Below are 49965 nucleotides of genomic sequence, written 5' to 3'. Positions count from 1 at the left end.
TTGCTTTAAAACAATTAATAGTTGCTTGATCAAACGTCTGCAAGATGGACAATCATCCTTCCTGCAGGCGCCTTCACAAGATACCTGCGCATACTTTCAAAGATCCGGGGAAGTGGCCTCAGCGCCGTTCCCGTGTGCTGCGAAGTTTCCTTCGTAGCGAGCCGCCCATTATAGCCGGCTTTTCTGCTTCGTCAACACCTTTTTTCAAGGCCGTCTCACCGGAGTGGACGTTGTTGCCGATGCTGCTTCGTCGTTGGGCCCGACGGCCTTTCGTCGTTGCGAGCCGCCTATTATGCCGGACTTTTCGAGTCCGTCAACACCTTCGTTCGATCAACTCGTTCGTCGGTGGTGGCGTCGCTGTTCGCGTGTCGTTTCCGGAGAAGCGATGCGCTGCAGCAAGGGGGCGAATTCTAGAGATCCTGCAGATTTCGTCAAGGCTTTTTTTGCACGGTGATGACAGAAGCACCGCGACATCACGCATGACGTACGCTCGAAGATCACTGCGGCGTTGCCCGCGCGTTGCGCGGTCAACGCCGCAACCCCTATCAATGCAGGGATGCACAATGCAGGGATGCACAGTGGAGACAGAGCAATGAGCATGCAGGTGCGGCGCGCATGGTGGCGCGATCTTTCGATGCCAGCCATCGTCGCTGGCTTCATTACGGTGCTGGTCGGCTTCGCCAGCTCAGCCGTGATCGTGTTCCAGGCCGCACAGGCCGTCGGCGCCGACCAGGCGCAGATCGCCTCCTGGATGTGGGCGCTGGGGCTGGGCATGGGCGTGACCTGCATTGGCCTGTCACTGCGCTATCGCGTGCCGGTGGTGACGGCGTGGTCGACGCCGGGCGCGGCGATGCTGGTGGTGGGTGCCGGCGGCGCGTCGCTCGCCGAGGCCACGGGCGCATTCCTGCTGGCCGCCGTACTCAGCTTGCTGGCGGGCTTCTCGGGCATCTTCGCCCGACTGATGCAACGGGTGCCGATGGCGCTGGCCGCCGGCATGCTGGCCGGTGTCCTGCTGCGCTTCGGGCTGGATGTGTTCGTGGCCATGAATACCCAGCTGGTGCTGGCACTGGCGATGTTCACCACCTGGCTGGCCGGGCGCAGGCTGTTCCCGCGCTATGCGGTGATCGCCACGTTGCTGGTCGGCATCGCCGTCGCCGCGAGCCACGGCCTGCTGCACGCCCAGCAGGTGCATCTGCAGCTGGCGATCCCGCAGTGGGTGACGCCCTCCCTGTCATGGACCGCCGTGGCCGGCATCGCCCTGCCCCTGTTCGTGGTCACCATGGCCTCGCAGAACATTCCCGGCGTGGCGGTGATGCGCGCATCCGGCTACGACGCCCCGGTGTCACCGCTGATCGGCTGGATCGGTGTGGTCAATACACTACTGGCGCCGTTCGGTGCGTACGCGCTGAACCTGGCCGCGATCACCGCCGCGATCTGCATGGGCCGTGATGCACATGAGGATCCGGCACGCCGCTATACCGCGGCGATGGCGGCCGGTGCCTTCTACATTGTCGTCGGGCTGTTCGGCGCCACGGTGGCCGCACTGTTCGCGGCCTTCCCCAAGGAGCTGGTGGCCTGCGTGGCCGGTATCGCCCTGTTCGGCACCATCGGCAACAGCCTGGCCAGTGCGCTGGCGGTAGAGCGGGACCGCGAGGCGGCACTGGTCACCTTCCTGGTCACCGCCTCGGGCGTCTCACTGGCCGGCATCGGCTCGGCGTTCTGGGGGCTGGTGGCCGGTGCGCTGTGCCTGCTGGTATTGCGGGCACGGGCACCAGCCTGAGCAAACGTGTCAGGCCGCCATGCGGGCGACGGTGTTGATCACCCCGACAGCCGCCATGCCGATCACCACCGCCCAGACGCTGGTCCCGCCACGACGCTGCAGTTCGGTACGGATGCGGTGGTGCTGCCCGGCGTGAGCAGCCTTCACTTTGCCCAGCAGCCGCGTGCAATAGCGCAGGTACAGGGTATTGGCGGTCATCGCGATGGCAAACCGTGGCACCGCCAGCAACACCACCATGAGCAACGGATTGGCACGGGCCGCCAGCAGCGCGATGCCGAACAGGACCAGCTCGAAGAGGATGGCCGCCAGGTACATTTTCCGGTGCAGCAGCCAGTAGGTCGGCACCAGGAAGGCGGGCCAGTGCCACGGCCGCGGCGGCTTCGGCACTGGGCTGTCCAGGTGCCAGCGCTGGCGGTAGAGCGCTGCGTTGGGCCCCACGAGGAGGTTCAGATCGTCCGCGTCGGATGGAGCGGTCGCACCGTCCACCTCTGCAGCAGGCGCGAGATAGGGATTGTCATCCGTCGGAGAAACCGGCGGGGTATCCAGATGATTCATGTCGGCGATTCCATGCCCGGGATGAACCCGCAGTAGCGGCAGGCATCGGTGAATCTGAAGCTGCTCCGGTCTCAGCCTGCCATTGCCTGGCCGACGAACATCGCCGCAACGACAATGATGGCAACCATGGCTGCGGCCGCTGCATTGGTATCACCCCGCTTGGACAGCTCGCTGCGCAGGCGTGCCTCGTCATCGCCCGCCAAGGCGCGCGCGCGGGCGATCTCACGCTGGCAATGCGCCAGGTACCAGCGATTGGCATACACCGCAGCGGTGACGTTGATCGCAAGGGTGATGACCATCGACACGCCTTCCGGTACGCCCAGCAACGCCTCGGCGATACTGAAGAACACCAGCATGCCAGCCCAGATCGCCGCCAGCCGGTACATCCGCCGGTACACCATCCAGATCACGCCGACCAGGAAGGCCGGCCAGTGCCAGGTGCCGTTGCCCTCGGCGATGCCCTGGTCCAGCCGCCAGCGTTGTCGATAGATCGGGAAGTTGCCGCCGACCACGGCGGCGTACAAGGCGATGTCGCCTTCCAGCTCCGGTACGGTCGCGGCCACGGGCGAAGCGGCGGGTGCACGGTAGGGGTCGGACGGATCAGCGGTCCGGGTATCGCTGACGGTGACCGCCGGCACCGGTTCAACCGGCGAGGGGTTCGGAGCCATCTGCGCCAGCGAAGGATCCAGTTCGGCCAGTGGCCGCCACGATGCCATCCCTACGCGCCACAGCAGCGTGCGTGCGGTTACGGTGCCGTCCTGCTGCAACCGGCGCAACCCGGCCAGGTCCACCGGCCCTTCGCTCTGCTTGCTGTTGGCGTACCACCACTGTGCTTCCTGCATGCCATCCATTCCTGTCGATCCCATCGCTACTCTGAAACTCCCGACACGGCCTGCAGCGGTTCACTGGCCAACACCTGCACAAGCTGGTGGCGCGCGCCGGGTGCAAGCGTAATCTGCTCTGGCCCGGCGTTGGCCACTTCCAGGCACACGTAATCGCGCCAGCCCTCGCCGACATCGGCCATCTTCGCCGCTGCCTCCATGCCCGGGTTCCAGGCCACCAGGGTCTGGCTGCCTTCGCTGCGGATCTCGATCCGCCGCTGCAGGACGGGATCGCGAAGCACGTAGTGGCCGCCGGCACCGGTATAGATGCGGTCGCTGCGCCCCGGATCGCGCGGGTCACGCAGCGACCAGGGCCCCTGCTGCTGGCGCAGCTGCGCGCCGTCCTCGTACTTGTCCAGGTACTGCAGGCCGTCGAGGCCATCGACCTCGACACGAGTGGCATCGCCGACCCGGAAGTAGCTGTGCAGGGCCTGGGTGAAGGTCACCGGCGAGGTTCCGGTGTTCTCGGTGACGAGCTGCTGGCGCAGCTGGCGGCCGATGCGCAGCTGCATCTGCAGGCGCAGGCCGGGATCGGCGCAGGGCGCAGGTGCCAACTGCAGCTCGACCTCGCCATCATCGCTCTGGGTGGCCTGCAGAAGCTCCCAGCGCGCGGTACGTACCAGGCCATGCGCCGGTACATCGGCACTCTGGCCCTGGCGGCCGAACCACGGCCAGCACACCGGGACGCCACCGCGGATGGGCGTGGGCAGCTCGGCGCGCGTGGGCGAAAGCCAGAACAGATCGGGCTGCCCATCGGGAATGAACGACAGCAGCTGGCCACCAAACACACTCACGACCGCTGTGGCATTGGCGGTTCGCACCTGCCAGGCCTCCAGGCCGTGATACAGGCCGGTGCTGATGTCCGGATTCGACTGCATGCGATGACGCTCCTTGAAGACCGCGGCGATGATGTCGCGGTCAACGTGCCGCCGGCAAGGCATTCTGCCCAGCGGGTGCGATGGCGGCCGCCTCTTCCTGCAGCGTGCGCAGGATGCGCTGGCCTGCGCGGCCGTCCACCTCGCTCCAGCCCAGTCGCTGCTGCTCGGCCTGGATCGCGCGACGCGTGGCGGCACCGATCATGCCGTCGGCGGCACCGATGTCGTGGCCGCGGGCCAGCAGCAGGGTCTGCAGCTGGCGGCGCTCATCGCGGCCCAGGCCTGGATCGTCGGTCGGCCAGGCGGTAGCCAACCCGGTGCCGCCACGCAGCTGGTCAGCAAGCGTCGCGATCGCCAGCGCATAGCTTTCGGCAGCGTTGTAGCTGTAGATCGCGTCGTAGTTGCGGAACACCAGCAGCGCCGGGCCGTTGTTGCCGGCCGGCAGCAGCAGGGCGGCGCGCGCATCCGCCGGCAGGTTGGCCGGAGCCAACGCGCTGCCATCCAGCGCGGTCACGCCCTGCGCGCGCCAGTCGGCCAGGGCGCGACGCTGGGTGCGGCCGGCCTGGCTGGCGTTGAAGCCGGCGGGCACACGCACCTCCATGCCCCATGGTTCGCCACTGCGCCAACCGGCACGCTTGAGATAGTTGGCGGTGGAGGCCAGTGCATCGGGAATGCTGCCGACCAGATCGCGGCGGCCATCGCCATCACCGTCCACGGCGATGCGTGCATAGGTGCTGGGCATGAACTGGGTGTGCCCGAAGGCACCGGCCCAGGAGCCGGTGAGCCCCTGTGCCTGCAGGTCGCCGCGGTCGATCAGCTTGAGCAGCGCCAGCAGCTCACCGCGGAAGAAAGGTTGGCGGCGGCCGGCGCACGACAGCGTGGCCAATGACTGCAGCAGCGGGCGCTTGCCGAACACGCGGCCGTAGTCGCTCTCCACGCCCCAGACCGCGACGATGGTGGCCGGATCGACGCCATACTGGGCCGACACACGATCGAGCAGGTCGCGGTGCTGCAGCAGCAGGGCGCGACCATCAGCGACGCGCTGGCGATCAACCAGCGCGGCCAGATAGTCCCAGATCGGCGTGGTGAATTCGGGCTGTGCATCGAGCAGGCCGAGCACGCTGGGGTCCGGGGTGAGCCCGGCGGTGATCTCGTTGAAGCGGTCGGCGCCGATGCCCTGGGTCGCGGCGGTGGCCTGCAGGCCCGCCAAGCAGCGGCTGAACGCCGGATCGGTGCTGGCGGCGGAAGCCGCAGGCAGCGTCGGGGTCGACGCAAGGGCGGCCGCCAGGCCGAGCGTGGTCAGAACAGGCATGGCGTCCTCCGTGTTGCCGTTGCACGGCCATCTTAGGGGCAGCGGTGCCGCCGAACCTGAAGGGGCACCGGCTGGCCACCACCTCAGGCGCGGCGCAGCAGGCGCAGGCCATAGGCGGGGCTTTCGGCATCCCATCGCTGCGCCACCTGCAGGCCCGCCTGCCGCAACAGCGCGTCGAAGCTGTCCTCGGTGTACTTGTGGCTGTACTCGACGCGAATGGGTTCACCGGCGGCGAAGTGGAAAATGCGGCCATCCAGGTGGACGTCCTGTGCCCGCTGGCTGACCAGATCGGTCTCGATGCGCAACCGCGCGGTGCTGTAGCGTGCACGATGACGGAAGCCATCGAGATCGAAGTCGCTGCCGATCTCGCGGTTCAGGCGGGCCAGCAGGTTGAGGGTGAATGCGGCGGTGACGCCCTGCGCATCGTTGTAGGCCGCCTCGATCAACGCCGGGTCCTTGTGCAGGTCGATCCCGACCAGGGCCAGGCCATCATGCCCCATGGTCTGGCGCATCGCGCGCAGCAGCGCGACCGCGTCCTCGCCTTCAAAGTTGCCCAGCGTGGAGCCCGGGAAGAACAGCAGCCGTCGCGCGGGTTCGCGTTCGGGCATGGGTACGGCGACGGGACGGGTAAAGTCGGCACAGACCGGCAGCATCTCCACCTCGGGCAGCGCCGGGGCCAGATGGTCGATGCTGGACAGCAGCGCGGCACGTGAGATTTCAATCGGCGTGTAGGCCACCGGGTCGTGCAGGGCGGCCAGCAGCAACGCGGTCTTGCGGCCACTGCCGCTGCCCAGTTCCACCACGTGCAGGTGCGGCCCGACGCTTCGGGCGATGTCCGGCAGTACCCGTGAAAGCAGGGCCAGCTCGGTGCGCGTGGGGTAGTACTCGGGCGTATGCGTGATCTGCTCGAACAGGCGCGAGCCGCGTGCATCGTAGAAGTACTTGGATGGCAGCTGGCGGGGCGTGCGCAACAGCCCGGCCACCACGTCGGCAAGGATCTGCTGGCGGCCGGGAGTGAGATCGGTCAGCGCCTGCAGCGCGTCCTGCACCGTACTCATGCGAGATCCCTGGCCAGGCGCAGCCCGGAGAACTGCCAACGCGCCGGGGGCATGAAGAAGTTGCGGTAGCTGGCACGCACGTGGCCACGCGGCGTGGCGCAGCTGCCACCGCGCAGCACCCATTGCCCGCACATGAACTTGCCGTTGTATTCACCGAGGTTGCCGGCGAAAGGGCGAAAGCCCGGATAGGCGCCATACGCGCTGTGGGTCCATTCCCATACATCGCCGAACAGCTGCCGCAGCCCACTGCCCTGCCCCGCCCGAGGGTGCAGCTGATCGTCGTCGGCAAAATGGCCACGCAGGGGCTGCGACGCAGCGGCGGCTTCCCACTCGAACTCGCTGGGCAGGCGCGCACCCGCCCAGCGGGCGCAGGCATCAGCCTCGTAATAGCTGAGGTGGCAGACCGGCGCATGCGGGTCCAGCTCTCGCCAACCGCCGAGGGTGTACTCGCGCTGCAGGGCATCGTCCCAGTACAGCGGGTGCTGCCAGCCCTCGGCTTCGCGCAACGCCCAGCCTTCGCTGAGCCACCAGCGCGGCTCGCGGTAGCCGCCAGCCTCGATGAAGGCGAGGTACTCGCCATTGCTGACGGGACGCTCTGCCAGTGCGTGTGCGGGGAGCAGCACGCGATGCGCCGGCGATTCGTTGTCGTAGGCGAAGGCGGCATGCTGCGGCCAGGCTGCGGCGCCAATGGTGACGATGCGTTCGGGTGATTCGGTCCAGCCCTGCGCACTGGCAGCGCTGGGGGCAGGCTGCAGGTCCTCACGGTAGGCCGGCTGCAACGGATTGCACCAGAACGCATGCTTGATGTCGGTCAACAGCAGTTCCTGGTGCTGCTGTTCGTGCTGCAGGCCCAACTGCAGGTGGTGCAGCGCCTGCGCGTCGAGGTCACCCGCCGCCAGTCGCGATTGCACCTGTGCATCGACCTGCTGGCGGTAGTCGCGCACCTGCTGCAGCGAGGGCCGCGACAACAGACCGCGTTGCGGCCGCGCGTGCGCTGGACCGATGCTTTTGTAGTAGCTGTTGAAAAGATAGTCCCAGGCTGGGTCATGCGCCGGCGCGCTGGCGAATCCTGCCAGCACGAAGCGTTCGAAGAACCAGGTGGTATGGGCCAGGTGCCACTTGCTGGGACTGGCGTCGGCCATGCTCTGCAGCATGGCGTCCTCTGCACTGAGCGGTGCGGCCAACTGCAGGCTGCGGGCACGCACATGTGCGAAGTGGTGGGCGAGGTCGTGCTGCGGGGCAGCGACGGCGGTGGGTACGCTGTCCATGCCTACAGCATCGGCGCAGTGCGGTGAGTGCGACGTCATGGCGGCACACTGCCCCATTCACATGGTTGCGGGCATACCTTTTCAAAAAGCGCGTGTTCAAGAAGCGGGTGAGGACGCCGCTAACGGCAGTGATGCGGCCGCATCGTCACCGCACTGGACTTCCTGCGTGCCCCTGCATCCACTCCGCCAGCCTGCGCATTACCTGTTCGTGCTGCCCGCCGTGCTGGTCGTCCTGGTGCTGTGGATGGCACTGGGCACCGAGGATGTGGCCAGCCCGGCCCAACGCATCCTGCCCTGGCTGCTGGCCTGCCTCGGCGCGGGCCTGGCCCTGCTCTACCACCAGATACGCACGTTGTGCCTGCTGCTGGTCGTGGCGGTGGTGTTCGCCCTGCTGCACCGGGACGTCGGGGGCTACCTGCGCAGCGGCCATGTCGACGCCTGGACTCCGTTGCGCTTCCACGCAATCTCGGCCTGGGTGCCGCTGCTGTTTGCCGGGCTGGCAGTGTGGCCGGAACGCGGACGCCGACGCCAGGACCTGCTGCTGCGCAGCGTGGTCTGCGGCGCGGCCCTGGTGATCTTCCTGCTGCTTGCGGCACAACAGCCGCAGGGCATGCACGATCTGCTGTCGAGCCGTCACTGGGCCTGGATTCCCGCCGACTGGAATGCGCTGGCGCAGCTGCCGGCGCTGCTGTTCCTGCTGGCGAGCGCAGCGCTGGGCTGGCAGGCGTGGCGGCATCCGCGGCCACTGCACACGGCGATGCTGCTGGCCCTGCTGTGCCTGTGGTGGATGTTGCCGCGGATCTTCCTGCAGCCGGTACTGCTGCCGGCGCTGAGCAGCGCCGCCCTGCTGCTGATGCTGGGCGCGATGCTGCAGGAATCCTTCCACATGGCCTTCCGCGATGAGCTGACCGGCCTGCCCGGGCGGCGGGCGTTCAACGAGACCCTGCAGCGGGCGCGCGGCACCTACAGCATCGCGATGGTGGACGTGGACCACTTCAAGTCGTTCAACGACACCCACGGCCACGATACTGGCGACGACGTGCTGCGCCTGGTGGGGTCGCGGCTGGCGCGTGTCGGCGACGGTGGCCGAGCGTTCCGCTATGGCGGCGAGGAATTCGCGGTGGTGTTCCTGGACCGCCCAGCGGCGGCCTGCATCGAGGCCGTCGAAGCACTGCGGCAGAGCATCGAGGAAACCCGCATGCAACTGCGCGACCGCAGCACCCGCAGCCGTGACGACGAAGCTGGCCGTCAGCAGCGCGGACGCGGCGGCACCGGCCAGGTGGTGCAGGTGACGGTCAGTATCGGGCTGGCCGACAGCCGCGTGGATCCGCGACCGACGGCAGTGCTCAAGGCCGCCGACCAGGCGCTGTACATGGCCAAGGACGGAGGTCGCAACCAGGTCCGCGCGCACGGCGGCCAGCGCCTGCTGGCTGCATCCAGTGCGTAGGGCTCAGACCGCGTCGAGGTAATACCAGCGGCCGTCGATGCGCCGGAATCGGCTGTGCTCGGTCATTCTCACCGCGCTGCCGCCGCCGATGCGGTAGCGCGCGGTGAAGCGCACTTCAGCACTGTCTGCGCCGGTGACCGCGTGGTCGTGCACGGTCAGGCCCAGCCAATGGGTGCGCTGGCCTGGCGCATCGTCCAGCGACAACTCGGCCGGACGCGTATCCGGATGCCAGGTGTGGCGCAGGTAGTCGGCCAGGCCCCGCACATACGCGCTGTAGCGCGAACGCATCAGGTGCTCGGCATCGGGCGCGGCTTCACCGGCATGAAAACGACCACAGCAGGCGGCATAGTCGGCGGGAAGGCCACAGGGGCAGGGCTCAGCGGGTTTTCGGCTCATGCCGGCATTGTCGCCGGGTTGCGGGGATTGATCCACGCGCGGCGGGAGTCACCTGGAGCAGGACAGGCGTATGCTGTCGCGCCCCCACCTTGATTGATCGCCGTGCTGGATCTGGTTCCCCCTGAGTTGTGGTGGCTGGTGGTGATCGCCTTCATCGCCGGTCTTGTGGATGCCGCCGTGGGTGGCGGTGGCCTGGTGCAGCTGCCCGGCCTGTTCACGGTGCTGCCGCAGCAGACGCCGGCGATGCTGTTTGGTACCAACAAGTTCAGTTCGATGTTCGGTACCGGTGCGGCTGCCTGGCGCTATGCGCGCAATGTGCGCTTCCCGTGGAAACCGGTACTGTTCGCGGCCGGCACGGCCTTCATCTTCTCCTTCGCCGGGGCCACTGCGGTAAGCCTGCTGCCGAAGGATGCTGTACGGCCGCTGGTGCTGGTGCTGCTGGTCGCGATGCTGGCCTACACGCTGTGGAAGAAGGACTTCGGTGCGTTGCACCGGCCGCAGGAGATCGGCCGCCGCGAACTGGTGATCGCGCTGGCGATCGGTGCGGCGATCGGCTTCTACGACGGCTTCTTCGGGCCGGGCACCGGCAGCTTCCTGATCTTCCTGTTCGTGCGCTTCTTCGGCCTGGATTTCCTGCGCGCCTCGGCGGCGTCGAAGGTGGTGAACCTGGCGACCAACGTGGCGGCGATCTCGTTCTTCGTGCCGACCGGCAACATCCTGTGGTTGTTTGCGCTGCCGATGGCCACAGCCAACATCATCGGCTCGGTGGTGGGCACGCGCCTGGCGCTGAAGGGCGGCACGCCGTTCATCCGCAAGCTGTTCGTGGGGCTGGTGGTGGTGCTGATCGCGCGGATGGCGTGGGATACGTTCCGCGCTGCGTGAATGCGGTTGCCGGCCAGCGGCCGGCACTACCGAACCCCGCCCATGGTAGTGCCGGCCGCTGGCCGGCATTCCCCTTCAATCGGCCGGGTCAGGCCTCGGCTTCTTCCGGTTCGTTGGCCTGCTGGCGGCTGCGCTCGGGCAGCTTCAGGCGCTTGCCCTCTTCGTCGTACTCGATCAGCAGCACGCCGGAGTCGTGGCGGCCGCTGATTTCGACGAAGCAGGCGCCGCCGATGAACGGTTCCAGCGTCATCACCGACTTCAGCGGGGTGGCAACCACCATCTGGAAGCCGAAGTTGTCGAAGATGTTCATTGCCAGTGCGGTGAACTCGTTGTCGGCCTTGTCGAAGGCCTCGTCGAGCACGACCGCGGCGTAGCTGGGCAGCTGGCTGTCGGCTCCGCCGAGCTGGTAGCGCAGCGCAGCCGCCAGGCAGGTAGTGGCCAGCTTCTGGCGCTGGCCACCGGACTTGCCGGCGCCGCTGCGGTAGATCTCGACCTGCTGGCGCGTTTCCGCATCCAGCTCGACGCCGATGAACTCCACGTGCATGCGCACGTCCAGCACCAGCTCGCGCCAGCGCTTGTCCTCGCCTTCCTGCGAGCCGAGGCGGTTGACCAGCTGGCGCAGCACGGTGAACTGCGACTCGGCCAGCTCGCGCTGCTCGGTCTGCTGCTGCGACAGCACCTCGCGCAGCTGCAGGTGGAACTCAGCGACCTCCGGCAGGCGGCGGTCGCTCAGTTCGATGGTCAGCAGCGTGCCACGGTTGAACGGCACCTGCTCCAGGCTGGCGTTCACCTCGTCCAGGCGCTGGCCGATCGACTTGCGGGCCTCTGCGCTGTGGCGCTGCAGGGCCAGCAGGTTGTTCTTGCTCTGGTTCTGCAGCAGGTCGAAGAAGCGCTCTTCGTGCTGTGGCAGGCCGTCGCGTTCCAGCCGTTCGAGGCGTGCGAGGAAGTCCTCGGCCGAGGCCACCGACACGGTGAAGTCGCCCGACTCCTCTGGCCACTGCTGGATGAAGCGACGGAAGCAGCCGATCAGCTGGTTCTCGATGCGGTTGAGGTCCTGCTGCGAGGACGACAACTGCTCGTTCAGCGCGTTGCTGACCTGGCGCATGTGCGCTTCGAGCGTTTCCAGGCTGAGCGGCCCCTGTTCCTGCAGGCGCTCGGCGAGGCCGGCTTCCTGCTCTTGGGCCAGGCTCGGCAGCACCAGTGCGCGGCTCTGCTGGCGTGCGCGGTCAAGGCGATCACGTTCCTTGACCAGCTGGCCGCGCTCGACGCGGACGTCTTCATAGGTGCGGCGGGACTGCTCGATGTCGGCGCGCACGGCGTCGATCTGCTTGGCCAGCTTGGCGAGATCGGCGTTGCCTTCGCGCAGGTCGCGCAGGGTGGCTTCGATATCGCTCAGGCGCTGCTGCGGAGCGGCGATGTCGATCTCGTTCCAGCTGATGCTGACCAGCTCGTGGCAGGCCAGGCGGCGTTCGTTGTCGCGATCACGCTGCCCGCGCAGGCGCGCGATGTCGGTCTCGCAGCTGGCGATGCGCTTGGCCAGCTCCTGTGCTTCGCGCTCGAAGGCGCCCACCTTGTCGTGGTTGTTGAAGCCGAGGATCCAGCGACGGCGGTCGCCCACCGCACTGCGGTCGTCCTTCTCGAAACGGTCGCCGGGATGCTTGACCTGGCCTTCGCGGGTGATGCCGCGGTCGACGTTGCGCAGCTGCTTGGCATCCACGCATTCGTAGTCGAAGCGCTTGCCCAGCTCGCGGCGCAGCCAGCTTTCGAACACATGCTCGCGCAGTTCAAGCTTGTGCAGCAGCGACTTCGCCGACGGCTCACGGGCGAATGCATCATCGTTGCGGCGCACGCGGTAGTAGGTGAAGCGCATGCCAAGGTGGGTACGGTTCACCCATTCGGCGACGTCGTTGTAATGCTTGTCATCGACCAGCAGCGACAGCGCGAAACCACCCAGCACGCGCTCGATGGCACCCTGCCAGCCCTGCTCTTCCGAGCGGACCTGGATCAGTTCGCCGACGAAGGGCAGTGCCGCCTCGGCGATGCCGGTTTCCTCGGCCAGTCGCGCGCGCAGCTTCTGCATCGGCGCCGGGATGTTGGAGGGCGTGCGCTGCATCGCTTCGAGTTCGGCACGGACCTCGCCGAAGCGGCGCTCGTCATCGCGCTTGCCGCCCAGGCGGTCACTGATCGCGTCGTCCAGTGCCGAGGAGGCACGCTGGCGGTCCTGCAGCTCGTTCTGTGCGCGCTCGACCAGTTCGGCGAAGCCATGGGCGTCGTCCGGCAGTTCGGCCCCCAGCTGCTGCGCCGCCTGGCGTGCCTGCTCGCGCTTGGCCTGACGGCGATCGCGCTCAGCTTCGGCACGACCCTGTTCGCGTTCCAGTTCCTCGATGCGCTCACCGCCCTGCTGGCGGCGCTGCAGCTCCAGTTCGGCCAGGCGCTCGGTGTGGTTGTCGAGCGCGGCACGGCGCTGGGCTTCTTCGCCAAGCAGGCCGCGGTCACGCACATCCATCTCGCGCAGGCGCGCCTCGATCAGCGCCTGGCGCCGGCTTTCGCGGAAGCTGTCAACACCGAGCTTCAGCGCTTCGTCGTCGCCACGACGGCGGTGCATTTCCTTCAGATCGTTGTAGTAGGCGCGCGCCGGCAACAGGGTTTCCACCTGACGGCGGGCAGTGACCACCGCCTGGTGCGCGCCATCAAGCTCGGCGAAGTCGCTGACCAGGCGCTCGGCGGCGTCGAAGGTCTTCGGCGTGTCGAGCATGAAGTCGCGCAGGAAGACGTTGAGGTCGCCCAGGTTCTTCGCCGACTGCGTCTTGTGCAGCAGGCGCAGCGCCATCTCGTTGTCGATGCCGAGCAGGTCGCGGAAACGCTCTGCGTAGCCGGAGAACGTGTCGAAGTGGTGCAGGTCGGGCAGCTTCTGCTTCAGCTTGCGCAGGTCCAGGTCGAAGCCGCCGAGGTCCTTGGCGATGTCGAACGGGCGCTCGGCGATCATGTAGTGCTTGCGCACATCGCCGGCCGAGGTGCCGTTGCCGGAGATCCACAGCAGGCGCACCAGGCTGACCACGCGGCCATCGCCGGCGCGGTATTCCAGCACCAGCGCGGTCCAGGTCGCGCCCTTGCGCAGGTACTGGGTGGCGATTTCGCCGGTGCCGCTGTCCTGCTGGTCGGCCCACGCGCCGCGCACGTAGGACACCAGGTTGCGGTCGCGGCCACTGCGCTCGGCTTCACGCGCAGCGGCGTTGAAGTCGACAATGGCCGGTGGCGTCAGCAGCGCGGACATGGCATCGAGCAGGGTCGACTTGCCCGAGCCGGAGCGGCCGACGAACAGGAAGCCGCGTTCGGCGATCGGTACTTCGGTCAGGCCGTTGAAGGTGCCCCAGTTGTGCACCTGCAGGCGGCGCATGCGGAACTGCTGCAGGCGCGGGTCCGGCAGGCCTTCGTTGAACAGGGCGGGAGTGTGCTTGGAGATAGCCATGCGATGGTCGGGTCTCTCAGGCCTCGGCGGCCGGGGTTTCACGCAGCTGGCGGTAGACCGCCGAAAGCTGGGACACGTCTTCGGCGGAGAACAGCAGCTTCAGCGCCGGCGAGACTTCGTGGCGGTCTTCCTGGCCGCTGAGGCGGGTCAGGATGTGGTTGTCCTTCATCTTCTGCACCGCCGATGCGACGCGACGGTTGAAGCCGGCGCGGTCGGTGGACAGGTTCTTTTCGTAGATGGCCAGCGCTTCGGCCATCTCGGCGTCGGCGACCACCGCGCGGTTGCCGCGCGCATCGGCCTCGGCCAGCTGCTGGCGCAGGTACAGCAGCAGCACCGAGTCGATGAAGGTCAGCGGGGAGGTGCGCAGCAGCACCGGCGCATCGACGTCTTCGGTATCGGCCTGGCGGGTGAACGCCACGCCACTGTCGCGGTCGAGCACCAGTTCCAGGAACAGGTCGGCCAGCGATGAGCGGATGGCCGCCTCGCTGCGGATCAGCGCCGGCCACAGCTTGGCGTGGCGCAGCTGGTCGATGCTGGGGCCGATCAGCAGCTGGCACAGCGCACGGCGCGCATCCAGCGGCAGGCGCCCGGTATCGCCGAGGTAGTACACGTCGTTACCACGGCGGGGCTGCGCCACGGCCGCCACCGGCTCGGCCTCGTAGGCGTCTTCCGCCACGTCGGCCTGCGGTGCGTCGATGGGATCTTCATGCCAGCTCATGGCGTCTCTCCTGGGTGAACCAAACCAGCGGGATGCGGGCGCGACGGATCTGGCCGTCGCCACCACGCCATTGCGCAAGCTCCTGCTCGCCGGCGATCACGTTGCCGAAGCGCGTGCCCAGCGACAGGTAGCCGATGACGCTGCCAAGACCCTGCGGCGCTTCGCGCTGCGAAAGGGCCTGGGCGATGCTGAGCCGCGGCTGCGCATCGAGCAGGTCGTGCAGGTCGCGGCGCAGGGTACGGAAGTCGATTTCGGACGAAGCGACCAGATCGCCAACGCTTTCCAGGCTGATCGCGGCTGCGTCGTTGTATTCGACGTTGCCATCGACCTGGGCGCTGCGCGGATCGTGCAGTTTCCATTGCGACCACGAGCGCAGGCGGCTGGTGGTCAGCTGCAGGTCGCGGCCGATGCCGCGTTGTGCGGGGAACTCGTCGCGCAGAGCGAGCGCTTCGGACTGCGCCTGCTTGAGCAGCTGGTTGAGGCGACGCTGTTCCAGATAGCCACGGCTCTGCACGAAGCCGCGCAGGCTGCGCGCGAAGTTCTGCAGCACATCGTGCACCTGGCCACCGCGCTCGAGCATGGTGCTGGTGAAGCCGCGCAGGAAGTTGCGTTCGTTGCGGTCCAGGCGGCGGGCGAAGCCACGCGCCAGCACCGCTTCCAGCGCGGCATCGAGCTGGGCGCTCTGCTCGGCGTCGTTGAGCAGGCGCCAGAAGGCCTGGAAGCTACGCCCGGCATCACTTTCGCCAATCACGTCCACGCCTTCGAACAGCTGCGACAGCACATCGCCGCGCTCGCCCTCGTCGTCGATGATGCGTTCGCGGAACTCGCGGTTGAGCTGCTCGAAGTCGTCGCGCACGCGGCGGAAGTCCTCGGTCAGCTCGTCGGCCAGGCCGATGATCTGGCGCGCACGTTCCAGCGCGCGCTTGCCGTCCAGCGCGATCACACGGCCGGCGCCGACACGGGCAATCTCGGCGTCGATCCGGTCGCGCTCGTCGCGCAGCGCCGACAGGCGGGCGTCCGGATCGGATTCGGTCTGCGCGGCCAGCTGCGAGAGCTGCTCGATGACCAGCGCCAGGCGGCTTTCGGTGGCGGCCACACGGGCCTGCTCGAGGCCGTCGGCGAATCGGATCGCCTGCAGTGCCGCGGTCGACAGCTCGTACTGCTCCTGGTCGGCACCGTCGGGCAGGCGGCGTTCCAGCCAGCCCTGGGCCAGCCAGTGTGCGATATAGGCCTGCGCGGTACGCGGCAGCTCGCGCGACAGTTCGTCGCCGTTGAGCTGATCCAGCGCACGCTGCAGGCGCTCGTTGAGCACCGACGACGGCAGCGTGCGCTCGCCGTCCATCAGCAGCCCCTGCAGCAGGCCGATGATTTCCGGGGCGTGGTCGGCGGCAAGCAGCTTCCACTGGGGCTGTTCGCGCAGATGGCGGTAACGGGAGATGCGTTCGCGGTGCTTCATGCAGCGAAAGGAGTCATGAGGGCTGGCGGGGACGAGCAGCCGCCCGCGGCGGCCGCGCGGGCAGCCGTGGGCATGCCGGCCCGCAGAGGCCGGCGGAGTGCGGTCAAGCGGCTCAGCGCTTGCCGCCCACTTCGATGAAGCGCAGGAACTCGGCGCGGGTACGCGCGTCGTCGCGGAAGCTGCCCAGCATCTTGGAGGTGACCATGCTGACGCCGCGCTTGTGGATGCCGCGGGTGGTCATGCATTCGTGGGCGCCCTCGACGACCACGCCGACGCCGATCGGCTGCAGCACATCCTGGATGCACTGGGCGATCTGCGCGGTCATCTTCTCCTGCACCTGGAAACGGCGGGCGTAGGCTTCGACGACGCGGGCCAGCTTGCTGATGCCCACCACCTTGCCGGCCGGCAGGTAGCCGACATGCACGCGGCCGATGATCGGCGCCATGTGGTGTTCGCAGTGGCTTTCGTACTCGATGTCGCGCAGGACGATGAGTTCGTCATAGCCGGCCACTTCCTCGAAGGTGCGCTCCATGTAGGCGCGCGGATCATCGCGGTAACCGCTGAACCAGTCGCCATAGGCTTCGGCGACACGGCGGGGGGTATCCAGCAGGCCTTCGCGGGACGGGTCCTCACCGGCCCAGCGCAGCAGGGTGCGCACGGCATCCTCGGCCTGGTCCTGGGTCACGTCGCCCTGCGGGGCAGCCTTTTCGTTGTTCTTGCTCATTGCGTACAGCGTCCCGAACGGGGGGCGAGCATCGTACCCGACCGGGGGGTGGGTCGTCCTGTGGGGACGGTTCATCGGGGGGTTCTTCCGGCGCCTCGTTGCTATCGGTTTGGAGGGGGAGAGGGGGCTGCGCAGGACACGCCGTAAACCCCGCTCCGCGGTCCGGCCCAGCCGCTGGCGGCTGGGCGTTCGGGCGCTTGCGAAGCAGTGCTTCGCAAGCAAAGCGCCCTCACCCATGGGGGCTCGATGGCGCCATCCATGGCGCCAACGGTCCTGCGCAGCCCCTCTCCCCCTCCTTGACGGTTTCCTGCGGGCGCGGCCGAACCGCCCGAAAGCGGGGTCAAAAGCTTGGGTTCATGGCTTCGGAAGCGCCGCGCGACTGCGCGACTGCTGTGGTAGGTGCGGACCGTTGGTCCGCACAGCTTTGGCTGCTGCTCCTGCCTTCAAAGAGCCAACCCACCGCGCCCGCGGGGTGATGGGAGGGAAGCGGGGGCCGGGCGGGGCAGGACCGTCCGCGGCATCGATGCCGCGGCCGAGCCCCCAAGGGTGAGGGCGCTTTGCTTGCGAGGCATGCCTCGCAAGCGCCCGAACGCACAGCCGCCAGCGGCTGGGCCGGACCCCGGAGGGGGGTTCACGGCGTGTCCTGCACCGTCCGGCGCCCGCTGCCCCACCCGACACCAGGCAGGCGCAACGCTTTCCTCACTACGCACCCACCCATTCAGAAAAACCCATTGATAGGAATGAAATTAGTAGTATCCTATCTATCTCTTATGGACCGACCCCTCGACGAGCGCACCGTGCTGCAGATGCAGCTCAGCTCCGGCCTGCTTTATGCAGGGCGGCAGTGGCAGCGCCTGGCCGACAGCCGGCTCGGCAGCTATGGCATCTCCACCGCCTGCACCATGCCGTTGCTGATGATCGGCCGCTCCGGCGGTGGCATCCGCCAGGTGGCGCTGGCCCAGCAGCTGGGCATGGAGGGTCCTTCCCTGGTACGCCTGCTGGACAAGCTGTGTGCCAGTGGCCTGGTCCGCCGCGAGAGCGACGCCAGCGACCGCCGCGCCAATCTGTTGTGGCTGACCGACGAGGGCCATGCGCTGGTCAGCGAACTGGAAGATCAGTTGATCGGCCTGCGCCAGGACGTGTTCGGCGAGCTTTCCATGGATGAACTGCACGCCGTGCTGAAGGCATGGCGCCTGCTGGCCGAGGCCGCCGACCGCATCACGTAAGAGCGCTGCCCCCGAACACCGCCGCTGCCGTGCACACGCCAGCGGCTTTTGCCCGTTGCTGTTGTTTCGTTGTCCCTCCCCTCCCCCACCTCGTCCCCGCCCCCTACCGATGCCCGGTGAATTCAGTCTCCACGGAGTGTTCGTCCCGACCCTGCTTGGGTTGATGGTGTTGGCCTATCTGGTCAACAGCGGCCTGCACGCGCTGCTGCAGCGTGCCGGCGCCTACCGCCATGTATGGCACCCGGCGCTGTTCAACCTGGCGCTGTACGGGATCGTGCTTGGCCTGCTGTTCCACCTCCTGCGTTGGATGCAATCGTGAACAAGATCGTGAAGAAGACCCTGCCGGTGCTGCTCACCAGCGCAGCCGTGATCGTCGCCCTGCTGGTGCTGCGCCAGCTGTGGGTCTACTACATGGATGAACCCTGGACCCGCGACGCCCACGTCGGCGCCGACGTGGTGCAGGTGGCGCCGGACGTGTCCGGGCTGGTGGAAACGGTGAACGTGGCCGACAACCAGTCGGTGAAGAAGGGCGACCTGCTCTTCGTCGTCGATCGCGCCCGCTACCGCATCGCGCTGGAGCAGGCCAAGGCCAGCCTGGCCGAGCGCCAGGCCTCGGTGGCACAGCTGCGCCGCGAGATCGGCCGCGACCGCAGCCTGCAGGACCTGGTCGCCGCCGAGGACGCCGAGGTGCGCCGCGCCAAGCTGCAGGCCGCACAGGCGGCGCTGGCCACCGCACAGGCTGCGGTCGACCTGGCCGAGCTCAACCTCGGCCGCACCGAGGTGCGCGCCTCAGCCGATGGCCGGGTCAGTGACCGCACGATGCGCGTGGGCGATTACGTGGTGGCCGGCAAGCCGGTGCTGGCGCTGCTGGATACCGGCTCGTTCCGCATCGATGGCTATTTCGAGGAGACCCGGCTGCGCGGCGTGGCGCCGGGGCAGCGCGTGGACATCCGCCTGATGGGCGAATCGGCACCGCTGCACGGCCATGTCGAGAGCATCGCCGCCGGTATCGAGGACCGCTACCGCAGCAACGGCAGCACCCTGCTGCCGAACGTGACCCCGGCCTTCGACTGGGTGCGGCTGGCGCAGCGCATCCCGGTGCGCATCACCATCGACGAAGTGCCCAAGGGCGTGGAACTGATCGCCGGGCGCACCGCCACGGTAACCGTGGACACCGGCCGCCATCCGCACAACGGCAAGGCCGGCACTTCGCCGACACAGGCGGGCCTGTGAACGCCGCCCTGCCCCGTCTCGGCCTGATCGTCGCACTGGCCAGCCTGGCCGCGTGCAAAACCGTCGGCCCGGACTATGCACTGCCGGAAGGTTCGGCGTTCAAGCGCCCGCAGGCCAATGCGGCCTTCATCGATACGCAGAACCCGCAGATTGCCGCCAACCAGGCGCTGCCCGACCGCTGGTGGTCGCTGTACAACGACCCGGTGCTGGACGGGCTGATCACCCAGGCACTGCGTGACAACGTGGAACTGAAGGCCGCCGATGCGCACCTGCGCCGCGCTGCCGCCGTGTACGAACAGGCGCTGGACGCGGGCGGCTTCGAGTACGAGGCCGAGGCCGGCGTCAGCCGCGCGCAGTTGTCGGCCGAATCGTTCCTGCAGGAGCACGAGCTGCCGGTGATCAACCTGGCCGATGGCAAGTTCGCGGTCAGCTACCAGTTCGACCTGTTCGGCAAGCTCAAGCGCGGCGCCGAAGCGGCGCGAGCCGACGAACAGTCGGTTGCCGCAGCACGTGACCTGGCCCAGGTCAGCGTGGTCGCGCACGTGGCCGACAGCTACCTGGAGATCTGCCACGCCAACCACGAGCTGCACGTGGCCGAGCATTCGCTGCAGCTGCAGCAGCGCAACCGCACCGTTACCGAGCGCCTGATCGCCGCCGGCCGCGGCACGCCGCCGGAACTGGCCCGGGCCAATGCGCAGGTGGCGCTGCTGGAGGCGGCACTGCCGCCGCTGCGCGCGCAGCGTTCGGCCGCGGCCTATTCGCTGGCCGCACTGCTGGGCCAGACCCCGGGCCAGCTGCCGGCCGGGGTGATCGACTGCGCGCACGCGCCCGGCCTGGCGCAGCCGCTGCCGGTCGGTGATGGCCGTGCGCTGCTGCAGCGCCGCCCGGACGTGCGCCAGGCCGAACGCAAGCTGGCCTCGGCCACGGCGCGGATTGGCGTGGCCACCGCCGAGCTGTATCCGGACATCCGTCTGGGTGCCTCAGTGGGCGCCGCCGGCCTGCTGGAAGACTTCGGCACGCCGATGACCCAGCAGTGGTCGATCGGCCCGCTGATCTCGTGGACACTGCCCTCTTCGGGCACGCATGCCCGCATCCACGCCGCCGAAGCCGGTGCCGACGCGGCCCTGGCCGAGTTCGACCACACCGTGCTGCAGGCACTGCGCGAGACCCAGACCGCGCTGGACCGCTATGCGCAGGACCTGCGCCGCCTGCAATCGCTGCGCGTGGCGCAGGAGCAGGCCGCGCTGGCCGCCGACCAGAACCGCCGGCTTTACCAGGGCGGCCGCACACCCTACCTGTCCAGCCTGGATGCCGACCGCAGCCTGGCCAGCAGCGACGCCACCCTGGCCGCCGCCGAAGCGCAGGTCTCGCGCGACCAGATCCACCTGTTCCTGGTGCTGGGTGGCGGCTGGCAGGCATCGGTTGCCCCGGCTGCACCGTCCACCGCACAGGCCACGGCGAAGTAAGCCATGAACGCGCTGACCGATCGCCAGGCCTGGCTGTTCTCGATCAAGACCTACCTGGCCGCGGTGGCCGCGCTGTACATCGCCATGGCCGGCAACCTGTCGCGCCCATACTGGGCGATGGGCACGGTGTACATCGTCAGCCAGCCGCTGCTGGGCCCGACCCGCGCCAAGGGCGTGTACCGCATTGTCGGCACCCTGGTGGCCGGGCTGGCCACGCTGCTGGTACTGCCGGCGCTGGTGGAAACCCCGCTGGTGCTGAGTGCGGCGATGTCGATCTGGCTGGCCGGTTGCCTGTTCATGGCCCTGCTCAATCGCGGCCCTCGCGGCTACGCGTTCCTGCTGGCCGGCTACACCACCGCCTTCATCGGCTTCCCGGCGGTAACTTCGCCGGAGACCATCTTCGACACCGTGGTGGCGCGCAGCGAGGAGATCATCCTCGGCACGGTGGTGGCGGTGCTGTTCGCCTCGCTGCTGTTCCCGGCGTCGGTGCGGCCGATGCTGCGCGCCCGGATCGGCAACTGGATGGAGGACGCTGCGCAGTGGTGCCGGCAGATCCTTGAGCGTGGCCGCGCGCATGCGCCGCGCAACCGGCTGGCTGCCGACCTGGTGCAGTTCGAGGCACTGATCGAGTTCCTGCGCCGCGACGATCCACGCCATGCCGGGTCTGCGGTGTCGATGGAGCGGCTGCGCGAGCGCATGCTGTTGCTGTTGCCGGTGTTGTCGTCGATCGCCGATCGCCTGAGCGCGCTGCGCAGCGATGGGCAGGCCCTGCCGGATGGGCTGCCGGCGCTGGTCGACGACATCCGCGAGTGGCTGGATGGCCCGACCAACGCCAGCGAGTACGCGCGGCTGCGCGCGCGCATCAGCGCGCTGAAGCCGCAAGTGGACCGCGACCTGCAGCACCTGCAGCTGGCCAGCCTGCTGCTGCGCCTGGAAGAACTGGTGGACCTGTGGCAGGACTGCCGCACCCTGCAGCACGCGATCGACCAGGGCACGGCGCCGTTGGATCGCGCGCACTACCGCATCCGCACCGAACGCGTGGCCGCCGACAAGCACGTCGACTACGGCATGGCGCTGTTCTCCGCGCTCAGTGCCGGCGTAGCGCTGATGAGCTACTGCGTGCTGTGGATCGCGCTGGGCTGGGAAGGCGGCGGCAACGGCGCGATGATGGCGGCGGTGACGGCCGCATTTTTCGCCGCACAGGACGATCCGGCCCCCAGCATGGTGCAGTTCCTGGTGTGGGCGATGGTCGCCTCGGTAGTGGCGGGCGTGTACCTGTTCGGCGTGTTCCCAGCCGTGCACGACTTCGGCCTGCTGGCGCTTGTGCTGGCGGTGGCCTTCCTGCCGCTGGGACTGCTGCTGCATCATCCCAAGAGTGCGCTGTTCGCGCTGCCGCTGACAGTCAATCTGGCTGCGTTGCTGAGCCTTCAGAACACCTACAGCGCCAACATCCAGACCTTCCTCAATTCGTCGATCGCGATGTTCATCGGCATTGGCTTTGCAGTGGTGATGACCCGCCTGTTCCGTTCGGTGGGTGCCGAGTGGACCGCGCGCCGGCTGGTGCGGCAGGGCTGGACCACGCTGGCCGAAGCCGCCGAAGGACGTGGCCAGCAGGATCGGCAACGCTTCGCCGCACGCATGCTCGACCTGTTGGGCCTGCTCGCACCGCGCCTGGCAGCGACGCCGGAGGGCAGCGACATCGCCTCCGTGGACATGCTCAACGAGGCGCGCATCGGCCTGAACATCCTGCAGCTGCGTCGTGCACGGCTGGAACTGCCCGAGCGCAGCCGCGAAGCCGTCGAGCACATCCTGGAAGAGATCGCTGGGCACTACCGGCGGCAGATCGCGGCGCGCAAGCCGATTGCTGCAGACCAGGCGCTGCGCGAGCGGTTGGATACCTCGCTGGGCCGGGTTGGCAGCGTGGCGGCGTGCAAGGCCCGCGACGAGGCGCTGATGGGCCTGATCGGCCTGCGCTTCGCGCTGTTCCCGGAGGCCAAGGCGTTGGCGCCGGGCCTGGCCATGGACGCGGCGACGCAGCCGTAGCGCGATACCCTGTGCGTCCACAGACCCCGTTGCCGGGGTCGGATCCTTCGCTGCGGGCGAAGGCTCTGACCCCGCTCTGCACAGGAAGCTCCAATGAGTTACGACATGATGGTGTTCGAGGCCAGCACCGCCCCACGCGAGGCGGCAGCCTTCATCGCCTGGTTCGAAAAGCAGACGCAGTGGAACGAGCGCCACGAGTACGACGACCCGGCCGTCAGCAGCCCGGCGCTGCAAGCGTGGTTTACGGAGATGGCGCAGGAATTCCCGCCGTTGAACGGACCACTGAGCAACGACGATGACGACCGCGCCGAGGTGACCGAGTACAGCATCGGCCGGCAGGTGATCTACGGCGCGTTCGCCTACTCGGTGGCCGAGCGCGCGCACGGGCGGGTGCAGGATCTGGCCGAGAAGCACGGCGTGGGCTTCTTCGACGTGAGTGCGGATGAAGCGGCGATCGTGTTCCCGGATGGGTTGGTGTTGATCGCGGAATAGGTGTGGCGGCAGGGCTGCGCCCTGCACCTGCCGAATCAACTTCAACGGCAACGTCAAAGGCTGGCATTCCGTGGGATGGCGGGGTAGGTCCGGTTGAGGGGGACGCCGTAAACCCATCCATGGGGGCTTGGTCGCGGCATCCATGCCGCTCACACCCCCTCAACCGGACCCACCCCGCCTTCGACAGTTTCCTGCGGTCTGCAGTAGATCCACGCCATGCGTGGATGAACGTCGGAATGATCGAAGTACGCTTTTGTAGAGTCGAGCCATGCTCGACTGCTATTGGCTAGCGATTCCGGACGTGACTGGAGGTTTCATCGATTCCGGAAAAGCTCCATCGCTTCTTCCATTTCGTCTCTTTCACCGGATACCACAAACGCCAGCACCCACGCTGCCGCAGCATTTCCGTGCTCCAGTGCCAGCGCCGTCAGCAGACACGTACTAGTGCTGAAATCGTGCTTCTCCATTACGACGCTACCAGCGAACTTCGCAAGCCGGTGAAGCGCCTCGGAGTACTCGGGTTCAGCGATATCAGGAAGCGCGATACCCGCCTCCCGCCTCTCCATCTCGATGCTGATTGGCAATCCAACGAAGTCAAATGTGAGTGGCTTTGGCTGAAGCAGAAGTGCGTTCACGATATGCGGCACAGCCGCAAACGAAGCGCTGTAGACGTCCCCTTGATGGCACAGGCTGCTCCACAGCTCGTGCCAGGTGTCCTCAATCGGATCGTCTTCGGATCTTTCGTTTTTCGGGATACTTATATTGGCCAGCAGCTCCGGAATGTCATCCGCAGCCCCGTAGGCGTGCTGCAGTTCGGCCCAGCGTGGGTCATCCAGAGCGATAAGGGCCATGCGCCGGTTCCTGTGTCTTGGGGTAGCAACGCAGGATAGGTAGCGCCGGCGGCGTCATCAAAGGGCAAATGCGACATCGGGGCGATGGGGTCAGAGCCCGTTCCCGATGGGAACGGGATCCGACCCCGATTCAGAACAAGGTGCCCTGCACCGTGGGCTGTTCGACACGCGTTGGTGCTTCAACCACGTCTTCCGCACCCAACCGCCAGGCCAGGCCGCCCAAGCGGCTGGCGTGCCGCTTCAACGCGGCCTGCAGCACGTCGGCGCTGCCGGCCACATGCAGTACCTGGCGGGCGCGGGTCAGGCCGGTGTAGACCAGTTCGCGTGACAGCACGCGGCTGTCCTGGCGTGGCAGCTGCAACCACACTTCATCGAACTCCGAGCCCTGTGCCTTGTGCACGGTCATCGCAAAGGCGCTTTCGTGCGCGGGCAGTGCGGCCGGGTGGAAGGCGCGTGGCTGCTCGACGGTGTCGCCCGGGAACCAGGCCACGATCGCGCCGCTGTCGTCGCGCAGGCAGATACCGATGTCGCCGTTGAACAGGCGGTGCCGGTAGCTGTTCTCGGTGACCAGCAGAAGGCGGCCCTGGAAGTAGCCCGGGGTATTGCCGGCCAGCAGCTGCTCGATACGGCTGTTCAGCCCGCGCGCACCTTGCGGGCCTTCGCGCAGCGCGGTCAGCACGCGCAGGCGACCGGCCTGCTGCAGGGCACGTACCGGATCCGCGGCCTCGGCCAGTGCACGCCAGTGGCCCAGCAGGTGCTCACGCTGGCCACGCAGCGGGTCCGCCTCACCTTCGTGGAAGTGCACGCCAGCCAATCCACCACCGCGCAGCAGCTGCAATGCAGTGCGGCTGTCACCTTCACGCACGGCATGCGCCAGCGGTGCCAGGTCCAGCGCATCACTCTGCCGGTAGCCGCGTTGCAGCTGCACGCGACGGCCGGCGAAGGCGCGTGGTGCGGCCTGCGGCTGCAGGGTGGCCTGTGCCAGCAGGCCATGCAGCGCCAGCGCATCGTCGGCGCGGGTGCCGATGCCATCGCCGCTGGCGCGCAGGATCGCGCTGAGCACATCACCGGCTTCGACCGACGGCAACTGATCGGGATCGCCGAGCAGGATCAGGCGGGTGCCGCTGGCAATTGCATCGACCAGCTTGGCCATCATCGGCAGATCGATCATCGACGCTTCGTCGACCACCACCACGTCCACCGCCAGCGGATTGTCGGCGTGGTGGCGGAAGCGCGGCGAATCCGGGATCACGCCGAGCAGGCGATGCAGGGTGGTGCCGGTACTGGGCAATGCCGCGCACAGCGCCGGGTCCACGCCGTGCTCCTGCAAGCGCTGCACGGCCTGCCGCAGGCTCTCGGCCATCCGCTCGGCGGCGCGACCGGTGGGCGCGGCCAGCGCCACCTCGGGCAGCGGCTGGCCGGCGTGCCGGGCCTGCGCGGCCAGCAGCAGCAAGAGGCGTGCGATGGTCGTGGTCTTGCCTGTGCCGGGGCCGCCGGTGACCAGCGCCAGCGGATGGCGCAGCGTCACGCCGGCTGCGCGTGCCTGGTGATCTTCGCCGTGCGATGCGTGCGGGAACAGCTGCGCGAACAATGGCGCCAACGCTGCCATGTCCGGCGCCGGCAGCGGATGCCGGCCGATGCGCTGCAGACCGGTGGCCAACTGGCGCTCGTACTCGCGGTAGCGGCGCAGGTACAGCAGCCCGTTCTCCAGCACCAAGGGGGCATCCCCGGCGATGGCGTCAGCCTGCTCCGGTGTGGCCACCCATGGCGATGCGCGCAGCTGCGCCAGCCAGGCCTGCGCGGCGGGCCACTCGGGCACGCCTTCCAGCAACCGCTGCGGTTGTGCCGGATCGAACGCGGCGTGGCCCTGGGACACCGCCAGCGAAGCCAGCGCCGCCGCCAGTGCCACACTGTCGGGCGTGTCGTCGCGCAGCCGCTGCAGGCTGGTCGCCAATGCGTGGTCGAGGGTACGCAGCAGGCCCTTCTGATGCAGTTCCTTCAGCAGGCTCATGCGCTGGCTCCACGGGCACGCGCGGCGAGCTGGGCCTGGGCCTGCTCGCCGCCGGCGAACAGCGCGTCGAGTGCATCCACCAGCGCGAACGGGAAACGATCCACGTGCACGCCGTTGCCCGTGCCATCCAGGCCGCGGCAGAACAGGTAACGGATGCCGCCCATGTCGCGCTCGTAGTCGTAGGCGGCGCCCAAGCGGAAGCGCAGCCAGCGATGCAGGGCCACGGTGTAGATCAGCGCCTGCAGATCGTATTCGCTGTGGCGCATGGCAATGGCCAGCAGGTCCGGGCTGTAGCCGGGCAGGCGGTTGGACTTGTAGTCGAGCACGTACCACCGGCCATCACGCACGTAGGTCAGGTCGATCATGCCGGTCATCAGCCCCTCCAGGCGGCGGCGCTGGCCGAAGCCGCGGCGGCCACTGGAAACACCATGCGCATGCAGCACCTGCAGCAGCGCCGGCACGGTGGTCGCCTCGATGGCGAAATGGAAGTCGATTTCGGCGCGGCGCTCGCCTTCACCGAGGCTGTGCAGCGCACCGCCTTCGGGCAGCGGTACGGTCAGCGTGTGGCCCACCAGCGGCACCAGCACCGCCACGCCATCGTCCAGATCGACGTCGGCATAGCCCTCATCGTGCAGCGCCTTGCGCAGCACCTCGGCCTGGCCCTCGGGAGCTTTCCGGCCTGGTTGCCAGTCAGCCCATGCGGCGAAGTCGACGTTTTCCATTGCCTCGTGCAGCACGTTGCCGAAGCGGCTGCCCATGAAACGCGGGTCGAGCGGCGCACTGTCCTCGGCCGCCGCGGCGGCTTCCGGCAGTGCCGGTTCCAGCGGCAGCTCCGGGCCGGTGGGTTCGTCGGCTGCCGGCGCCGGCAGCGCGGTGGCAGCGGCTTCGATGTCACTGCCCGCGCCGGCATCGGCGTGGGCCAGCTGGGTGAAGCTGTACACCCACCAGTCGTGCGGAACGCGCCGGGTCAGTGCACGCACCGCCGGAAGATCCCCTTCCACTTCGGCCGCCAGCTGCGGCAGCGCAGCCGGTACCTCACTGTCATCGATGCGCACATCGGCATGCGCGCGCAGCGCCTGCAGGTCACCCAGCAGCGGTGCCAGCCGCGTCCTGCCGAGCCCGGCCAGATCACCCACGGCGATCCACAGCGCGTGCTCGGCGCGGGTCAGGCCGACATACAGCAAGCGCGCATCCTCGGCGCGCTGCTCGCGCTCGCGCTGCGCAGTGGCCGCTTCCCAGGCCTCGTCCTTGCCCAGCTTCCAGTGCAGCTGGCGCTGGCCGCCCACATGCACCGTGCAGTGCGAGGCGGTGTTGGGCGCACCGCCGTCGATGCCCACGAAGGGCAGGAACACCAGCGGGTACTCCAGGCCCTTGCTCTTGTGCAGGGTGATGATCTGCACGCGGCGCGCATCCGATTCCAGGCGCAGCAACTGCTGCTCGTCATCCTGGTCGGCGCTGGCCATCTGGCCCTGCAGCCAGTCCAGCAGGCCGTGCATGCCCAGCGCCTGCGCCGAGGCTTCCTGCAGCAGTTCGCCCAGCTGCAGGTAGTTGGTCAGGCGGCGCTCGCCATCGATCAGCGCCAGCAGGCGTTCGCCCTGTGCGGCGCAGACGTCGGCGATCACCGCGAACGGGCCGCCGCGCTGCCAGCGCTCGCGCCAATGCAGCAGCTGCGCCTGGAACCCGCGTTGCAGGTCGCCCTCGCGCTCCATCGCCGCGATCGCACTGGCGCGCTGGCCGAGCAGCACCGTCGCCAGCGCCGCGCGCAGGCGGCCCTCGTCAGCCGGCTGCAGCAGCGCCAGCAGCAGTGCACGCAGATCACGCGCTTCGCTGGTGGCGAACAGGCTCTGCTTGCCCGCTGCCACGGCAGGAATGCCGACCGCGGCCAGCGCGCGCTGCACCAGCGTGGCCTCGCGATGCGAGCGCACCAGCACCGCGATGTCACCCGGCTGTACCGGGCGCCCACGCAGAACAGCACTGCCTGCACGTGCCGCGACCAGGATCTGGTGGATCGCCGCCACACAGGCCTGGGTCGCTGCTTCGCGCGAGGCATCGGCACTCATCGCCTTGTCACCGCCACTGCGCAGCACGCGCAGGGTGAGTGCCGGGGCGGCATGGTCATCGCGCTGGTAGTCCGCATCGCTGCGCACGCCACCGGGCCGCACCGGCTCGAACTGGATGCCACGCTCGAGGAAGGCGTCTTCGCCACCGTTGTCGTACAGCGCCTGCAGCGCGCGCAGCACGGCCGGTCGCGAGCGGAAGTTCTGGTCAAGCACCGGCGCCTGTTGCGCTACCCGCTTGGCCTTCAGGTAAGTGTGGATATCACCGCCGCGGAAACCGTAGATCGCCTGCTTGGGATCGCCGATCAGGAACAGCGCCGGTGCCAGGCCGAGCTCGCGCACCTCCGGTGAATCGCCGAACACGGTGTGGAAAATGCCCCACTGACGGTCGTCGGTATCCTGGAACTCATCGACCAGCGCGATGCGGTACTGCGCGCGCAGCTGCTTGATCAGTGCCAGCCGCTGCGGGCCTTCCAGGGCCAGTGCCACGCCATCGATCAGATCGTCGTAGGTCTGCACCCGGCGGGTGCGCTTCAGCGCCTGCAGGCGCTGTCTGGCTTCGTCGCGAAGCACGTGCAGGAAGTTCAACGCGGTGGCACGCAGCCAGGCATCGCGTTCGGCCAGAAGCGCGACATAGCGGGCCAACGGCGCCTGCAATGGCGACGATGGCGTGCGCTCGGCGAATTTCTTGTTGGTCTTGGCTGCCAGCGCCTCCGGCAGCAGTGCCGGCAGGCGCTCGCTGGTCAGCAGCTCGCGCGGGTCGGCGCGCTCGGCCCAGCCCAGCAGTTGCCGGCCCAGCGGGTGCAGCCAGCCCAGCTTGTAGGACACGCCGTTGATCCATTTGTTGTCGACCGCATCGCAGAGGTCGATGAAGAACTGCTCGCCATGCTCGCGCACGCTTGCGGACAGCTCTTCGGCAACACTCTGCAGGGCGGCCTGCGGATCGGGCAGCGCCACCGCCTGTGGCAACGGGTGCAGCGGCGGCGCGGCCAGCAGCGCGCGCAGATCGGCGGCCAGTGCGTCCGGGGTGGACCACAGCCAGGTCAGCGGTTCCAGCGTGGCCGGGTCATTGGCATGTACCCGCCAAAGGTCGGCCGCGAGCGCTTCCAGCAACTCACGGTCGCTGGCCAGCAGCTCCGGTGGATCGAACGTGTGGCCGCTTTCCAGCGCATGCTCGCGCAGCACGCGGGTGCAGAAGCCGTGGATGGTGAAGATGGACGCGAGGTCGATCTCATCGGCGGCGACCTGCAGGCGGCGCTTCAGTGCGGCGGCGCGCTCGGTACCTCCCTGCAGATGCCGCAGCAGCACCTCGCGGGTCAGCCGCACGTCCGGCGCTTCGCCTTCGACCGGTTCCAGATCGACCAGTCGCGCCGCCAGCGCCAGGCGCTCGCGGATGCGCTTGCGCAGTTCCTGGGTAGCCGCATCGGTGAAGGTCACCGCCAGGATCTGTCCGATGCGCAGGCCCTGTTCCACCACCAGGCGGGTAAACAGCGTAGCCAGGGTGAAGGTCTTGCCGGTACCGGCACTGGCTTCGATCAGGCGGATGCCATCCAGCGGCAGGGCCAGATAGGGATCGACCGCCATGCACTGGGCTCGCTCATCGATGAAGGCGGGGCTCATGCGCTGCCCTCCTGGCGCGTTTCGGCGCCGAGGGTGCGGCCTTCGCGCACCGCGCTGAAGACCACCTGGCTGTTGCGCAGCAGGTCGGCATAGCTGGCATCGGAGGCGAACGGGTCGGCACCCCGCAGCAGCAGCTGCCAGGCGTCGCTGCTGGATTCACCCCAGCTGCGGTCGCTGCCATGCCACTGCTTCCAGCCCTCGCTGCGCTGTTTCTCTGCCGGCGCGTTGTACAGCACCCAGCCGGTATACGGGGCAAAGCGCAGCGGCTCACGCAGGCCGCGCTGGCGCAACTGCAGCAGCGCGCGCAGCGCCGCGCGTGCAGCAGGCGCGCTCAGTGCCGGCAGTACATGCGGGCCGGGACCGGCGTCGCCGCCATCGTGGAACTGCACAAGGGGCAGTGCGTCGCCGGCGGCGTTGGCCAGCAGCCAGTCCAGGCCCTGGCGGATCACTGCATTGCCATTGAGCGTGCCGGCGCGCAGCCGCACCAGGCCTTCGGGATGCCGATCGGCCACGCGGCCGTGCAGGCGCACGCCATCGATGTCCACTTCGTAGCGACGGCTTTCCAATGGTTCGCCCTGCATCCAGCCCAGCAGCGCACTGGCATACGGACGCGTCTTCAGCTGCTCCACCTCGAACTGGCGCTGGCCCAATGGACCGGACGGCAACAGGCCACGCGCGCGCAGCCGCGGGTACAACGGCTCGGTATCACCGCTGAGCGTGGCGCGCACCACCGCCGCCTGCACGCTGCGCTTTTCCGGGCCGCGCGATGACAGCACCAGCGGTTCCAGGTCATCAACTTCCCCGGCATCGTCGGCCAGGCGCAGGCCCAGCGACTGTGCGAGGAACTGCCCAGCCGGGTCGCACAGGAAGCGGCGCAGGGTGTCGAGCGCGAGCTCGTCTTCCACGGCATCGTCGGGCGGCGGCGGCAGCGGGGCATCGAACCACGGCTGCAGGCCACCACGCTGGCCGGTGAGGCGGCCGGCAGCGGGATGCCATTGCCGCCGATAGCTGAAGCGGCGTGGATCACCCTCTCCGAACGCCGCCGGTGAGAACGGCTGCAGTGCATGGCGCACGGTAAAGTCGCGGACCGCCGCAGGCGGATCGAGGTGATACGCGGCGGCGGCATCGATCAGTTCACTGACCAGCACCGACGGCTCACGCACGCTGCCATCGCGTGGATCGGCGCCGAGGTAGCTGAGGTAGAACACCTCCTGCGCGGCGGCGAACAGCTGCAGGAACAGGAAGCGGTCGTCTTCGCGAGTGGAGCGATCGCCCGGGCGGCGGCGCGGCGTGTCCAGCTCGGCGGTGAGCTGGTTGAGGCCCGCGGCCGGGTCACGGCGCGGGAAATCGCCGTCGTTGAGACCGAGCACGCAGATCACCCGGAACGGCAGCAGGCGCATCGGCACCATGCGGCCGAAACTGATGCCACCGGTCAGCAGCGGCGCGCGCGTATCGGCCTCGCCCAGTACGCCGGCGAAGTGCGAACGCACCACCTCAGGCGGCACGCCGTCTTCGAAACCGGCCTTGGCGGCATCGTCGGCGAACTGGTTCAGCAGCTTGCGCAGCCGCTCCAGGGCGCGCTGGCTGTTGGGTGAACTGGGCGCAGTCGGCAGCAGCGCGTCCAGCAGCGACAGCAGCCGTTGCCGCCACTGCGCCGGGGTCAGCAGCTCGCCGAGGCGACGCTGGTAGACCGCCAGCACGCGCAGCAGCCGCAGCAGCCGGTCCAGTGCTTCCAGCGCGCCGCCTTCCAGTTCGATCCACGGCGCCACGCCGGCCAGGTCCGCCTCGCTGCCGGTGGCGTGACCGAGCACCAGGCGGTCCAGTGCAAACTGCCAGGTGTAGGCGTCGTCGGCCGGCGCCTGGTGCTGGTTGCGGTGCTTCGCATCCAGGCCCCAGCGTGCGCCGGCCTGCTGCAGCCAGCCATGCAGCCGATCGAAGTCCACCGCCTCCAGTCCGGCCGCTTCGGCCAGCGGCGCGCTGGCCAGCAGGTCAAGCACTTCATTCAGGCCAAAGCGCGATACCGGCAGGCCCAGCAGGTGCACGAACACATCGGCCAGCGGCTCGCCCGCGAGCGGACTGCTGTCGGCCAGCGCGTAGGGAATGTGCTCGTCCTCGCCGCCGCGGCCGCCGAACACCGCTTCCAGGTACGGCACATAGGGATCGATGTCCGGTGCAAGCACCGCGATCTCGCGCGCCTGCAGCGGTGGGTCGAAGCGCGGGTCCTGCAACAGGCTTCTGAGCTGGTCGTGCAGCACCTGCAGCTCGCGCAGCCGGGTGTGGCAGGCATGCACCTGCAGGCTGGGGTCGTCGCTGCGCAGCCCATCACGCAGTTCGCCCGAGGGCAGTGCGCGACGGTGGAACAGATCGCGCTGCAGGCGATGCAGCAGGCTGTCGGACAGGCCGCCTTCGGCCAGCGTCGGCCGGGTGTCGTCCTCCGGATCCGAATACGCGGCAATCTCGCCGGCCGGGTGCACCACCTCGTAGCTGCCCAGCACCGCCATGAAATCGCGCCCGGCCGCTCCCCAGGCTTCCAGCAGCCGGTTCTCACCGGCCGCTTCACCGAAGGGATCGGGCGCGCCGCTGCGCAGGCGCTCGGCCAGCGTCTGCAGGTCACCCCAGTACGACTGCACCGGGGTGGGCATATAGAAGTGCAGCTCGCCCACCCGCGCCTGGGTGGCCATCACCCGCAGCACGTCGGGCGAGATGTTGAGCGTTGCGAACGCGGACATGCGCGGCGGCAGGCCCTGCGGCAGCGGCTGGCCGGCGCCCTCGAAGCGATCCAGGTACGCCTGGATGCGGCGCGCGCGGTAGTCGCGGCCATGGGCGATGGTGCGCCACAGGATCGCCTGCGGGTCGGCCGGGTCGGCGCCGGCCTCCCAGCGCAGCAACCAGTCGCGGCGCCAGGCCTGGTACTTCTCGAACACCGACGCCAGTTCACCGGCCAGTGCCCACGGCTTCAGGGCGTCGCCGCCGGCAAGATAGGACTGCAGCGCGCGCATCGGTGGCTGCGCCAGCAGCGCCGGGTCACGCAGTGCCTTGTACAGCTTCCAGTGCAGGCCCGCCGCGTCCAGGTCGTCGCGTTCGCCCGGCACATTGGCATTGAGTGCACGGGCAACGAATTCGCCCGGGGTCAGGAACTCGAGGTTGGCGGCCACGCCATATTCGGCAGCGAGTGTCGCTTGCAGCCAACGCCGCATCGCCACCTGCGGGATCAGCACCACCTCCGGCGCGAGCAACGGCTGGCCCGGAACCGGCACACGCACGTTGCGCGCCAGCAGCGCAGCCAGCACGTCCAGGGAGTTGGAATGGTAGAGGCGGAAATCGCTGCCCGGGTCACTCATCATGCACAGTGTGCAGCACGGCAGGCAGTATTCAATGGCCCGCCCATCGCCGGTACGGATTGTTCCGCGCTGCCGGCCGATTGTCCCGGCCTGGCAAGGGTCATGCCGTGCCACAATACTGGACCGTCCAGTCTGCTTATGTTCAGCCGATGGGCCCGATCCTTCGATGTCTAAAAAACGTTAATGGTGCCCATGTCGGCCTCCACCTCCAGTCTGGTGCAGTTATCCAACGTCCGCATCGACCGGAGCGGGCGCACGATCCTGCGTGACGTGTCGCTGCAGGTGCCCAAGGGCAGCATCACGGCCGTGCTGGGCCCGTCCGGCAGTGGCAAGTCGACCCTGCTGGCGGCACTGACCGGCGAACTGCGTCCGGTCGCCGGCGAGGTCACCCTGTTCGGCAGGCCGATTCCGCATGACAGCGGCGCGCTGCTGGAGATGCGCAAGAGCGTGGGTGTGCTGCTGCAGGGCAACGGCCTGCTGACCGATCTGACCGTCGCCGAAAACGTCGCGCTGCCACTGCGCACGCATACCCGCCTGCCGACCGCCGTGCTGCGCCGCCTGGTGGAAATGAAGCTGCATGCCGTGGGTCTGCTGGCCGCTGCCGATGCCTGGCCGCGCGAACTGTCAGGTGGCATGGCGCGCCGGGTCGCGCTGGCCCGCGCGCTGGCACTGGATCCGCCACTGATGATCTACGACGAGCCGCTGACCGGGTTGGACCCGATCGCCTCCGGCGTGATCATGAGCCTGATCCAGCGCCTCAACCACAGCCTGGGCCTGACCAGCATCATTGTCAGCCACCACGTGCACGAGACCCTGCCGATCTGCGACCAGGTGATCGCCATCGCCAATGGCGGCATCGTGTTCCAGGGCACGCCCGAGGCGCTGCAGTCCAGTCAGGACCCGCTGCTTCGGCAGTTCCTGCACGGCCAGCCCGATGGCCCCATTCCGTTCGATGCCGCGCCGCGCGCGAGGGTCGCCTGATGCCGTTCGTCCAAGCCACCCGCTCGCTGGGTCGCGCCGGCCTGTTCTCGCTGACCGTGCTGCGTGGTTCGCTGCCAACCCGTGATTTCCTGGCCGAGCTGACCCGCGAGATCTACAAGATCGGCGCACGCTCGCTGCCGATCATCGCCGTCGGTGGTGCCTTCGTCGGCCTGGTGCTGACCCTGCAGGGCTACCGCACGCTGACCACCTTCGGAGCGGCCGACGCGCTGTCGACCCTGCTCGGCCTGTCGCTGTACCGGGAACTGGCGCCGGTGCTGACCGCGCTGTTGTTCATCGGCCGCGCCGGCAGCTCGATCGCCGCCGAACTGGGCCTGATGCGCGCCACCGACCAGATCAAGGCACTGGAGCTGATGGCGATCGACCCGGTGGCCAAGGCCGTCGCGCCGCGCTTCTGGGCGGCGGTGCTGACCGTGCCGCTGCTGACCGGCATCTTCTGCTCGCTGGCGATCAGCGCCAGCTACTTCGAAGCGGTGCATGTGCTGGGCCTGGACAATGGCGTGTTCTGGTCGGCACTGCGCAACAGCGTCGATTTCTGGGACGACTTCGGCGTGGCGATGCTGAAGTCGGCGATCTTCGGCGGCACCGCAGCGCTGGTCGCCGCCTATGTTGGTTTCCACGCCGAGCCGACCATCGAGGGCACCTCGGTGGCGACCACCCGTGCGGTGGTCAATGCCTCGCTGCTGGTGCTGATGTTCAACTTCGTGCTGTCGGCAATGTTGTTCACCTAACCCCTCCACCGGCGGTGCGCATGCGCGCGCGGCCACCACGACTCGATCAGGTAATCCACATGGCCATCCGCGGTCCCAGACTCGAATTCTCTGTCGGCGCATTCCTGCTGCTGGCCCTGGCCTCGCTGATGGTGCTGGCCGTGGCCTCGACCAACCAGCGCTGGAGCTGGGGCAGCCAGGGCTACGAGCTGAAGGCGCGCTTCTCCCAGGTCGGCCAGCTGCGCAAGCAGGCGCCGGTGAAGATCGGCGGCGTCACCGTCGGCCAGGTCGCCTCCATCGACCTGGATCCGGTGAAGTTCGAATCCATCGTGACCCTGCGCATGGACAGCAAGGTCAAGGACCTGCCGGCGGACACCTCGGCGGGCATCTTCACCAGTGGTTTGCTCGGCGAGAGCTATATCGGTCTGCAGCCGGGCGGTGACCCGGACGTGCTGAAGGCCGGTGACGAGATCGTCTTCACCCAGCCGGCGGTGGACCTGATCCAGCTGGTCGGCAAGTACATGTTCAGTGGCGGCGCCGGTGGTGGCGCTGCCCAGAAGCCCAACGATGGCGCGCAGGCGCCTGCAACGGAACCGCAACCATGAAAATGAAACTAATTCCCGCCCTGCTCGCCTCGGCGCTGCTGATGGCCACCCCGTTCCTTGCCCAGGCCCAGGCGGCCGCCCCCGCCGCTGCCGCAGCGCAGGGCCAGGCCGGCAAGGTGGTGATCGATGCCAGCACGCGCATTCTCACCACGCTGCAGCAGCGCCGCAGCGAGTTCAGCAGCAACCCGGCCAGCCTGCGCAGCTACATCGACAGCGAACTGAACCGCACCTTTGACCGCGACTATGCGGCACGCCTGGTGCTGGGCCCGCACGCCCGCGGCGCCTCCGACGGCGACATCAAGCTGTTCGCCGATGCGATGGCCGACAGCCTGATGCAGCGCTACGGTTCGACCCTGCTCAACATCCAGGGCAAACCGAGCTTCCGCCTGAAGGGTGAAAGCCCGCTGCCGGGCAACCGTGGCGTGCGCGTCAGCACCGAACTGGTGCGCGCCGGCAACGAACCGACCCCGGTCGAGTACTGGATGCGCAACGTGAACGGCCAGTGGAAGATCTTCGACGTCAACATCGAAGGCATTTCCTACGTGCAGACCTTCCGCAACCAGTTCGATACGCCCTTGCGCCAGAAGGGCATCAAGCAGGTGGCCAGCGAGCTGCACAGCGGCAGCCTGCAGGCCGGGCCGGCGGGCAATGGCAAGTAACGCACTGGCGCTGCTGGAAGGCGACACCCTGCGCCTGCGCGGGGTGCTCGACCGTGCCGCGGTAATTGCACTGTGGCCACAACTGCAGGCCCTGCCAGCCCAGCTGGCGCGGCTGGAGCTGGGCGAGGTCGAGCGCGTGGACAGCGCCGGCCTGGCCCTGCTGGCCGAACTGGCCTCCCGGGCACGCAAGGCGGGCCATGCGCTGGCCATTTCCGGCGCGCCGGCCGGCTTCAACGAGCTGAGCGCGGCCTACCGGCTGTCGCCCGACCTGGACTTCAACGCTACTTCTGCTGCGAGCTGACATGAACGTCGTACGCGCTTTCCCCCTGATCCTCCTGGCCACCGCCCTGACCGCCTGTGCCGGCAAGCCCGCGCGCAGCGACGCACCGGTCGCCAGCACCGTGGTCGCGCCCGGCCCTGCTGCCGAAGCGACGGCCGCAACGGCCGATACCGGGGTGGTCGGTACTGCTCCGGTCGCTGCCGTGGCCAACCCGGCGACGCCTGCCGCTGCGGCGCCGACAGCTGCGCCGCAGGGCGCAGAGGCCAGCCCACCGATGACCGCAGCATCCTCCGCCGCCAGCGACGATGATTTCGACGCCCTGTACGGTGGTACCGGCAACACCGGCAGTGCGGCGGCCTACGATCCGTGGGAACCGTTCAACCGCAAGGTCCACAAGTTCAACAATGCGGTCGACCGCGGTGTGGCCCGCCCGCTGGCCACCGCCTATACCCACGTGGTGCCGCGTTTCGCGCGTACCGGCGTCAGCAACTTCTTCAGCAACCTGCGTGCGCCGGTGACGATCACCAACCAGCTGCTGCAGGGCCGCGGTGCCGATGCGTGGGACAGCCTCGGCCGCTTCCTGATGAACAGCACGCTGGGCATCGGTGGCCTGTTCGATCCGGCCAGCAAGGCGATGGTGCCGCGTCGCAATGAAGATTTCGGCCAGACCCTGGGAGCCTGGGGCTGGCGTCGTTCGCGCTACGTGGAACTGCCGTTCTTCGGCCCGCGTACCGTGCGCGATGTGTTCGGCCTGGCCGGTGACATCCCGTTGTCGCCGATCCGCCGCATCGAGGAAGACAAGGTCCGCATCGGCCTGCAGGGCCTGCAGCTGGTCGACACCCGCGCACAGCTGCTGGCGATCGATGATCTGCGCGACACCGCCGTGGACGAGTACTCGCTGGTGCGCGATGCGTGGATGCAGCGCCGCAACTACCAGATCGAGAACGACCTGCGCAGCAAGCGCGACCGTGGCCACGACGATGCCAATTCGCCGATCCCGGTCGATGCCATGCCGATGCCCAACTGGAGCAACTGATCGCTGCAGCCCGTGCATGAAAAAACCCCGCCTCGGCGGGGTTTTTCTTTTCCGGTAGGTGCCAACCTCGGTTGGCACGCTTTCCTCAGGCCGCCAGCGCGGCCTCGATGGCTTCGCGCAGGCGCGCGTCATCGGCAGCCACGTCCGGGGCGAAGCGTGCAACCACCTTGCCATCACGGCCGACCAGGAACTTCTCGAAGTTCCACAGCACCGCCGGTGCCGGATGGATCGGGATCTCCTTGCTGGCCAGGCGCTCGCGCAGCGGGCCTTCGCCGATCGACTGCGGCTGCGCGGCGGTCAGCTGCCGGTACAGCGGGTGGGTGTCCTCGCCAGCCACGCTGATCTTGGAGAACATCGGGAAACTGACATCGTAGGTGAGCTGGCAGAACTGCTGGATCTCGGCCTCGCTGCCCGGCTCCTGGCCGAGGAAGTTGTTGGCGGGGAAGCCCAGCACTTCCAGGCCCTGCGCGTGCTTTTCCGCATACAGCGCCTGCAGGCCTTCGTACTGCGGGGTCAGGCCGCACTTGGAGGCGACGTTGACCAGCAGCAGCACCTTGCCCTGGTAGTCGGCAAGCGAGGACGGCTGGCCGTCGATGGTGGTGAGGGGAATGTCCTGGATCGGGGTGCTCACGCGGGGCTCCGGCTACGGCGGGAATGGCCCACCAGCATAGCGCCGCGCGCGCTGTTGTAGAGCCGAGCATGGGCTCGGCTCTACAGGCATCCTCAATCCACGCAGATCGTACCCTGCGCCTTGCCGTCATCGATGCGCTGGCGGCAACCGAAGTTCTGGCTGGCATCACGCTGGCAGGTACCGGACGCCACATCACCGGCCATTGCCTCGCCTGCGGCCAGGCACTGGCCCGTGCAGTCGCTTTTGCGGCTGCAGGCCTTGCCGGCGTCGGCATAGGGAATCACGCATTGCTCGCGCTGCAGCCGGCCGAGCCGCTGCAGGGTGCCACCGGCGGCCTGGCAGTCGACGTCACGTGCTTCGCGGTAGGCTTCGCTGGCTTCGGGCGTGGGGGCGGCCGCATCAGCGATCGGCGGCGCGCTGCTGCATGCGGCCAGCAACGCAGCCAGGACAAGAACGGCACAGGAGCGCAAGCGCATGTCGATACCCGCCACGGACACAGGGCGCCCAGCATAGCCAGGCACAGGTGCACGGGACGTGTCAGCCCGCATTGGCATCCTCGTCGTCCTCCGATGCGCCCAGCTGCTGCATCGGGTCGGGCGTCAACTCCGGCGGCAGCGCGCGCTTGGCCTTGCTGCCCAGCTCGGCAAGCCGGCGGGCGCGGCTGATGGCCGACTGCGGCGAGTCGATCAGGCGATTGCGCGCATCGGCGTAGACCTTGGCGGCGTCGTCCAGCTTGCTGCCCACAGCGTTGAAGTCCTTCAGGAACCCGGTCAATGCGTCCAGCACCAGACCGCCGGCCTCACTGATCTTCAGCGCCTGCTTCTGCACCTTGTCGCGGGTCCACAGGCGCTCGGCGACGCGCAGCAGCGCCATCAGGGTGTTGGGCGAGGCGAACACCACGCGGTTGTCGAACGCGAATGCCTGCAGGCTGCCATCGGCGCCCAGAGCGGCCGACAAGGCACCCTCGATGGGAACAAAGGCAATGGTGATGTCCAGCGTCTCGCTGCCCAGTGCCTTGGGATAGTTCTTCTCGCCCAGGTCCTTCACGTGCTGGCGCAGCGCAACCGCGTGCCGGCGCAGCGCATCCTCTGACTGCTCCGGGGTGGCGGCATTCATCGCCTCCTGCCAGGCGATCAGGTTCACCTTGCTGTCGATCACCACGCTGCGTTCGTCGGGGAACCGCACCACTACGTCCGGTCGCAGGCGCGCACCTTCGTCATCCACGGCATGCTTCTGCCGCTGGTAGTGCACGCCCTCTTCCAGGCCCGATCCGCGCAGTACGTTGTCGAGCATCAGCTCGCCCCAGTCACCGCGGACCTTGGCGTTGCCCTTCAGCGCATTGGTCAGCGCCGATGCCTGCGCGGCCATGTCCTGGTTGAGCGTCTTCAATTCACCCACCGCACCCAGCAGGCTGGCGCGCTGGCGCGCCTCCTCGCCGTACAGGGTATCGACGCGGGTACGGAAATCACCCAGCTTGTCGGCGAACGGCTTGAGCAGCCCCTCGATATCCGCGCGCGACTGCACCGTCGCCTGTCGCACGTTCTTCTCGAACTGCTGTCCGCGTTCGTCGAACACCTTGCCCGCCAGTTCGGCGAAGGCACCGGACAGCTTTTCCTTGGCGGTATCGAGATAGCTGCGCAGTTCGGCGCTGGCCCGTTCGGAGTGCTGCAGATTGGCCACCGCGCGGGCATGTTCGCCGTGCAACTGCTGGTAGCGCTGGTGCGCCTGCTGCAGCTCGCTGCTGATATCGGCAAGGGCAGCGCGCGCCTGCGCCAAGGCCGCTTCCCGTTCGGCCAGTTGTGCTTCGCGACTGGCCGACAGCGCCGCTTCGCGCTCCACCCGGGCGGTCAGGGTGGTGACCGCCTGTGCGTGCTGCTGGCTGCGGGCCCGCTCGTTTTCCAGTTCCGCGCCCAGCGCGTCGAGGCGGCCGCGCAGCTGGCCGGCATCGACCAGCGCGAGGCGATGCTGTTCGCGTTCGCTGTCCAGCTGCCGCTGCAGATCATCGGACGCTGCGTTGCCAGGGGTGCGACGCCAAAGCAGCAACAGCGCGACCAGCGTCGCCAGCAGCAGGACCACCGCGAGGATCATGAGGACTTCGATATTCATGCGGTCAGTTTAGCCCCGCTGCGCTAGGCTGGGTCGGTCTACCCCGGAGGCCCCCATGCTCGCTCTGTACGGAAAGCCCACCTCCATCAACGTGCGCAAGGTGCTGTGGCTGTGCGCCGGCCTCGACCTGCCACTCCAACACGAGCCAGAACCACCGGCGGACCTGCTGGCCACGTTGAATCCCAACCGGCAGGTGCCGGTCCTGCGCGATGGCGACTTCGTGCTGTGGGAATCCAACAGCATCTGCCGCTACCTGGCCGTACGTGCTGGCCGTGATGACCTGCTGCCCGGTACGGCGCAGGGCCGCGCCCGGGTCGAGCAGTGGATGGACTGGCAGGCCAGCGACCTCAACAGCGCCTGGCGGCACGTGTTCATGGCGCGCGTGCGCCGGCATCCGGACTACCCGGACGATGCCCGCGCCGAGGCCAGCCTGGCGCAGTGGAACCACTTGATGGGCGTGCTCGACACACAGTTGGCCGGTGGCCACTGCCACGTGACGGGCAACGCCTTCACTCTGGCCGACATCGTGCTCGGGCTGTCGGCCCAGCGCTGGCGCAGCACACCTGGCAACAAGCCCGTGCTGCCACACCTCGCGGCGTGGTTCGAACGGCTGCGCGAGCAGCCCGGTTTCGCCACCCACGTGGACAACGGCGTGGCCTGAGGCAGGGGTCAGATCCCTTTCCCTGGGGGGAAAGGGATCTGACCCCAAGGGCGCGCGGGAACCGCCGGTGTTACCAGCCTTCCAGCACGATCTTGCCCTTGGCACGCTGGCTTTCCAGCAGCGCGTGGGCGCGCCGCAGGTTGGCCGCGTCGATGCGCCCGAAGTGCTCGCCCAGGGTGGTGTGCAGCACGCCCGTGTCGATCAGCTCGGCCACACGGTTCAACAGGTCATGCTGGCGCTGCATGTCCGCAGTGCGGTACAGCGGCCGGGTGAACATCGACTCCCAGTGCAGTGACAACGCCTTGCGCTTGAGCGCCATCACGTCCACCTGGCCAGGATCATCGATCAGCCCCAGTTGGCCCTGCGGTGCCAGCAGTTCCACGATCTGCGCGTAGTACTGGTCGGAGTGGGTCAGGCTGGCGACATGCTGCACCTCGCTGATGCCGAGCCGCGCCAGTCCCTCGGCCAGCGGCAGGCTGTGGTCGATCACGTGGTGTGCCCCCATTGCGTACGCCCAGTCCTGCGTATCAGGGCGCGAGGCGGTGCCGATCACGGTCAGCTTGGTCAGCTTCCGTGCCAGCTGCACCAGGATCGAACCGACACCACCGGCAGCACCGATCACCAGCAGGGTCTGGCCTTCGCCACCACCCTCCGGGATGCGCAGGCGGTCGAACAGCAGCTCCCAGGCGGTGATTGCAGTCAGTGGCAGCGCCGCGGCGGCGGCATCGTCGAGACTGGCCGGCTTGCGGCCGACGCTGCGCTCATCCACCAGCTGGTACTGCGCATTGCTGCCCGGGCGGTCGATGACGCCGGCGTAGTAGACCGCGTCGCCGGGCTGGAACAGGGTCACCTCGCTGCCCACCGCGTCGACGATGCCGACCGCATCCCAGCCCAGCACGCGCGGGCCATCGGTGGCCACGCCGCGGCGGACCTTGGTGTCGACCGGGTTCACCGCCACCGCGCGTACCGCCACGCGCAGGTCACGCGGGCCGGGCTGCGGCAGTTCCAGTTCAATGTCGATCAGGGCCTGGGCATCATCGATCGGCAGGCCGGCTTGGGTGTAGGCAATGGCGCGCATGGCAGCGGTCCAGTGGGGAAGGAGGCGACAGGTTGCGCCGCGCGCGGTCCCTCGGAAAGGCGCAGAATCGGGCAGCACTTTCACTCTGGCGATGAAGATGATCCGCTTCGACGATCTGCAGCTGTTCGTCCGCACTGCCGCACTGGGCAGCTTCTCGCAGGCAGCCCGCGAAGCCGACCTGCTGCCGGGGCAGGTCGCTGCGGCGGTGGCGCGGCTGGAACGCGAGCTGGACCTGCGACTGTTCGTGCGCACCACGCGCAGCCTGCGCCTGACCGGCGAGGGGGCGCTGTACCTGCCGTATGCGCAGGAGGTACTGGCCACCCTGCGCGAGGGCCAGGCGCGCGTGCAGGGCGAAGACGCCGAACTGCACGGCACCCTGCAGCTGTCGGCGCCGTCGGACTTCGGTCGAAATCTGCTGCTGCCCTGGCTGAGCGCCTTTCGCGCCGCGCACCCGCGGCTGCGCCTGCACCTGCGCCTGTCCGACGAAGTGGCCGACGTGTTCCGCGACCCGGTCGACGTGGCCATCCGCATCGGCCACTTCGACGACGCCAACTACGTCGCCCTGCCCCTGCTGGAAGGCAATCGGCGCATACTCGCGGCGTCGCCCGACTATCTGCAGCGGCGCGGCATGCCCACGCGCCTGGACGATCTGCGCGAGCATGATTGCCTGGTCTACCAGCTCAGTGGCCGCGCCTATGATCGCTGGTCGTTCGAGGTCGACGGGCGCCGCAGCGTGATTCCGGTGCGCGGCCCGTTGGTCTGCGATGACGCCGATGTGGTGCGGCGCTGGGCGGTAGCCGGCGAAGGCATCACCTACAAATCCTGGCTGGACCTGCGCGAGGATGTGCTCGCAGGGCGCCTGCAGCTGCTGCTCGACGGCATCGGCAGCCACATACCGTTGCAGCTGGTCTGCCCGCACCGCAAACAGTTCTCGCCGGCGGTGCGGCAGCTGCACGCGCAGCTGCGCCAGCACCTGCAACCTCTGCTGTCTGGCATGCCCGAGGGTCCTGCCGGCCCCCTGTCGCCAGTCCCGGCGCTGGCCGACAATGGCGGCCCCCCGTAAGAGAGAACGCCGCCATGCCGTGGATGGGCATCCAGGACCTGTGGACGTTTCTGGTCGCCGTGCTGGTGTTTCTCGCCCTGCCCGGCCCCGGTACCTTCACCCTGCTGACCGCCACCGGCCGTGGTGGCGTGCGCGGCGGTTACACCGCACTGGCCGGCCTGCTGGTCGGCGACCAGATCCTGATGTGGCTGGCGCTGGCCGGTGTGGCCGCACTGCTGAAGGCCAACCCACTGGTGTTCCACGCCGTGCAGTACCTGGGTGCGGCCTACCTGGTGTGGGTCGGCATCAGCCTGCTGCGCACACCGAAACACGAGGGTGGTGACGCCGGCCCGATCCGCATGCAGCCGGGCCGCTACTTCCAGCAGGCGATCCTGGTCAGCCTGCTCAACCCGAAGGCGATCCTGTTTTACATGGCCTTCCTGCCGTTGTTCATCGATCCCAAGGCACACCAGGGCATCGCCACCTTCGCGGCACTGGCCGGGATCATCCTGGTGGTCAGCATCGCCTACTGCTCGATGCTGATCGGCGTGGGCAACCTGGCCCGCCGCCGGCTGATCCAGCACCCGCGGATCAGCGACGCGCTGCGCCGCGTGGCCGGCCTGTTCCTGGTGGGGTTTGGCATCCGGTTGGGGCTGAACGGATGAACGGGCGGCTGCCGCTGCTCGGCCTGGCCCTGCTGTTCGCCGGCACCGCCTCTGGCGCCACCGTACAGGACCATCGTTGCCTGACCGGCGGTCGCAACGGCAGCATCCACCTGGAATGGCGCTGGCTGGAGGACGGACAGTCCGACGTGCGCTACGCCGGCCAGCGCAAGCGCCTGCCCCTGCGCCGGATCTCGATGCAAAGCACGGTGCTGGCCGAAGATCGCCCGTACCAGTTCGACAGCGTCTGGGAAGAGCGCATCGATGGCCGCCTCAACGGCCGCTACCGGTTGAGCACCCAGGGCGCGCTGGTGCTGGACCTGCGCTATGAGCGTGCCCGTGACGGGCGCAGGAGCTCTTTTCACGACGACGTCGAGGCCTGGCAGCAAGACGGCTGCCACTGGCCCGCCATGCCCTGACGTCGCCCGGCGCAGGGGTCCGGCCTGCTTTATGCCGATTCCGGCAGCCTGATCGCGGTGCAGCGCGCGGCGCGTCGGGTATGACCCGCGTCAGTGGTAATGCTGCGCTGCGTTCGGTCACACTCGGGAACTTGTCGTTCTTAGTCACCCCTTCCGAGGCCTGCATGTCCCTGTTCCGGCGCAAGTCCCTAGATTCCGTCACCGTCCACGAAGCCGGCAGGCGTCTGATCCCGACGCTCAGCTGGCCGCATCTGATCGCGCTGGGCATCGGTGCCATCGTCGGTACCGGCATCTACACGCTGATCGGCGTGGGTGCCAACCTGGCCGGCCCGGCCGTGCTGGTTTCCTTCGCCATCGCCGGTGCGGTCTGCGCCTGTGCGGCGCTGTCCTACGCCGAGCTGTCGACGATGATGCCGGCCGCCGGCAGTGCCTACACCTACAGCTACAGCGCGCTGGGCGAGGTGTTTGCCTGGGTGGTGGGCTGGAGCCTGATCCTGGAGTACTCGCTGGTGGTGAGTACGGTGGCGGTGGGCTGGTCAGGCTACTTCGTCGGCTTCCTCGAATGGGTCCACACCCAGTTCGGCTGGAACGTACACCTGCCGGCCTGGCTGGCAGCCGGCCCGCACGTGGAAGGCGGAATGATCAACCTGCCGGCGATCATCATCACCTGGCTGGTGGCCGGCATGCTGATGGCCGGTACCAAGGAAAGCGCCACGCTCAATGCGATCCTGGTGGTGTTCAAGCTGATCGCGCTGGCGATCTTCGTCGCCGTGGCCCTGCCCGCCTTCGACAGCGCCAACCTGCAGCCGTTCATGCCGTACGGCTTTGCCAAGTCGATGGGCCCCGATGGCGTCGAGCACGGCGTGATGGCGGCGGCAGCCATCATCTTCTTCGCCTTCTACGGCTTCGATGCGATCTCCACCGCCGCCGAGGAGACCAAGAACCCGGGCCGCGACCTGTCGATCGGCATCATCGGTTCGATGATCGGCTGCACCATCGTCTACGTGCTGGTGGCGCTGGCGGCCGTCGGTGCGATGAGCTACGCGGTGTTCGGCCACAGCGCCGAGCCGCTGGCGCTGATCATGCGCCAGCTGGGCCATCCGACCGCGGCAATGGTGATCGGCGTGATCGCGATCATCGCCCTGCCGACCGTGCTGCTGGCCTTCCTGTACGGCCAGAGCCGCATCTTCTTTGTGATGAGCCGCGATGGCCTGCTGCCGCGTGGCCTGTCCAAGGTCAACGCACGTACCGGCACGCCGGTGGCGACCACGTTGTTCACTGCGGTGGTGGTGTCGGCCCTGGCCGGCGTGGCGCGCCTGGACGAGATCGCCGCACTGGCCAACGCCGGTACCCTGGCCGCGTTCACTGCGGTGGGCATCTGCCTGGTGGTGCTGCGCCTGCGCGAGCCGAACCGCGAGCGTACCTTCCGCACGCCGCTGGCTTTCGTGGTCGGCCCGCTGGCGGCACTGGGCTGCATCTACCTGTTCATCAGCCTGCCGCACACCACCCAGCTGTACTTCCTGCTGTGGAACGTGGCCGGCCTGGTGTTGTACTTCCTGTACAGCCGCCGCCACGCACTGATCGCGAAGTAAACCGATCACCGGTAGTGCCGGCCGCTGGCCGGCAATCCGCATCCTGTTGTCAAGGGCAATGCCGGCCAGCGGCCGGCACTACCGCAGGGCGTTTCAACCGCCCTGCTTTGCGGCGTAATCCTGCGCCTGGCGCATCACCCGCAGCAGGTTGCCGCCCCAGATGCCGGCAATCTGCTTCTCGGTATAGCCCTTGCGCAGCAGCCACGCGGTGATCTTCGGCAGCTGGCTGACATCGGGCAGGTCACTCAGTCCGCCACCACCATCCCAATCCAGGCCGATGCCCACGTGCTCGGGGCCGACCACCGTGAGGATGTGCTCGAAGTGGGCGAAGAAGTCGTCCAGGCTGGCGTGGCGCACCGGATGCTCATGGTCCAGCGCCTGTTCGGCCTTCAGCAGGGCAACGCCCTGTTCGATGCCCATGCCTTCCCAGCCGCCCAGCTGCTTGCTCAGCGCCTCCTCGGCCTGCTTGCGCTCGGGCGTCTTCGCCGTATCGATCAGGTAGCCGCCATAGGCGTTCACCTGGATCACGCCGCCGGCCTTGGCCAGTCTGCGCAGGCGCGCATCGTCGAGATTGCGCGGATGGTCATAGACCGCCTTGGCCGAGCTGTGCGACAGCACGAACGGCACCGGCATCATCACCAGCAGGTCGTCGAACACCGCGTCCGAGGCGTGCGACTGGTCGATCACGATGCCCAGCTTCACCGCCTCCCGTACCAGTTCCTTGCCGGCCGGGCTCAGGCCCTTCCACTCGGCCCCCTTGGGATCGGTGGCCGAATCGGCGAACTCATTGTTGGCGAAGTGCACCGTGCTGAGCAGGCGCAGGCCGGCGCGGTGGTAGAACGACAGCAGGCTGGGGTCAGCCACCAGCGGGCTGGCATTTTCCATGCTGATGTAGACCACGCGCTTGCCGGCAGCCTTGATCCGCGCTGCGTCATCGGCGGTCAGTGCCAGCGCGAAGCGCTCGGGATTGGCCGCCAGCATCTCACGGATTTCCATCAGTCGCTGCAGGCCGTGGTCACGCTCGGCCAGATGGGCGGTAGCGGTGCGGTCGCCCTGGTCGGTGTAGATCGCCCAGAAACCGCCGTCCAGCGCGCCTTCGACCATGCGCGGGTAGTCGACCTGCGAAAGGGCGTTGCGGTCGTGGCGTTGCTCGATGTCGAAACCGCTGCGACCAAAGTTGGCCGGCGTATCCAGGTGGCTGTCGAGCGTGACCAGGCGTTGCTGCAGGGATTTGGCGCGGGCCAGTTCCTGCGCACTGAACTCGATGGCATGGGCCGACAGCGGCGCGCTCAGCGCCAGGGCAAGCACAACGGACAGACGACGCAACGATGGCATGGGCTCTCACCGGCATGGGGAAGAGCCCGACCATAGCGCTGCGGCCCTCGGATTTGTAGAGCCGGGCCGCGCTCGACTGATCAGGTACGGCGAGTCGAGCACAGCTCGACTCAACTGGCAGGAATCAGTCCACCACGCGGCAGAACACGGCCTTGAGGTAACGCGATTCCTGCACGTGGGCCATGAACGGATGGTCCGGACCAGCGCCGGCCACCTTCAGGATCTGGATCGTGCGGCCGGAGAAATAGGCCGCACGGCGCAGCATGTCGAGGAACTGGTCCTCGGCCACCAGGCCGGTGCAGGAGAAGGTGGCGAACAGGCCGCCCGGCTTGACCACGCCCAGCGCCAGCTTGTTCATGTCCAGGTACTTCTTCAGTGCGGTGATGACCTGGTCGCGGTCGCGGGTCATCTTCGCCGGGTCCAGGATCACCACGTCGTACTGCTCACCGCGGTTGGCGGCGTCGCGCAGCCACGGGAAGATGTCGGACTGGATGAACTTCGGGCGCACGTTGTTCAGGCGCGAATTGCCCTTGGCGATCTGGATCACGTCCTCGTCGATGTCGATGCCGATCACTTCCGAAGCACCACGCGCCGCCGCGTACACGGCAAAACCGCCGGTGTTGCAGCACAGGTCGAGCACGCTCTTGCCTTCCACCTGCTGGCTCAGCCACTCACGGTTCTCGCGCTGGTCGGCGAAGAAACCGGTCTTGTGCGCACCGGCCGGGTCGGCGCGGAACTTGATGCCGTACTCGGTGATCACCGACGCTTCGGTGGTGGTGTTGCCGTGGAAGTCGAAGCTTTCCTGCTTCTGCACGTGCTCGTCGGCGAAGCTGTGGAAGCGGCAGCCGGGGAACTGCTCGCGCAGCGCATCGTAGATCCATTCGCGGTGGCGGAACATGCCGGCGGCGAAGAACTCGACCACCACCAGGTCGCCGTAGCGGTCCACCACCAGGCCGGACAGGCCGTCACCTTCGCTGTGCACGACACGCCAGGCGTCGGACACCGCGTCGAGCTTGAGTACCTCACGGCGCAGCGACACTGCCTGGGCGATCTTGCGCGAGAACCAGCCGGCATCCACCGGTACGTTCTGGTCGGTTTCAAGGATGCGCACGGCAATGCGCGAGTGCCCGTTGTAGAACCCGCGGCCAATGAACTCGCCATCGATGCCGACCACGTCGACGATGGAACCGGGCTTGGGCCGGACGGTCGGCTTCTCGACCAGTTTCTGGAAGATCCACGGGTGGCTGGAGCGCCACGCATTCTTGAGGCGGACAACGGGAAGGGGGGTATTCATCCACCCATTGTAAACCGGGCGCCGGGGTCAGATCCCCGCAGGGGCTCCGACCCCAGTGCAGGGGCATTTGACGGCGGCCCGGCCAGGCGGCAGAATCGGCCCCAGAAGGGGAGTAGCTCCCAGACGTTGTCGCCGTCATTTCGAGCCCGCAGGCTCCGGTGCAACGGCAGTTCCAGCCGACTGGAACTGCGAGCGAGACCTTCGCCGTACTGGCGAAGCTCTGTCCCTGGATCCCCTCCCGATCCTCCGTTGCAGATCCTCGCCGTCCGGCCTGGCATTCATCTTTCCAACGGACATTCCCAATGCAGACGATCGGTAACGTGTGGTTGTGGGGCGGCTTCGCAGCGGTGGTGGTCATCGCCCTGCTGGTCGACCTCGTGTTGATGCGCCATGGTGGACCGCACAAGGTCACCTTCAAGGAGGCCCTGTGGTGGTCCATCGGCTGGGTCGCGCTGGCCCTGCTGTTCAACGCCGGCCTCTGGTACTACCTGAATGAGACCGCCGGCCAGGTCGTGGCCAACAAGGTCGGCCTCGAGTTCCTGACCGGTTATCTGGTCGAAAAGGCGCTGGCGGTCGACAACATCTTTGTCTTCCTGATGATCATGAGCTACTTCGCGGTGCCGGAAGAGCAGCGCCAGAAGGTGCTGATCATCGGCATCCTGGGTGCGATCGTGCTGCGTACGATCATGATCTTCGCCGGTAGCGTGCTGATCAGCCAGTTCCATTGGCTGCTCTACGTGTTCGGCGCCTTCCTGCTGTTCACCGGTTGGAAGATGTGGTTCGCCGCCGGCCAGGAGCCGGACCTGGAGACCAACCCGGCCCTGCGCTGGATGCGCAAGCACCTGCGCCTGCTGCCGGACTACGCCGGCAACGCGCTGAGCGTGAAGCGTGATGGCGTGCGCTGGTTCACCCCGCTGTTCGCCGTGCTGATCCTGATCGCGGTCACCGACGTGATCTTCGCCGTGGACAGCATCCCGGCGATCTTCGCGATCACCACTGACCCGTTCATCGTGCTCACCTCCAACGTGTTCGCGGTGCTGGGCCTGCGCGCGATGTTCTTCCTGCTGGCCGGCATGGCCGACCGCTTCCACCTGCTGCCGTACGGCCTGGCACTGGTGTTGGGCTTCATCGGCATCAAGATGATGATCATCGACCTGTTCAAGATCCCGACCCCGGTCTCGCTGGGCGTGGTCGCGGTGATCATCGCCGCCACCGTGGTGCTGAGCCTGAAGTACCCGCCGAAGGAAGGCGAAGGCCAGGCCTGAGCCTGATCCATTGAACGGCGCGGCCGGTGGGATTGTCCCGCCGGCCGCCTCCACTCTCCCGTTACGGTGGCCTTGGTTTCGCGCCAGTCACCGCCATTGCTGAGGTATGGACAACAACGCGCCCCTGCCCGCCGGCGACGTGCCGGCCCCCCGCAATGATCGCTCGCGCATCCTGCGGGCGTTCAATGTCAGCCTGGCCGCCGTGCTGGTGCTGGTGGCCGTGTTCGCCCTGCAGGGCACGTTCGACTGGCGACCGTGGGCGGTCGCACCGCTGGAAGCCAAGGGCCTGCTCGGCCTGATCGGCGGCCCGATGCTGCATGCCTCGGTCGAGCATATCGCCGCCAACAGCATCGCCATCCTGATCCTCGGCACGCTGGCCGGCAGCGTGTATCCGAAGGCCACCGTACGCGCGCTGCCCCTGCTGTGGCTG

The 49965-nt window shown here is 68.0% G+C and carries 43 protein-coding genes (1 of these 43 running past the window's edge); 22 read left to right on the top strand and 21 right to left on the bottom strand.

Going from position 1 to position 49965, the window contains the following annotated elements:
* The first annotated feature begins 592 nt into the window (after window positions 1-592).
* Window positions 593-1780, top strand: a complete 1188-nt coding sequence (locus AC10QF_RS16220) for a benzoate/H(+) symporter BenE family transporter (protein ID WP_138953417.1) — start codon at window positions 593-595, stop codon at window positions 1778-1780.
* A 9-nt stretch (window positions 1781-1789) separates the two neighbouring features.
* Here AC10QF_RS16220 and AC10QF_RS16215 read toward each other — a convergent pair whose 3' ends face one another.
* From AC10QF_RS16215 to egtB, 6 genes are all read right to left on the bottom strand, one after another.
* Complete coding sequence (locus AC10QF_RS16215; RefSeq protein WP_069138212.1) at window positions 1790-2335, bottom strand: DUF2628 domain-containing protein; 546 nt, start codon at window positions 2333-2335, stop codon at window positions 1790-1792.
* Between the two features lie 71 nt (window positions 2336-2406).
* Window positions 2407-3177 (bottom strand): DUF2628 domain-containing protein, encoded by a 771-nt coding sequence (locus AC10QF_RS16210; RefSeq protein ID WP_065186598.1) that lies wholly within the window; start codon window positions 3175-3177, stop codon window positions 2407-2409.
* Window positions 3178-3203: 26 nt separating this feature from the next.
* On the bottom strand, window positions 3204-4094 hold the full coding sequence (locus AC10QF_RS16205; protein WP_069138234.1) for a D-hexose-6-phosphate mutarotase: 891 nt from the start codon (window positions 4092-4094) through the stop codon (window positions 3204-3206).
* Window positions 4095-4134: 40 nt separating this feature from the next.
* Window positions 4135-5403, bottom strand: coding sequence for a lytic murein transglycosylase (locus tag AC10QF_RS16200; protein ID WP_494542505.1), 1269 nt, complete (start codon window positions 5401-5403; stop codon window positions 4135-4137).
* An 83-nt stretch (window positions 5404-5486) separates the two neighbouring features.
* Window positions 5487-6461 carry an L-histidine N(alpha)-methyltransferase gene (egtD, locus tag AC10QF_RS16195; RefSeq protein ID WP_072168745.1) on the bottom strand — a complete coding sequence of 325 codons (975 nt, stop codon included), beginning with the start codon at window positions 6459-6461 and terminating at the stop codon, window positions 5487-5489.
* Window positions 6458-7729, bottom strand: a complete 1272-nt coding sequence (egtB, locus tag AC10QF_RS16190; RefSeq protein WP_494542504.1) for an ergothioneine biosynthesis protein EgtB — start codon at window positions 7727-7729, stop codon at window positions 6458-6460. The genes egtD and egtB overlap by 4 nt, the downstream gene beginning before the upstream one ends.
* A gap of 166 nt (window positions 7730-7895) precedes the next feature.
* On the opposite strand from egtB, the gene AC10QF_RS16185 reads away from it, so the two are divergent.
* Window positions 7896-9176 carry a GGDEF domain-containing protein gene (locus AC10QF_RS16185; protein ID WP_494542503.1) on the top strand — a complete coding sequence of 427 codons (1281 nt, stop codon included), beginning with the start codon at window positions 7896-7898 and terminating at the stop codon, window positions 9174-9176.
* A gap of 3 nt (window positions 9177-9179) precedes the next feature.
* On the opposite strand, the gene AC10QF_RS16180 is transcribed toward AC10QF_RS16185, so the two are convergent.
* Window positions 9180-9572, bottom strand: coding sequence for a YchJ family protein (locus AC10QF_RS16180; RefSeq protein WP_053496751.1), 393 nt, complete (start codon window positions 9570-9572; stop codon window positions 9180-9182).
* A 102-nt stretch (window positions 9573-9674) separates the two neighbouring features.
* On the opposite strand from AC10QF_RS16180, the gene AC10QF_RS16175 reads away from it, so the two are divergent.
* On the top strand, window positions 9675-10454 hold the full coding sequence (locus AC10QF_RS16175; RefSeq protein WP_069138233.1) for a TSUP family transporter: 780 nt from the start codon (window positions 9675-9677) through the stop codon (window positions 10452-10454).
* Between the two features lie 88 nt (window positions 10455-10542).
* Here AC10QF_RS16175 and AC10QF_RS16170 read toward each other — a convergent pair whose 3' ends face one another.
* The 4 genes from AC10QF_RS16170 to folE all read right to left on the bottom strand — a co-directional run bounded on the left by AC10QF_RS16170 (window position 10543) and on the right by folE (window position 16821).
* On the bottom strand, window positions 10543-13923 hold the full coding sequence (locus tag AC10QF_RS16170; RefSeq protein ID WP_053496750.1) for an ATP-binding protein: 3381 nt from the start codon (window positions 13921-13923) through the stop codon (window positions 10543-10545).
* A 16-nt stretch (window positions 13924-13939) separates the two neighbouring features.
* Entirely contained in the window at window positions 13940-14641 is a 702-nt protein-coding gene (locus AC10QF_RS16165; protein WP_005421303.1) for a DUF4194 domain-containing protein, read from the bottom strand.
* The gene (locus AC10QF_RS16160; RefSeq protein ID WP_164093654.1) at window positions 14628-16097 is read right to left on the bottom strand and encodes a DUF3375 domain-containing protein; all 1470 of its coding nucleotides are present in this window, start codon (window positions 16095-16097) and stop codon (window positions 14628-14630) included. The genes AC10QF_RS16165 and AC10QF_RS16160 overlap by 14 nt, the downstream gene beginning before the upstream one ends.
* 112 nt (window positions 16098-16209) lie before the next feature.
* Window positions 16210-16821, bottom strand: a complete 612-nt coding sequence (folE, locus tag AC10QF_RS16155; RefSeq protein WP_004141296.1) for a GTP cyclohydrolase I FolE — start codon at window positions 16819-16821, stop codon at window positions 16210-16212.
* A gap of 770 nt (window positions 16822-17591) precedes the next feature.
* Here folE and AC10QF_RS16150 point away from each other — a divergent pair.
* The 6 genes from AC10QF_RS16150 to AC10QF_RS16125 all read left to right on the top strand — a co-directional run bounded on the left by AC10QF_RS16150 (window position 17592) and on the right by AC10QF_RS16125 (window position 23281).
* A complete protein-coding gene (locus tag AC10QF_RS16150; RefSeq protein WP_005421298.1) occupies window positions 17592-18047 on the top strand; it encodes a MarR family winged helix-turn-helix transcriptional regulator in 456 nt (151 codons plus the stop codon).
* 109 nt (window positions 18048-18156) lie between these two features.
* Window positions 18157-18366: a DUF1656 domain-containing protein gene (locus tag AC10QF_RS16145; RefSeq protein ID WP_025875651.1), complete on the top strand. Its 210-nt coding sequence runs from the start codon at window positions 18157-18159 to the stop codon at window positions 18364-18366.
* Window positions 18363-19280, top strand: a complete 918-nt coding sequence (locus AC10QF_RS16140; protein WP_069138207.1) for an efflux RND transporter periplasmic adaptor subunit — start codon at window positions 18363-18365, stop codon at window positions 19278-19280. Before AC10QF_RS16145 ends, AC10QF_RS16140 begins: the two co-directional genes overlap by 4 nt.
* Window positions 19277-20746, top strand: coding sequence for an efflux transporter outer membrane subunit (locus AC10QF_RS16135; RefSeq protein ID WP_494542502.1), 1470 nt, complete (start codon window positions 19277-19279; stop codon window positions 20744-20746). The genes AC10QF_RS16140 and AC10QF_RS16135 overlap by 4 nt, the downstream gene beginning before the upstream one ends.
* Before the next feature lie 3 nt (window positions 20747-20749).
* Entirely contained in the window at window positions 20750-22789 is a 2040-nt protein-coding gene (locus AC10QF_RS16130) for an FUSC family protein (protein WP_494542501.1), read from the top strand.
* 93 nt (window positions 22790-22882) lie between these two features.
* Window positions 22883-23281: a hypothetical protein gene (locus tag AC10QF_RS16125; protein ID WP_111175919.1), complete on the top strand. Its 399-nt coding sequence runs from the start codon at window positions 22883-22885 to the stop codon at window positions 23279-23281.
* A gap of 314 nt (window positions 23282-23595) precedes the next feature.
* Here AC10QF_RS16125 and AC10QF_RS16120 read toward each other — a convergent pair whose 3' ends face one another.
* The 4 genes from AC10QF_RS16120 to recC form a co-directional block, all read right to left on the bottom strand.
* A complete protein-coding gene (locus AC10QF_RS16120) occupies window positions 23596-24132 on the bottom strand; it encodes a hypothetical protein (protein WP_095378901.1) in 537 nt (178 codons plus the stop codon).
* A 130-nt stretch (window positions 24133-24262) separates the two neighbouring features.
* Entirely contained in the window at window positions 24263-26143 is a 1881-nt protein-coding gene (recD, locus tag AC10QF_RS16115) for an exodeoxyribonuclease V subunit alpha (RefSeq protein ID WP_494542500.1), read from the bottom strand.
* Complete coding sequence (gene recB / locus AC10QF_RS16110) at window positions 26140-29820, bottom strand: exodeoxyribonuclease V subunit beta (RefSeq protein WP_494542499.1); 3681 nt, start codon at window positions 29818-29820, stop codon at window positions 26140-26142. The genes recD and recB overlap by 4 nt, the downstream gene beginning before the upstream one ends.
* Window positions 29817-33164 carry an exodeoxyribonuclease V subunit gamma gene (recC, locus tag AC10QF_RS16105; RefSeq protein WP_494542498.1) on the bottom strand — a complete coding sequence of 1116 codons (3348 nt, stop codon included), beginning with the start codon at window positions 33162-33164 and terminating at the stop codon, window positions 29817-29819. The genes recB and recC overlap by 4 nt, the downstream gene beginning before the upstream one ends.
* 189 nt (window positions 33165-33353) lie before the next feature.
* Between recC and AC10QF_RS16100 the strand changes: the two genes are divergently transcribed.
* Genes AC10QF_RS16100 through AC10QF_RS16075 form a run of 6 tightly spaced genes read left to right on the top strand, consistent with a single transcriptional unit; the run spans window position 33354 to window position 37450 of the window.
* Window positions 33354-34142: an ABC transporter ATP-binding protein gene (locus tag AC10QF_RS16100; protein WP_069138232.1), complete on the top strand. Its 789-nt coding sequence runs from the start codon at window positions 33354-33356 to the stop codon at window positions 34140-34142.
* A complete protein-coding gene (locus AC10QF_RS16095) occupies window positions 34142-34891 on the top strand; it encodes an MlaE family lipid ABC transporter permease subunit (protein WP_005414955.1) in 750 nt (249 codons plus the stop codon). The genes AC10QF_RS16100 and AC10QF_RS16095 overlap by 1 nt, the downstream gene beginning before the upstream one ends.
* Window positions 34892-34950: 59 nt before the next feature.
* Complete coding sequence (gene mlaD / locus AC10QF_RS16090) at window positions 34951-35475, top strand: outer membrane lipid asymmetry maintenance protein MlaD (RefSeq protein WP_005411706.1); 525 nt, start codon at window positions 34951-34953, stop codon at window positions 35473-35475.
* Window positions 35472-36134, top strand: coding sequence for an MlaC/ttg2D family ABC transporter substrate-binding protein (locus AC10QF_RS16085; protein WP_053496740.1), 663 nt, complete (start codon window positions 35472-35474; stop codon window positions 36132-36134). Before mlaD ends, AC10QF_RS16085 begins: the two co-directional genes overlap by 4 nt.
* The gene (locus AC10QF_RS16080) at window positions 36124-36435 is read left to right on the top strand and encodes an STAS domain-containing protein (protein WP_494542497.1); all 312 of its coding nucleotides are present in this window, start codon (window positions 36124-36126) and stop codon (window positions 36433-36435) included. Before AC10QF_RS16085 ends, AC10QF_RS16080 begins: the two co-directional genes overlap by 11 nt.
* Before the next feature lies 1 nt (window position 36436).
* Complete coding sequence (locus tag AC10QF_RS16075; RefSeq protein WP_494542496.1) at window positions 36437-37450, top strand: MlaA family lipoprotein; 1014 nt, start codon at window positions 36437-36439, stop codon at window positions 37448-37450.
* Between the two features lie 85 nt (window positions 37451-37535).
* Here AC10QF_RS16075 and AC10QF_RS16070 read toward each other — a convergent pair whose 3' ends face one another.
* The 3 genes from AC10QF_RS16070 to AC10QF_RS16060 form a co-directional block, all read right to left on the bottom strand.
* A complete protein-coding gene (locus AC10QF_RS16070) occupies window positions 37536-38081 on the bottom strand; it encodes a glutathione peroxidase (protein ID WP_329915824.1) in 546 nt (181 codons plus the stop codon).
* Between the two features lie 92 nt (window positions 38082-38173).
* Window positions 38174-38557 (bottom strand): hypothetical protein, encoded by a 384-nt coding sequence (locus tag AC10QF_RS16065; RefSeq protein ID WP_069138197.1) that lies wholly within the window; start codon window positions 38555-38557, stop codon window positions 38174-38176.
* Window positions 38558-38618: 61 nt separating this feature from the next.
* On the bottom strand, window positions 38619-40187 hold the full coding sequence (locus tag AC10QF_RS16060; RefSeq protein ID WP_005421245.1) for a DNA recombination protein RmuC: 1569 nt from the start codon (window positions 40185-40187) through the stop codon (window positions 38619-38621).
* Between the two features lie 55 nt (window positions 40188-40242).
* Between AC10QF_RS16060 and AC10QF_RS16055 the strand changes: the two genes are divergently transcribed.
* Window positions 40243-40848, top strand: a complete 606-nt coding sequence (locus AC10QF_RS16055) for a glutathione S-transferase family protein (protein ID WP_494542495.1) — start codon at window positions 40243-40245, stop codon at window positions 40846-40848.
* Between the two features lie 70 nt (window positions 40849-40918).
* Here AC10QF_RS16055 and AC10QF_RS16050 read toward each other — a convergent pair whose 3' ends face one another.
* Window positions 40919-41926, bottom strand: coding sequence for a zinc-binding alcohol dehydrogenase family protein (locus AC10QF_RS16050; protein WP_005421241.1), 1008 nt, complete (start codon window positions 41924-41926; stop codon window positions 40919-40921).
* 91 nt (window positions 41927-42017) lie between these two features.
* Here AC10QF_RS16050 and AC10QF_RS16045 point away from each other — a divergent pair, with 91 nt between their 5' ends.
* The 4 genes from AC10QF_RS16045 (at window position 42018) to AC10QF_RS16030 (ending at window position 45641) form a co-directional block, all read left to right on the top strand.
* The gene (locus AC10QF_RS16045) at window positions 42018-42989 is read left to right on the top strand and encodes a LysR family transcriptional regulator (protein WP_111175907.1); all 972 of its coding nucleotides are present in this window, start codon (window positions 42018-42020) and stop codon (window positions 42987-42989) included.
* Between the two features lie 14 nt (window positions 42990-43003).
* Window positions 43004-43633 carry a leucine efflux protein LeuE gene (gene leuE / locus AC10QF_RS16040; protein WP_005411716.1) on the top strand — a complete coding sequence of 210 codons (630 nt, stop codon included), beginning with the start codon at window positions 43004-43006 and terminating at the stop codon, window positions 43631-43633.
* A complete protein-coding gene (locus AC10QF_RS16035) occupies window positions 43630-44049 on the top strand; it encodes a hypothetical protein (protein WP_111175905.1) in 420 nt (139 codons plus the stop codon). The genes leuE and AC10QF_RS16035 overlap by 4 nt, the downstream gene beginning before the upstream one ends.
* 164 nt (window positions 44050-44213) lie before the next feature.
* Complete coding sequence (locus AC10QF_RS16030; RefSeq protein ID WP_353076133.1) at window positions 44214-45641, top strand: amino acid permease; 1428 nt, start codon at window positions 44214-44216, stop codon at window positions 45639-45641.
* A gap of 93 nt (window positions 45642-45734) precedes the next feature.
* Here the strand turns inward: AC10QF_RS16030 and AC10QF_RS16025 are convergent, their stop codons facing one another.
* The gene (locus tag AC10QF_RS16025; protein ID WP_111175901.1) at window positions 45735-46976 is read right to left on the bottom strand and encodes a dipeptidase; all 1242 of its coding nucleotides are present in this window, start codon (window positions 46974-46976) and stop codon (window positions 45735-45737) included.
* A gap of 124 nt (window positions 46977-47100) precedes the next feature.
* Complete coding sequence (locus AC10QF_RS16020) at window positions 47101-48270, bottom strand: class I SAM-dependent rRNA methyltransferase (RefSeq protein WP_005421231.1); 1170 nt, start codon at window positions 48268-48270, stop codon at window positions 47101-47103.
* A gap of 302 nt (window positions 48271-48572) precedes the next feature.
* Here AC10QF_RS16020 and AC10QF_RS16015 point away from each other — a divergent pair, with 302 nt between their 5' ends.
* Complete coding sequence (locus AC10QF_RS16015; RefSeq protein ID WP_010487446.1) at window positions 48573-49535, top strand: TerC family protein; 963 nt, start codon at window positions 48573-48575, stop codon at window positions 49533-49535.
* Between the two features lie 106 nt (window positions 49536-49641).
* Window positions 49642-49965: the beginning of a rhomboid family intramembrane serine protease gene (locus AC10QF_RS16010; protein WP_111175899.1), read on the top strand. The gene runs 447 nt beyond the window's last position; only the first 324 of its 771 coding nucleotides appear in the window; it begins with the start codon at window positions 49642-49644; its stop codon lies off the right edge, out of view.

Source organism: Stenotrophomonas maltophilia complex sp. Om-AH-Sm3, from assembly GCF_059337855.1.
Note: the sequence above shows the minus strand (reverse complement) of the source record. Positions and strands in the feature narration are given on the sequence as shown.

Excerpts from the sequence above, each read along its gene's own strand:
- AC10QF_RS16060 (WP_005421245.1), bottom strand. The coding sequence starts at position 40,187 with ATGAATATCGAAGTCCTCATGATCCTCGCGGTGGTCCTGCTGCTGGCG.
- AC10QF_RS16035 (WP_111175905.1), top strand. The coding sequence starts at position 43,630 with ATGAACGGGCGGCTGCCGCTGCTCGGCCTGGCCCTGCTGTTCGCCGGC.
- AC10QF_RS16045 (WP_111175907.1), top strand. The coding sequence starts at position 42,018 with ATGAAGATGATCCGCTTCGACGATCTGCAGCTGTTCGTCCGCACTGCC.
- AC10QF_RS16065 (WP_069138197.1), bottom strand. The coding sequence starts at position 38,557 with ATGCGCTTGCGCTCCTGTGCCGTTCTTGTCCTGGCTGCGTTGCTGGCC.
- leuE (WP_005411716.1), top strand. The coding sequence starts at position 43,004 with ATGCCGTGGATGGGCATCCAGGACCTGTGGACGTTTCTGGTCGCCGTG.
- AC10QF_RS16165 (WP_005421303.1), bottom strand. The coding sequence starts at position 14,641 with ATGAGCTGGCATGAAGATCCCATCGACGCACCGCAGGCCGACGTGGCG.
- AC10QF_RS16170 (WP_053496750.1), bottom strand. The coding sequence starts at position 13,923 with ATGGCTATCTCCAAGCACACTCCCGCCCTGTTCAACGAAGGCCTGCCG.
- AC10QF_RS16015 (WP_010487446.1), top strand. The coding sequence starts at position 48,573 with ATGCAGACGATCGGTAACGTGTGGTTGTGGGGCGGCTTCGCAGCGGTG.
- AC10QF_RS16180 (WP_053496751.1), bottom strand. The coding sequence starts at position 9,572 with ATGAGCCGAAAACCCGCTGAGCCCTGCCCCTGTGGCCTTCCCGCCGAC.
- AC10QF_RS16095 (WP_005414955.1), top strand. The coding sequence starts at position 34,142 with ATGCCGTTCGTCCAAGCCACCCGCTCGCTGGGTCGCGCCGGCCTGTTC.
- recC (WP_494542498.1), bottom strand. The coding sequence starts at position 33,164 with ATGATGAGTGACCCGGGCAGCGATTTCCGCCTCTACCATTCCAACTCC.
- AC10QF_RS16025 (WP_111175901.1), bottom strand. The coding sequence starts at position 46,976 with ATGCCATCGTTGCGTCGTCTGTCCGTTGTGCTTGCCCTGGCGCTGAGC.
- AC10QF_RS16030 (WP_353076133.1), top strand. The coding sequence starts at position 44,214 with ATGTCCCTGTTCCGGCGCAAGTCCCTAGATTCCGTCACCGTCCACGAA.
- AC10QF_RS16160 (WP_164093654.1), bottom strand. The coding sequence starts at position 16,097 with ATGAAGCACCGCGAACGCATCTCCCGTTACCGCCATCTGCGCGAACAG.
- AC10QF_RS16205 (WP_069138234.1), bottom strand. The coding sequence starts at position 4,094 with ATGCAGTCGAATCCGGACATCAGCACCGGCCTGTATCACGGCCTGGAG.
- AC10QF_RS16150 (WP_005421298.1), top strand. The coding sequence starts at position 17,592 with ATGGACCGACCCCTCGACGAGCGCACCGTGCTGCAGATGCAGCTCAGC.
- AC10QF_RS16145 (WP_025875651.1), top strand. The coding sequence starts at position 18,157 with ATGCCCGGTGAATTCAGTCTCCACGGAGTGTTCGTCCCGACCCTGCTT.
- egtB (WP_494542504.1), bottom strand. The coding sequence starts at position 7,729 with ATGGACAGCGTACCCACCGCCGTCGCTGCCCCGCAGCACGACCTCGCC.
- egtD (WP_072168745.1), bottom strand. The coding sequence starts at position 6,461 with ATGAGTACGGTGCAGGACGCGCTGCAGGCGCTGACCGATCTCACTCCC.
- folE (WP_004141296.1), bottom strand. The coding sequence starts at position 16,821 with ATGAGCAAGAACAACGAAAAGGCTGCCCCGCAGGGCGACGTGACCCAG.
- AC10QF_RS16100 (WP_069138232.1), top strand. The coding sequence starts at position 33,354 with ATGTCGGCCTCCACCTCCAGTCTGGTGCAGTTATCCAACGTCCGCATC.
- AC10QF_RS16080 (WP_494542497.1), top strand. The coding sequence starts at position 36,124 with ATGGCAAGTAACGCACTGGCGCTGCTGGAAGGCGACACCCTGCGCCTG.
- recB (WP_494542499.1), bottom strand. The coding sequence starts at position 29,820 with ATGAGCCCCGCCTTCATCGATGAGCGAGCCCAGTGCATGGCGGTCGAT.
- AC10QF_RS16210 (WP_065186598.1), bottom strand. The coding sequence starts at position 3,177 with ATGCAGGAAGCACAGTGGTGGTACGCCAACAGCAAGCAGAGCGAAGGG.
- AC10QF_RS16130 (WP_494542501.1), top strand. The coding sequence starts at position 20,750 with ATGAACGCGCTGACCGATCGCCAGGCCTGGCTGTTCTCGATCAAGACC.
- AC10QF_RS16050 (WP_005421241.1), bottom strand. The coding sequence starts at position 41,926 with ATGCGCGCCATTGCCTACACCCAAGCCGGCCTGCCGATCGATGATGCC.
- AC10QF_RS16055 (WP_494542495.1), top strand. The coding sequence starts at position 40,243 with ATGCTCGCTCTGTACGGAAAGCCCACCTCCATCAACGTGCGCAAGGTG.
- AC10QF_RS16075 (WP_494542496.1), top strand. The coding sequence starts at position 36,437 with ATGAACGTCGTACGCGCTTTCCCCCTGATCCTCCTGGCCACCGCCCTG.
- AC10QF_RS16125 (WP_111175919.1), top strand. The coding sequence starts at position 22,883 with ATGAGTTACGACATGATGGTGTTCGAGGCCAGCACCGCCCCACGCGAG.
- AC10QF_RS16215 (WP_069138212.1), bottom strand. The coding sequence starts at position 2,335 with ATGAATCATCTGGATACCCCGCCGGTTTCTCCGACGGATGACAATCCC.
- AC10QF_RS16085 (WP_053496740.1), top strand. The coding sequence starts at position 35,472 with ATGAAAATGAAACTAATTCCCGCCCTGCTCGCCTCGGCGCTGCTGATG.
- mlaD (WP_005411706.1), top strand. The coding sequence starts at position 34,951 with ATGGCCATCCGCGGTCCCAGACTCGAATTCTCTGTCGGCGCATTCCTG.
- recD (WP_494542500.1), bottom strand. The coding sequence starts at position 26,143 with ATGAGCCTGCTGAAGGAACTGCATCAGAAGGGCCTGCTGCGTACCCTC.
- AC10QF_RS16120 (WP_095378901.1), bottom strand. The coding sequence starts at position 24,132 with ATGGCCCTTATCGCTCTGGATGACCCACGCTGGGCCGAACTGCAGCAC.
- AC10QF_RS16200 (WP_494542505.1), bottom strand. The coding sequence starts at position 5,403 with ATGCCTGTTCTGACCACGCTCGGCCTGGCGGCCGCCCTTGCGTCGACC.
- AC10QF_RS16020 (WP_005421231.1), bottom strand. The coding sequence starts at position 48,270 with ATGAATACCCCCCTTCCCGTTGTCCGCCTCAAGAATGCGTGGCGCTCC.
- AC10QF_RS16220 (WP_138953417.1), top strand. The coding sequence starts at position 593 with ATGAGCATGCAGGTGCGGCGCGCATGGTGGCGCGATCTTTCGATGCCA.